General features: G+C 41.7%; 44 protein-coding genes and 1 pseudogene. 28 read left to right on the plus strand and 17 right to left on the minus strand.

Annotated features, from left to right (window positions below; translation table 11 throughout):
• The first annotated feature begins 122 nt into the window (after positions 1-122).
• Positions 123-503, plus strand: a complete 381-nt coding sequence (locus PUQ00_RS17055; RefSeq protein WP_300418813.1) for a hypothetical protein — start codon at positions 123-125, stop codon at positions 501-503.
• 19 nt (positions 504-522) lie between these two features.
• On the plus strand, positions 523-4371 hold the full coding sequence (locus PUQ00_RS17060) for a WD40 repeat domain-containing protein (protein ID WP_300418815.1): 3849 nt from the start codon (positions 523-525) through the stop codon (positions 4369-4371).
• Between the two features lie 243 nt (positions 4372-4614).
• Here PUQ00_RS17060 and PUQ00_RS17065 read toward each other — a convergent pair whose 3' ends face one another.
• Positions 4615-4770 (minus strand): hypothetical protein, encoded by a 156-nt coding sequence (locus PUQ00_RS17065; RefSeq protein WP_300418817.1) that lies wholly within the window; start codon positions 4768-4770, stop codon positions 4615-4617.
• A gap of 55 nt (positions 4771-4825) precedes the next feature.
• Here PUQ00_RS17065 and PUQ00_RS17070 point away from each other — a divergent pair, with 55 nt between their 5' ends.
• From PUQ00_RS17070 to PUQ00_RS17080, 3 genes are all read left to right on the plus strand, one after another.
• Complete coding sequence (locus PUQ00_RS17070; protein WP_300418819.1) at positions 4826-5068, plus strand: hypothetical protein; 243 nt, start codon at positions 4826-4828, stop codon at positions 5066-5068.
• Positions 5065-5280: a hypothetical protein gene (locus PUQ00_RS32840; protein ID WP_335029968.1), complete on the plus strand. Its 216-nt coding sequence runs from the start codon at positions 5065-5067 to the stop codon at positions 5278-5280. The genes PUQ00_RS17070 and PUQ00_RS32840 overlap by 4 nt, the downstream gene beginning before the upstream one ends.
• A 330-nt stretch (positions 5281-5610) precedes the next feature.
• A complete protein-coding gene (locus PUQ00_RS17080) occupies positions 5611-5760 on the plus strand; it encodes a hypothetical protein (protein ID WP_300418820.1) in 150 nt (49 codons plus the stop codon).
• Between the two features lie 24 nt (positions 5761-5784).
• On the opposite strand, the gene PUQ00_RS17085 is transcribed toward PUQ00_RS17080, so the two are convergent.
• On the minus strand, positions 5785-6144 hold the full coding sequence (locus tag PUQ00_RS17085; protein WP_300418821.1) for a hypothetical protein: 360 nt from the start codon (positions 6142-6144) through the stop codon (positions 5785-5787).
• 425 nt (positions 6145-6569) lie between these two features.
• Here PUQ00_RS17085 and PUQ00_RS17090 point away from each other — a divergent pair, with 425 nt between their 5' ends.
• Complete coding sequence (locus tag PUQ00_RS17090) at positions 6570-7133, plus strand: pentapeptide repeat-containing protein (RefSeq protein WP_300418823.1); 564 nt, start codon at positions 6570-6572, stop codon at positions 7131-7133.
• On the opposite strand, the gene PUQ00_RS17095 is transcribed toward PUQ00_RS17090, so the two are convergent.
• A complete protein-coding gene (locus tag PUQ00_RS17095) occupies positions 7125-7280 on the minus strand; it encodes a hypothetical protein (RefSeq protein WP_300418825.1) in 156 nt (51 codons plus the stop codon). The genes PUQ00_RS17090 and PUQ00_RS17095 overlap by 9 nt on opposite strands.
• A gap of 41 nt (positions 7281-7321) precedes the next feature.
• Between PUQ00_RS17095 and PUQ00_RS17100 the strand changes: the two genes are divergently transcribed.
• Entirely contained in the window at positions 7322-8506 is a 1185-nt protein-coding gene (locus PUQ00_RS17100; protein WP_300418827.1) for a M20 family metallopeptidase, read from the plus strand.
• Between the two features lie 81 nt (positions 8507-8587).
• On the opposite strand, the gene PUQ00_RS17105 is transcribed toward PUQ00_RS17100, so the two are convergent.
• Positions 8588-9640 carry a hemerythrin domain-containing protein gene (locus PUQ00_RS17105; protein WP_300418829.1) on the minus strand — a complete coding sequence of 351 codons (1053 nt, stop codon included), beginning with the start codon at positions 9638-9640 and terminating at the stop codon, positions 8588-8590.
• A gap of 213 nt (positions 9641-9853) precedes the next feature.
• Positions 9854-10234 (minus strand): hypothetical protein, encoded by a 381-nt coding sequence (locus tag PUQ00_RS17110; RefSeq protein WP_300418830.1) that lies wholly within the window; start codon positions 10232-10234, stop codon positions 9854-9856.
• 676 nt (positions 10235-10910) lie between these two features.
• Between PUQ00_RS17110 and typA the strand changes: the two genes are divergently transcribed.
• The 5 genes from typA to PUQ00_RS17135 all read left to right on the plus strand — a co-directional run bounded on the left by typA (position 10911) and on the right by PUQ00_RS17135 (position 15174).
• Positions 10911-12701, plus strand: a complete 1791-nt coding sequence (gene typA / locus PUQ00_RS17115) for a translational GTPase TypA (RefSeq protein WP_300418832.1) — start codon at positions 10911-10913, stop codon at positions 12699-12701.
• Positions 12702-12893: 192 nt separating this feature from the next.
• Positions 12894-13289 (plus strand): hypothetical protein, encoded by a 396-nt coding sequence (locus PUQ00_RS17120; RefSeq protein WP_300418834.1) that lies wholly within the window; start codon positions 12894-12896, stop codon positions 13287-13289.
• A 47-nt stretch (positions 13290-13336) separates the two neighbouring features.
• Positions 13337-14503 carry a GUN4 domain-containing protein gene (locus tag PUQ00_RS17125; RefSeq protein ID WP_300418836.1) on the plus strand — a complete coding sequence of 389 codons (1167 nt, stop codon included), beginning with the start codon at positions 13337-13339 and terminating at the stop codon, positions 14501-14503.
• 25 nt (positions 14504-14528) lie between these two features.
• Positions 14529-14759 (plus strand): hypothetical protein, encoded by a 231-nt coding sequence (locus PUQ00_RS17130; RefSeq protein ID WP_300418838.1) that lies wholly within the window; start codon positions 14529-14531, stop codon positions 14757-14759.
• 172 nt (positions 14760-14931) lie between these two features.
• Complete coding sequence (locus PUQ00_RS17135) at positions 14932-15174, plus strand: YgiT-type zinc finger protein (RefSeq protein WP_300418840.1); 243 nt, start codon at positions 14932-14934, stop codon at positions 15172-15174.
• Here PUQ00_RS17135 and PUQ00_RS17140 read toward each other — a convergent pair.
• Complete coding sequence (locus tag PUQ00_RS17140; protein ID WP_300418842.1) at positions 15156-15347, minus strand: hypothetical protein; 192 nt, start codon at positions 15345-15347, stop codon at positions 15156-15158. The genes PUQ00_RS17135 and PUQ00_RS17140 overlap by 19 nt on opposite strands.
• Before the next feature lie 335 nt (positions 15348-15682).
• On the opposite strand from PUQ00_RS17140, the gene PUQ00_RS17145 reads away from it, so the two are divergent.
• The 7 genes from PUQ00_RS17145 to PUQ00_RS17175 all read left to right on the plus strand — a co-directional run bounded on the left by PUQ00_RS17145 (position 15683) and on the right by PUQ00_RS17175 (position 21882).
• Positions 15683-16270 (plus strand): Uma2 family endonuclease, encoded by a 588-nt coding sequence (locus tag PUQ00_RS17145; protein WP_300418843.1) that lies wholly within the window; start codon positions 15683-15685, stop codon positions 16268-16270.
• A 145-nt stretch (positions 16271-16415) separates the two neighbouring features.
• Positions 16416-17579 carry a DUF58 domain-containing protein gene (locus PUQ00_RS17150; RefSeq protein ID WP_300418845.1) on the plus strand — a complete coding sequence of 388 codons (1164 nt, stop codon included), beginning with the start codon at positions 16416-16418 and terminating at the stop codon, positions 17577-17579.
• 736 nt (positions 17580-18315) lie between these two features.
• The gene (locus tag PUQ00_RS17155) at positions 18316-18690 is read left to right on the plus strand and encodes a ferredoxin thioredoxin reductase catalytic beta subunit (RefSeq protein ID WP_300418847.1); all 375 of its coding nucleotides are present in this window, start codon (positions 18316-18318) and stop codon (positions 18688-18690) included.
• Positions 18687-19079 carry a DUF309 domain-containing protein gene (locus PUQ00_RS17160; RefSeq protein ID WP_300418849.1) on the plus strand — a complete coding sequence of 131 codons (393 nt, stop codon included), beginning with the start codon at positions 18687-18689 and terminating at the stop codon, positions 19077-19079. The genes PUQ00_RS17155 and PUQ00_RS17160 overlap by 4 nt, the downstream gene beginning before the upstream one ends.
• A gap of 234 nt (positions 19080-19313) precedes the next feature.
• Positions 19314-19811, plus strand: coding sequence for an LptA/OstA family protein (locus tag PUQ00_RS17165; protein WP_300418850.1), 498 nt, complete (start codon positions 19314-19316; stop codon positions 19809-19811).
• 28 nt (positions 19812-19839) lie between these two features.
• Positions 19840-20568, plus strand: a complete 729-nt coding sequence (lptB, locus tag PUQ00_RS17170; RefSeq protein WP_300418852.1) for an LPS export ABC transporter ATP-binding protein — start codon at positions 19840-19842, stop codon at positions 20566-20568.
• A 138-nt stretch (positions 20569-20706) separates the two neighbouring features.
• Positions 20707-21882 carry an LptF/LptG family permease gene (locus PUQ00_RS17175; RefSeq protein ID WP_300418853.1) on the plus strand — a complete coding sequence of 392 codons (1176 nt, stop codon included), beginning with the start codon at positions 20707-20709 and terminating at the stop codon, positions 21880-21882.
• Between the two features lie 238 nt (positions 21883-22120).
• On the opposite strand, the gene PUQ00_RS17180 is transcribed toward PUQ00_RS17175, so the two are convergent.
• Entirely contained in the window at positions 22121-22741 is a 621-nt protein-coding gene (locus PUQ00_RS17180) for a CP12 domain-containing protein (RefSeq protein ID WP_300418884.1), read from the minus strand.
• A gap of 426 nt (positions 22742-23167) precedes the next feature.
• Here PUQ00_RS17180 and PUQ00_RS17185 point away from each other — a divergent pair, with 426 nt between their 5' ends.
• Positions 23168-24439 (plus strand): hypothetical protein, encoded by a 1272-nt coding sequence (locus tag PUQ00_RS17185; RefSeq protein WP_300418854.1) that lies wholly within the window; start codon positions 23168-23170, stop codon positions 24437-24439.
• A 144-nt stretch (positions 24440-24583) separates the two neighbouring features.
• Positions 24584-24859, plus strand: a complete 276-nt coding sequence (locus PUQ00_RS17190) for a helix-turn-helix domain-containing protein (RefSeq protein ID WP_300418855.1) — start codon at positions 24584-24586, stop codon at positions 24857-24859.
• 89 nt (positions 24860-24948) lie between these two features.
• Here the strand turns inward: PUQ00_RS17190 and PUQ00_RS17195 are convergent, their stop codons facing one another.
• The 4 genes from PUQ00_RS17195 to PUQ00_RS17210 form a co-directional block, all read right to left on the minus strand.
• Positions 24949-25590, minus strand: coding sequence for a GNAT family N-acetyltransferase (locus tag PUQ00_RS17195; protein ID WP_300418857.1), 642 nt, complete (start codon positions 25588-25590; stop codon positions 24949-24951).
• Between the two features lie 53 nt (positions 25591-25643).
• Positions 25644-26474 carry a PD-(D/E)XK nuclease family protein gene (locus PUQ00_RS17200; protein WP_300418858.1) on the minus strand — a complete coding sequence of 277 codons (831 nt, stop codon included), beginning with the start codon at positions 26472-26474 and terminating at the stop codon, positions 25644-25646.
• Positions 26475-26577: 103 nt separating this feature from the next.
• Positions 26578-26802 (minus strand): hypothetical protein, encoded by a 225-nt coding sequence (locus PUQ00_RS17205; protein WP_300418859.1) that lies wholly within the window; start codon positions 26800-26802, stop codon positions 26578-26580.
• A 115-nt stretch (positions 26803-26917) separates the two neighbouring features.
• Complete coding sequence (locus PUQ00_RS17210) at positions 26918-27157, minus strand: hypothetical protein (protein ID WP_300418860.1); 240 nt, start codon at positions 27155-27157, stop codon at positions 26918-26920.
• Between the two features lie 413 nt (positions 27158-27570).
• On the opposite strand from PUQ00_RS17210, the gene PUQ00_RS17215 reads away from it, so the two are divergent.
• Positions 27571-30981 (plus strand): NB-ARC domain-containing protein, encoded by a 3411-nt coding sequence (locus PUQ00_RS17215; protein WP_300418862.1) that lies wholly within the window; start codon positions 27571-27573, stop codon positions 30979-30981.
• Between the two features lie 63 nt (positions 30982-31044).
• On the opposite strand, the gene PUQ00_RS17220 is transcribed toward PUQ00_RS17215, so the two are convergent.
• Both PUQ00_RS17220 and def read right to left on the minus strand, forming a co-directional pair.
• A complete protein-coding gene (locus PUQ00_RS17220; protein WP_300418863.1) occupies positions 31045-31248 on the minus strand; it encodes a hypothetical protein in 204 nt (67 codons plus the stop codon).
• 10 nt (positions 31249-31258) lie between these two features.
• Positions 31259-31822, minus strand: coding sequence for a peptide deformylase (def, locus tag PUQ00_RS17225; protein ID WP_300418864.1), 564 nt, complete (start codon positions 31820-31822; stop codon positions 31259-31261).
• A 347-nt stretch (positions 31823-32169) separates the two neighbouring features.
• On the opposite strand from def, the gene PUQ00_RS17230 reads away from it, so the two are divergent.
• On the plus strand, positions 32170-33072 hold the full coding sequence (locus PUQ00_RS17230; RefSeq protein WP_300418865.1) for an ABC transporter permease: 903 nt from the start codon (positions 32170-32172) through the stop codon (positions 33070-33072).
• Here PUQ00_RS17230 and PUQ00_RS17235 read toward each other — a convergent pair.
• Entirely contained in the window at positions 33069-33197 is a 129-nt protein-coding gene (locus PUQ00_RS17235; RefSeq protein ID WP_300418867.1) for a hypothetical protein, read from the minus strand. The two genes, PUQ00_RS17230 and PUQ00_RS17235, sit on opposite strands and share 4 nt — an antisense overlap.
• Before the next feature lie 14 nt (positions 33198-33211).
• Here PUQ00_RS17235 and PUQ00_RS17240 point away from each other — a divergent pair, with 14 nt between their 5' ends.
• From PUQ00_RS17240 to PUQ00_RS17255, 4 genes are all read left to right on the plus strand, one after another.
• Entirely contained in the window at positions 33212-34018 is an 807-nt protein-coding gene (locus PUQ00_RS17240) for a DUF3598 family protein (protein WP_300418869.1), read from the plus strand.
• An 11-nt stretch (positions 34019-34029) separates the two neighbouring features.
• A complete protein-coding gene (locus PUQ00_RS17245; protein ID WP_300418871.1) occupies positions 34030-34593 on the plus strand; it encodes a Uma2 family endonuclease in 564 nt (187 codons plus the stop codon).
• Between the two features lie 321 nt (positions 34594-34914).
• The gene (aroC, locus tag PUQ00_RS17250; protein WP_300418872.1) at positions 34915-36003 is read left to right on the plus strand and encodes a chorismate synthase; all 1089 of its coding nucleotides are present in this window, start codon (positions 34915-34917) and stop codon (positions 36001-36003) included.
• Between the two features lie 763 nt (positions 36004-36766).
• Complete coding sequence (locus PUQ00_RS17255; protein WP_300418874.1) at positions 36767-37546, plus strand: DUF928 domain-containing protein; 780 nt, start codon at positions 36767-36769, stop codon at positions 37544-37546.
• A gap of 642 nt (positions 37547-38188) precedes the next feature.
• Here PUQ00_RS17255 and PUQ00_RS17260 read toward each other — a convergent pair.
• Together PUQ00_RS17260 and PUQ00_RS17265 are read right to left on the minus strand one after the other, a co-directional pair.
• Complete coding sequence (locus PUQ00_RS17260) at positions 38189-39946, minus strand: CHAT domain-containing protein (protein WP_300418876.1); 1758 nt, start codon at positions 39944-39946, stop codon at positions 38189-38191.
• A gap of 192 nt (positions 39947-40138) precedes the next feature.
• Entirely contained in the window at positions 40139-40858 is a 720-nt protein-coding gene (locus PUQ00_RS17265; RefSeq protein WP_300418878.1) for a tetratricopeptide repeat protein, read from the minus strand.
• A 254-nt stretch (positions 40859-41112) separates the two neighbouring features.
• On the opposite strand from PUQ00_RS17265, the gene PUQ00_RS17270 reads away from it, so the two are divergent.
• Entirely contained in the window at positions 41113-41853 is a 741-nt protein-coding gene (locus PUQ00_RS17270; protein ID WP_300418879.1) for a chromophore lyase CpcT/CpeT, read from the plus strand.
• Positions 41854-42123: 270 nt separating this feature from the next.
• Here the strand turns inward: PUQ00_RS17270 and PUQ00_RS32845 are convergent.
• Positions 42124-43875 (minus strand): annotated as a pseudogene (locus PUQ00_RS32845) (CHASE2 domain-containing protein).
• Positions 43876-43907: the final 32 nt, after the last annotated feature.

The raw sequence follows: 43907 nt of genomic DNA on the forward strand, positions 1-43907 counted from the left end.
TTTGACTTTGCCACTCTTCAGATGTACGGAGCTTGTTCAAAACTCAAATAGGATTCCTATATATGCCAGTTGCGTAAGTCCTACCATTTTAGCTGTTAGATACAAATAATTGGGGATTAACTATGGAACCTATTTCTATGATTATTGCTGCTTTAGGTGCTGGTGCGATCGCAGCTACTAAGGATACCGCAGGAACAGCAGTTAAAGATGCCTATCAGGGGTTGAAAACCTTGATTAAGAAGAGGTTTGAAAGTGAACCAAAAGCACAAATGGTTCTGGAAGAACACGAAACAGACCCTGAAACCTATGAAGCACCACTTAAAAAGAAATTAGCTGAAGCTGGTGTTGAGAAAGATGAGGAAATTATTAAGTTAGCGCAGGAGTTGCTGAAACAGGTAAAACCTGAAGAATCGGCAGGGGGTAAGTATAATACAGTTTTTCAAGGAGAAGTGAAGGGCGCTCAGGTGGGCGATCGCAACACACAAGAAAATAAATTTGGCTGACAGCCACTGGAGTATCTAGATGGCTGAAGAGAGTTCCAATTACAATTCAAAGTTTGAAAATGAAGTAAAGAGTGCTGTAGTTGGTGAAAAAAACATTATCTACAACTACTTTTACTATAGGGAAGAAGCAAGAGTAGAACCTATTGATTCGGCGATCACTACTGATGAATATCTCCCCTGTCCTTATCGGGGGTTGTTTCATTTTGGGCCCAATGATGCTGAGTTTTTCTTTGGGCGGGAAATATTTATTGAAGAACTTTATAGTGCAACTAAAACCAAGAATTTTATTCCAGTGCTAGGTGCATCAGGAAGCGGTAAATCTTCGGTGGTATTAGCGGGATTAGTCCCTAAGTTACAAAAAACAGGTCATTGGCAGTTTACTCATTTTCGTCCTGGTTCTGATCAAGACCCGTTTTATAGTTTGGCTGAGGCACTTGTTCCCCTTTACAGGGAAGACACAGACTCTACTGATAAAATGGCTCAAGCTAGTAAGCTGGCTAGAGATTTAAAAGACGGTACAACCCCACTTTTGCGCGTATTTAGTTCTATTCAACGTAAGCACCCTAATCATCGGCTGTTACTGATTGCTGACCAATTTGAAGAAATTTACACACTCTGTAACAATCAACAAATTCGCCGTCAGTTTCTTGATTGTTTATTAGCCAGTTTAGAAACTCCTGCTTCTGTGTCTTCATCGGCTACGGTGTTGGTGACAACGATGCGGGCAGATTTTTTGGGAAATGCTCTCTCCTATCGTCCCTTTGCTGATATCTTGCAAAATGCTGATGTGAAACTGGGGCCGATGAATCGGGAGGAACTAACACAAGTCATTGAAAAACCTGCCCAAAAATTAGGGGTGACATTTGCAGACGGACTGGTAAAACGCATTTTGAATGATGTGGAAAACCAACCGGGAAATTTACCTTTGCTAGAGTTTGCTTTGACAGAGTTGTGGAACAAGCGATCGGGTAAACAATTAACTCACAAAATCTATGAAGAAATTGGTCAAGTAGAAGGTGCGTTAGCTCGCCATGCTGATGAGAAATATGGCAACTTGACAGATGAAGAGAAAGAAAAAGTCCGGCGGATTTTTATTCAATTGGTGCGTCCGGGTGAGGGAGCAGAGGATACCAGACGCATAGCGATGAAAGCGGAATTGGGGGAGCAAAGCTGGTCTTTGGTAAAAAAATTAGCTGATGCTCGGTTGGTGGTGACAAGTCGTAATCTTAGCAGTCAAGAAACAGTAGAAGTAGTCCATGAAGCTCTGATTCGCAATTGGGGAGAACTTCGAGAATGGATGAATACAAACCGTGTTTTCAGAGCTTGGCAAGAGCGACTGCGTTCAGCAAAGGGAGAATGGGAAGCAACAAATAAAGATTCGGGGTCATTGTTGCGGGGTGCAGTATTAGCAGTAGCAGAAGAACAACTCAAGAAACGCCCAGAAGACTTAATTGATGAAAAAGAATTTATTGAGCAGAGTATTAAAGAAGGAAATCGCCTTAAACAAGTCGAAGCAGCCCGCAGGAAGCGCGAAATCAGAACCGCCTGGGGGATTGCGGCGGGTTCAGTGGTGGCGGTGGTAATTAGCAGTGGATTGGGTTTGACGGCATGGAATCAGAAGAAACAGAAGAAACAATCGGAACTCAATCTAGCTAAATCTCTTGGTACATCTTCCTTGTCTCAATTTAATGGACATCAAGAATTGGAGGCTTTTGTAACAGCAATCAAGGGGGGAAAAATCTTCCAACAACAAAATACAAGCAATCCAGAGGTGATGACAGTGTTACAGGAAAGCCTCTATGGCTTGGGTGAGCGCAATCGCTTGATCAATGAAGGTGACGTGAAAAGCGTAGCCTTCAGCCTTGACGGTGAGATACTTGCCTCGGTAAGTGCAGGTCAGGGCGGAACTGTCAAACTCTGGAATCTTGAAGGAAAGGAACTGCAAACTCTCCTTGCTCATCAGTCTAAGGTTCGTACAGTTGCTTTTAGCCCTAACCGTGACAATCAGATACTCGCCTCTGCTGGTGATGACGGAACTGTCAAACTTTGGAAGCGAAACAGCACGGGTCAATTTGAAACTCAACCTAACCAAACTCTAAATGGACATAAAGCTGGGGTGAACAGCGTAGTCTTCAGTCGTGACAATCAGATACTCGCCTCTGCTGGTGATGACGGAACTGTCAAACTTTGGAAGCGAAACAGCACGGGTCAATTTGAAACTCAACCTAACCAAACTCTAAATGGACATAAAGCTGGGGTGAACAGCGTAGTCTTCAGTCGTGACAATCAGATACTCGCCTCTGCTGGTGATGACGGAACTGTCAAACTTTGGAAGCGAAACAGCACGGGTCAATTTGAAACTCAACCTAACCAAACCCTAATAAGTAAGGATAATGTAAATTTTACGAGTATCGCATTCAGCCTTGACGGTAAGATGCTCGCCTCTGCTGGTAATGACAATAATTATAGCAGCGGCTTTGTCTACCTCTGGAAGCGGAACAGCATAGGTCAATTTGAAACTCAAGGTGCTCTTCAAGGGGATACAGGTGAAATTTTGAGCGTCGCTTTCAGCCCCGATGGTAAAACCATTGCCACTGGTAATGAATCACAAACCGTCACCCTCTGGAAGCGGGACAGCACAGGTCAATTTGAAACTCAACCCTATCAAACTCTTAGCGGGCATGCAGGTTGGGTTTGGAGCGTTGCCTTTAGCCCTGACAATCAGATACTCGCCTCTGCTGGGGACAGAAGCATCAAACTCTGGAATCTTAAAGGAAAGGAACAACTGTCAACCTTCAATGGGCATAGAAATTGGGTCTGGAGCGTTGCCTTTAGCCCTGACAATCAGATACTCGCCTTTGCTGGTGATGACACAACCATCAAACTCTGGAATCTTGAAGGAAAGGAACTGCAAACTCTCCCTGGTCATCAGTCTACGGTTCGTACAGTTGCTTTTAGCCCTAACCGTGACAATCAGATACTCGCCTCTGCTGGTGATGACGGAACCATCAAACTCTGGAAGCGAAACAGCATGGGTCAATTTGGAACTGAACCCGATCAAACCCTAGATGGAGATCAAGCTGGGGTCTGGAGCGTAGTCTTTAGTCCTGACCGTGACAATCAGATACTCGCCTCTATTGGTCATTACGGAACCATCAAACTTTGGAAGCGAAACAGCACGGGTCAATTTGGAACTCAACCCGATCAAATCCTAAGACATCAAGCTACGGAGGGCATCGTCGCCTTCAGCAGTGACAATCAGATACTCGCTTCTACTGGTGATCACGGAACCATCAAACTCTGGAAGCGAAACAGCACGGGTCAATTTGAAACTCAACCTGATCAAATCCTAATATCTCAAGCTGGAGGGGGCAGCGTAGCCTTCAGCCCCGACAGTAAAACTATTGCCACTGCTAATGCGGATACAAGCATCACACTCTGGAAGCGGAACAATACGGGTCAATTTAACACTCAACCTGACCAAACTCTTAGAGGACATACAAAATGGGTGACCAGCCTAGCCTTCAGCCCTGACGGTGAGATGCTCGCCTCGGCAAGTCAGGACAGAACTGTCAAACTTTGGAACCTAAAAGGAGAGGAACTGCTAACCCTTTATAACCCCTTTTATGGGGACGTTCAGGATTGGCTCAGGAGCGTTGCTTTCAGTCCTGACGGCAAGAAAATTGCTGCTGGTGGCAGTAGCAGTCAAAATATGAATGTGATTATGTGGAGAAATTTAGATGATCTACAGCTAAATAAGCTAATAGTGAGTGCTTGTAATGGAGTGCGGGATTATCTCCGGTACAGTAAAGATATAAAAGAAGAGAACGATAGGCATCTGTGCGACGGTCTTGGTAGTGACAAATAAGTGGGTATGCAAAATTATTTATGTCATTGCGAGCGAAATGAAATGTAGCGAAGCAATCGCCAAGTCCTTGTGATTGCGTCCGCTTCATTTACTCTGTATTTAACTTCTCAGGCGTTAGCGTAGCTTACCGTAGCTATCGCACTTTGAGAAGCTTCAGGAGCGATCGCACTTTCGGGAAAGTTCACAGGCGATTGGTATACTGAGAACAACTTTTAGAAAGGGCGATCGCATTTTGGCGACACTTCACAGGCGATCGCATTTTGGAGAAACTTCGAGAGCGCTCGTACTTTGAGGAAACTTCACGGGCGATAGCGTTGATCGAGGAAAAGTGCGATTGGTATACTGAGAACAACTTCTAGAAAAGGCGATCGCCATCATGATGTTGTGGCTATTATTCATATCCGCCACGGAATAAGTATTGACTTTACTAAATTATTAGATGTAGGTAGTCAAAATGAGTGCAGAACAAGAGTTATTAACTAAATGGCGTTCTCTTCCACAAGACAAACAGGAAGAAGTTTTAGATTTTGTCGAATTTATTCGCTTGAAAACCTCTGCAAACAAAACTCCTTTGGGAGAACGTTTACGCCAAATTCGCTCTAGGATAGTTGCTTCTGGTGAACCTTTATTAAGTCGAGATGAAATAGAAAAAGAAATTGCTAGTCGTCGCGGGGGATTACAAGAAACTGACGCATGAAAATCACTTTTATTGATTCTGGAGTACTGGTAACTGCGGCGCGTGGTGTGGAAGAAGATTCAGAGAAAGCTTTGAAAATTTTAGCAGATTCAAACCGTGAATTTGCTTCGAGCAAATTTATCAAAATGGAGGTAATACCTAAAGCAATTTACAATCGAAAAACAGCAGAAGCGGAATTTTACGAATCATTCTTTAGTGCGGTCACTTACTAGAATAACGATATAGAAAAAGTAATACAAGATGCTTATCACATTGCTTGTCAGTATGGTTTAGCAGCTATGGACGCGCTTCATGTAGCTGCGGCGTTGTCAGTTGGTGCAGAGGAATTTATGACAACTGAGAAAAAAACAAAGCCTATGTTTAGAGTATCTAGTATTAATGTGGTGTCTATTTTTGATTAATTTTTTATTGTCGATATTCTAGAGTGATGTCTAAAGGATAAACCGGAATGTAGAATATTAAATTAACAAAGCCTGTAGGCAAAAATAAAGTAGTGGCGGGGAAAAGGGGCAGGGAGACAAAAGATTTTAGCCTTCGTACTTTTGGGAAACGTTAAAGGCGCTCGCGTTTTGGGGAAACTTTACAGGCGATCGCGTTTTGTTGGACTACTTGATTTCGATGGGATAGCTCGTATCTTTTTGCTACATCTGTCATACTTGCATGAACGTGACCAAAGAGCGATCGCCGTTTGACTCGTTATATAACTATATTTATAGCTATTCTAAAAACAGATGACCCGATATCGTGATCTGGGTTGCGAATGCTAAACATTTCTCTGCCAGACTAGGTTCAATCGTTTGTCGAGGAGCAAGCAAAAGCAGAAGGCGTTGACTCGCCGCATGAGTATATCTATCAATTGATTTTGCGGGAACAGGCGCGGGTTGCCCAGCAATAACGGGTTGAGGCGCTGCTACTAGAGGGGTTAGACAGCAAAGAAGCAATTGTTGCAACGGATGATTGGTGGGAACAGAAGCATACTCAGCTAGTTGAACAATTTTGGCAGCCAACAAAAGTGGGCCGTGAAGCACTACCGGAAGTACCTGATTTTTTACATTGTACGGGAGGATGCCATTCAAGTTGTGCGAATCCTATACGCAACACAAGATATCAGCAGCATTTTGGATAGTGAGGGATAAGGGGCGATCGCACTTTGGGGAAGTTTTCCTAAATTGAGAATTGCTGATATTGGGATAAATCCATCCTGTCCTCTGCCTTTGTTGTTAATCAAGTGCCCAAAAACAAGATCCCCCTAGTCGTCTTTATTAATCGAGCTAGGGGGATCACATATGTAGTAGTCTATAATTGATTCGGTATAGTTGCTCACGACTCGATTCTATAGCCTAGATTTCAGTTTGAGTAGTCTTACCATTAGAATTTATAGTATTTTTACACCTTCTTAATCAATGCTTCATCCCTGTTCTTCCTTAGAGAAGCGGTATATGTAAGTATGGCAGTACGCAATCTGCGGAAACTGTCATTTTTGTGGATCTCTGTAAAAAATATGAAACTTAAGATTGTTGCTACCGTCGCCCTGTTAGCTTGTTTCGGGTTTGCAGAGCAGGCTTTTGCTTTAAATCAGCTAGATTTGGATCAGTTGAAGTCCACAAGTACCTGTCCCCGGTGTAATTTGAGTGGTGCTGACCTAACTCAACTGAACTTAACTGGAGCAAATTTGCGAGGGGCTGACTTAAGTAGCGCCACATTATCTCAAACTAATCTCACGAATGCCGATCTCACCGGTGCAAATTTAGAAGGTGCGATTCTGAATTCGGCGAATCTCAGTGGTGCTTCCTTAACAGGAGCAAATTTGAAATCAGCATCCCTCGAAAATGCCGATCTATCTTATGCCGGTTTCATCAGTGCCAATTTAGAAGCAGCAAACTTAAAAGATGCTAAATTGCAGTTTACCAATTTTCGGGGGGCAAACTTCCGACTAACAACTCTGGCTAATGGTGTAGTAACCTCCAACAAAGCTTATGACTGGTCGTTAGAGCGTCAAAATCTGAGAGAATGTAACGAGTTTAAACCCGAAAATACCCGAGGCACAACCTGCTATTCAAAATAAATGGGGCATTGGGCATTGGGCATTGGGCATTGGGCATGGGGCATGGGGCATGGGGCATGGGGCATTGGTTATTAATTCATCTCCCTCATCCTTTCCTACCCTCTGCACGTCTGGTTGTATGGCAAAGAGCATTTTGTTTGTTAACATTTCTTTATCATGGGAAAAAAGCCTATAGATTAATTAAATCGATGCTTACCCGTATTAAAGACTTAGCCGTAAAACTAGCGCCTCGCTTAATTGAAATTCGCCGCCACATCCACTCTCACCCAGAACTCAGCGGTCAGGAGTACCAAACAGCAGCCTTTGTAGCTGGTGTTTTGTCTTCCAGCGGTCTGCACGTACAAGAGGGAGTTGGGAAAACGGGCGTCATTGGAGAATTGCAAGGCACTAGCCAAAATGACCGTTTATTGGCAATTCGCACAGATATGGATGCTTTGCCAATTCAAGAGGGCACTAATTTGGAATATGCCTCTCGCGCAGACGGTGTTATGCACGCTTGCGGTCACGATGTCCATACCACAGTCGGGTTAGGAACAGCGATGGTGCTGTCCCAAGTGGCAGGGGAGTTGGGTGGGAAAGTGCGGTTTTTATTTCAGCCAGCTGAGGAAATTGCCCAAGGGGCAAGCTGGATGGTGAAAGATGGAGCGATGGAAAATGTCTCGGCTATATTAGGGGTTCATGTTTTCCCTTCTATACCGGCAGGATCTATTGGTGTACGTTACGGGGCATTGACGGCCGCCGCTGATGATTTAGAGATTCTAATTATGGGAGAATCTGGGCACGGGGCGCGTCCCCATGAGGCGATTGATGCAATTTGGATTGCTTGCCAAATTATTACTGCACTGCAACAAGCCATCAGCCGGACACAAAATGCCTTGCGTCCTGTAGTATTGAGCATAGGGAAAATTAACGGTGGCAGAGCGCCGAATATAATTGCTGATAAAGTGCAGTTATTGGGAACCGTGCGATCGCTCCACCCCGAAACCCGTGCCCATCTCCCGAACTGGATTGAAAACATTGTATCTAATGTTTGCCATACCTACGGAGCAAAGTATCAAGTCAATTATCGCCAGGGGGTACCCAGTGTCCAAAATGATTATGTCTTGACGCAATTATTGCAATCAGCCGCCGAAGAAGCTTGGAGTAGCGATCGCGTTCAAGTCTTACCCGAATCTTCCCTTGGATCTGAAGACTTTTCTATTTATTTGGAACACGTCCCCGGTTCTATGTTTCGCTTGGGTGTAGGCTACAAAGAAAGAATTATTAACCACCCATTACACCATCCCCAATTTGAAGTCGATGAATCTGCTATTGTCACTGGGGTTGTAACTATGGCTTATGCGGCTTATAAATACTGTCAGCAAAATTTTTAAACAAAAACTCCCAGTACATCAGCGCTGGGAGTTTTTGTTTAACTAACCTTTTTTAGCGGATATAGAAAGCCCGAAAGCATCCTACACGTTAGATTCGTTAACTACGCCCAATTTCTCTTGAATTCGGGTCTTAGCAGCTTTAAATTCAGTAGCAAGTTGCTCACTTTGCTCAGTACTCAAGTTGTTGCGAATGGCTGCAAACAGTGTGCTTTCTTCTTGACGAATATGATCGCCAAGTTCAGCCAATAGCTGTTTGACTTTATCTTTGAATTGGGGTGAAGATGGGCTGAGAGCCTTAATTTCCTCTAACGCCAGCTTCGCATGAGCTTGTTCATCAAACAGTTCTTGGGTGTTATCTTGACCGTAGAAAGGACGTACTCTTGGATAGACTACTTCCTCTTCAGCTTCAGCGTGAGCGGTTAAATCCTTGTAAATCTGACCAAAGTATTCTTGGATCTTCTGTGGATTGTCGCTTTGCAGCAGTTCGGTGAACAGCGTATTTACATTGTTGTGATCGAGGCGGATCACATCTTGGATATTTAGATCCTTTTTGTCGCTGGTTTGGGTAACAGCACTACCTACCACACCACTGACTGCGGCTAAAGCGTCTTGAACCCGTGCCCAAATTCCTTGATCTGCATCTTGTCCAGTGAGTTCACGGACACCCAGAATCTCCAGAATGCCTTTGAGTTGCTCTTGGTGAGCACGGTTCTCAAAGTTAATCGTATTCAAAGGTGCGATCGCTAGCAATATGTCAGCACCAACTTTTTGAGCAGCCTTGTGAACTATCAAGCCACTCATTACTAGTTGATGTTTCAGCAATTCATGCTGAGATACTTTTTCATACAGGCTCAACTCTGAACCTTTGAACAATTCGCTAGCTTTTTCAATGAATTCTGTAACAGTTTTTTTTGGTTCAGCCTGAATGCCATACTGACCAATTACAGTTTCTAAAATACCAAGATTTTTTTCATCATCATTAATGAAATTCCGAATGCGATCAGCAATTTCGGCATCAAGTCCTTCTCTCAAAAGTAATTTCTCATTTTCAATTACTAACTTTTGAAGTGCTTTGATACTTGCCAATTTTATAGCAATAGCATTGCGTTTCGTATCATCTAAAGTAGTTACCATCCGTGTTCTCCTCGGCAAAGTGTTCATAATTCTTAACTAATATCACCTTGACATAGAGGTTAGGGATGTTGCCTCTTTCTTTTGAGCGATCGCACTCACAACTCTGGGTAGATAAACAAAGCTTTTAGTTACAAATTATGTGATTATACTTTTAGATAGATAATATTTAAATCTGTATTCTATCCCCAGGCGGATAACATTTTAATGCTAGTTTTACAGAACTATATATCTTAAGTAGGTAGGTATAATTAAGCATAAAATAAAATCATAGTTCGTACTGAGTGATTCATCGCTCAAAACAACAATTATTAAGACTAAAGTCCTTACTACAAACTTGAATTTATTTACACAATGTATTTGTTCATAAATTAATTTAGGATTATCTTTAAAATATCTAGCTTTTTCTATATCTAATATATCTAAATACTCAAGTGTTTCATAATTTTTAAATTTCCAAAAATCATCGGAGATACGAACATCGACAGAAGAAGGTCTGATTTGCTCATTAGTATTGAACTCAAGTTCACTTCTACCAACTATTTTAAGGCTTCCTTCTTCTAAAAATCTTCTGATGTCTGTGCTAGATAAGCGCATAACTTAACCTAAATTACAAACATTTCATAAAATTTCTGCTGAGGTTATATAGTTATAGCAATATGTAGGCAAAACCGCTTAGTATAAGTAGCCGTTGAAAAGAAGTGATCCCAGCTTGTAGATACTGCTTTCTCATTGTTCGCTGTTAGACAGATATATCCCCCGTATTATCTCGTAGCCTTTTTCAGAAATCAAATATGATTCCTATATTTTAGTTTAAATATATTCAAATAGTATACTAGTACTATTAAAAATCAATCCGCTAGTCCACTACGTCAACCTTTAGGGTTAACTCTCCCTATTTACCCTACTTGTCTTCACCCTTTATTTATAGTTTGGTCGAGACAGCACAAAAAGGGTATGAAATTTAATCATTCTGAGGTTGGGTAGAACGTAGACAGTCAAAGGGTAGCTTCCCGTTCGCGTAGCGTCTCCGACAGGAGAAGGGTAGTGAAACCCAACATCAAGTTTCAATATTTCCAAACCGCTTTTACGGTGATATGTACTCAGACGATCGCAACGCAGCCTTGACAAACCTCACCGCAATTGTGACGATTAGGCTATAATTGTTAAAGGTTCTTCACAGAGTTTTGCTAATCATACCTAATTCTGTTAAAAAATCCTAGCATTCAAATGTAAATCTCAAAACCCCCTCTAGAGTTCACCAAAAGTTTCTATGACGCTCCCAATTCGCAACGTCGCCATTATCGCCCACGTTGACCACGGCAAAACCACTCTGGTTGACGCACTCCTCAAACAATCCGGCATTTTCCGCGAAGGCGAAGACGTTCCGGATTGCGTTATGGACTCCAACGCCCTAGAACGGGAACGGGGTATTACTATCCTGTCCAAAAATACAGCAGTTCGCTACAAAGAAACACTAATCAATATTGTTGATACTCCTGGACACGCTGACTTTGGCGGTGAAGTTGAACGGGTACTCGGCATGGTTGACGGATGTCTTCTGATTGTCGATGCCAACGAAGGTCCCATGCCCCAAACACGCTTTGTACTCAAAAAAGCTTTAGAAAAAGGGCTGCGCCCCATCGTTGTAATCAACAAAATCGACCGTGGTCAAGTTGACCCCCACATTGCTGTCGATAAAGTATTGGATCTGTTCTTGGAATTAGGGGCAGATGAAGACCAGTGTGATTTTACCTATCTGTTTGCTTCCGGTATGGCAGGTTTCGCCAAGGAAAGCTTGGAAGCAGAATCGGTAGATATGCAACCCCTGTTTAACGCGATTCTGCAACACGTTCCATCACCAGTGGGCGACAGCAATAAGCCTCTGCAATTGCAAGTCACAACCCTAGATTATTCAGAATATCTGGGACGGATTGTCATTGGCAGAATTCACAACGGTACTATCCGCTCAGGACAACAAGCAGCTTTAGTTACAGAAGATGGCACTATTGTCAAAGGTAAAATTACCAAGTTGATGGGCTTTGAAGGACTGAAGCGCGTAGACATGGAAGAAGCAACCGCAGGTTATATTGTTGCGGTGGCTGGTTTCGCTGATGCTTATATTGGGGAAACGATTACTGACCCCAATGAACCGCAAGCTTTACCACTAATTAAAGTAGATGAACCAACCTTGCAAATGACCTTCTGGGTGAATGATTCGCCCTTTGCAGGTCAAGAGGGTAAGTTGGTGACATCAAGACAAGTGCGCGATCGCCTATTCCGCGAACTCGAAACCAACGTTGCTTTACGTGTCGAGGAAACCGATTCTCCCGATAAATTCCTTGTTTCCGGTCGTGGCGAACTCCACTTAGGTATCTTAATTGAAACCATGCGCCGGGAAGGCTTCGAGTTTCAGGTATCTCAGCCACAGGTAATTTACCGCGAAGTCAACGGACATCCTTGCGAACCTTACGAACTCTTGGTATTAGACATTCCTGTTGATGGTGTGGGTAGCTGTATTGAACGCCTGGGACAACGCAAAGGCGAAATGCAAGATATGCAACCAGGTAGTGGCGATCGCACCCAGTTAGAGTTTGTCATACCCGCCCGTGGTTTGATTGGTTTCCGGGGTGAATTCATGCGGATGACTCGTGGTGAAGGCATCATGAACCACAGCTTCTTGGACTACCGTCAACTCAGTGGCGACATTGAAGCCCGTAACAAAGGTGTTTTAATTGCTTTTGAAGAAGGCGTTTCTACCTTCTATGCCATGAGGAATGCCGAAGATAGAGGAGCATTCTTTATTGTTCCCGGTACAAAGGTTTACAGAGGCATGATTGTGGGAGAACACAATCGTCCGCAAGACTTGGAACTAAATATCTGTAAGACTAAGCAGTTAACCAACCACCGGGCTGCTGGTAGTGATGAATTAGTGCAACTGCAAGCACCGATAGACATGAGTTTAGAGCGTGCTTTGGAATACATTGGCCCCGATGAATTGGTGGAAGTTACACCCCAATCGATTCGTCTGCGGAAGATGTCGAAAAAGTTGGCGAAACGGTAATTCATAGCGGTGGCTTTTCTTGCTCACCCATTTATTTAATAACATCATAAAAAAAGCCTGCTGACGCAGGCTTTTTTCGTTTAGTAATCTTGTAGTAGTTAAATGTAGTACTATAAGCTACTATAAATTAATCAATTCATTTAGGGCAAGTCAGTACATTCGATTCGCAAATATACTAGCTAGGAGTTTTTTATGAGCGATGGAAATCACAATAATACTTACAACATATATTTAGGGGCTGGTGGTAACTTTAACAAATCTATTGAAGGTAATTATTTGCAAGTACACGGTAATTACATAAATAATGATAATTATATAAATATTAGTGAGGATTTATCTGAAGCTGCTACACAAATAGAAGAGTTCTTAGAGCAGCTAGAAAATCAGGGCTATAATCACCAAGCTGCTCAACAGAAGGTAGCTAAAGATTGGGCAAATGAAGTTCAAAATAATCCTAGAGTTAAAGGTAAACTTGTTAAATTAGGGCAATCTATACGTGATGCTGCTGCAAGTGCTGTCATCGGAGAAGCTACACTCAATGTTATTAAATTAGTTTTTGCTTCATTAGGCATTCCTCTGTCATTTTAAATTGTCAATTCTTTTTACGTCATAAAGCACTGATCATAAGTTTAAATATGAAAATTCCAATAAAGCAAATATTCAGAGAGTTCTATCTTCTGAACAATCGGCTTTCGTTGGTAGAGAAGGTAATATACGGTTTGGTTAGCATAGCTTTAGTTAGGGCTGTATACCTTACTATTATTAATTTATCAAACAAAGTCATCATTTATGTCTTAGCAAACTATCAGATAATTTTTGCTATTTTTTTCGGTACATTAGCTATACTAATATTTGGATTAGGTTTCTATCTATATATTTCAAGAGCTAAACATAAGGCAAACAGTTTAGATGAAAGCTCAATAGATGATGATATAAATGAAACTCGCAATATTTATACAAAAGGAGGTAATTACACCGAAAATCTTAATGGCGATCAAATTGAGATATATGGAGATGTTATTAACATAAATCAGGATTTTTCAGAAATTGCTCAAGAAATTCGTGAGTTAATAACTGAACTAAAAAATGATGGTTATAGTGAAGAAGACGCTAAAACAAAAATTACAACTGAATTAGCAGAAGAAGCCCGGAAAAAGCCCAAGGTTAGAAAAAAGCTTTTTATGTGGAAAAAATCTTTTAGTACTAAAACTACGAAAACTAATGATGAAACTGAAGTAGCAAGAGAAGTTGTTAATAGTGCTACAGCTTATAGTCACACTTCTTCTAAAGATTTCACTGAAATAGTATCGGGGCATTATCAGAAACTAGACGAATTACTTCAAGCTAGGAAGTGGAAGGAGGCTGATTTAGAAACGGCTAAAATAATCTATGTGATATCTCATAAAGAGTTACCGGAAACTTCACCATACAGAACTTATTTGATAAATTATTTTTGCTCAGAACATATAAAAGTTCTTCCCAGAAAAGACTTAAATAATATAAATAAACTCTGGTTAAAGTATAGCAATGGACGATTTGGGTTTAGCATTCAAAAACGCATTTGGAAACGTCTTGGAGGCGGTTCTGATACCACTTATAATAGTGAGGAAATACAAGAAAAATTTGGTGATGAAGTTGGCTGGCGGAAAGAAGAAGATTGGGTATACTACTCTGATATTCACTACTCACGGACAGCACCATCTGGGCATCTTCCAATACTTTTAATGCTAAACTCAGATAAATCAGAGCGATGTGATATTGATTTTGAAATATTAGAAGTTATTGTTGGGCGTATATCATGACTATTCGTAAACTGCGATCGCAAAATTGCAGCAACTTTCCAAACCACCCCTGCAAGAAGTGACCGATTTCATTGATTTTGTTATCCACAAACATCAAGTTAAAATTGCTAAGAGTCAGCCTAATGAAAGGCTTGTGGAAAAATGGTCACAATGGTTTGAGGCTGTGGATTCCTTAGACGTATATCCACCTGAACCAGTCAATAACTATCAGCAACTCCTACTCAACAAGTATCGGCAACAAGGGCTAGAGCTATGATCCTGTGTGATGCAGGAGTCTTATTGTGTTTAGTTGATACAACTCAGCCTCAGCACAATGCTTATAAAATTGCAGTGATGCGTTTAGCAAAGCCTCTCCTCACAACCTGGTCATGCTTGACATTATTTGATTCTCACTGTTTATGAAGTTACTGAAGCCCAAGGCTAGCCTTATGTATGGATATAGATGCGAGTATTGCCAAGGAACTGTTCAACCTCTAATTGTCAAGCGCGAGGCATTTAAACATAGAGATGGATTTGTCATCCTCGAAGATGTGACGATTGGTGTTTGTGATACCTGTGGCAATCGGTACTATTCTGCCGATATTCTTCATGCGGTTCATGCTGTTGCAACTGGAGCGAAACCCACTGAAAAAATCGAACAAATTCCGGTCACTCATCTAGAATCAGCATAATCAATGCCGCGTAACGTTAGTTTTTCAAGTTGTTGGTAAAGACAGATCGCTAGCCAGCAGAGATTCTCATAGAAAGCGATCGCCAAACCATAACATATATTTACAGTGCCGCAGCTACGCCCGTCGTAGACATCGCCCATTAGTTCCATCACGACACAAGCCAAGCGCGTCACCGAACAGCCCGCACTTCTCTACGAGAGGCTGCGCCAACGACTGCGCTCAGTACAAGAAGCTCAGTGACCATCGTAGACATCGTTAGCCAGCAGGGATTCTTAAAGAAAGCGATACTTACGGTAAGTTACGCGATCGCATTCTATCCTTATTGCCCACATGAAAAGATCCTTGAGTCAATAACTGACGAAAAAGTTATATTCAAAACATCGGGTTTTGGTAAAGACTATCAATATAGTAGTTAATGCTTCAACCTATACTAAAAAGGCAAGACTAGAACAATTTTGATTTCAAAATAGCCACTGGTTCCAACAGATAAACAGCTTCTAACCGAATTATGAAAAATATTGGGTTGACGCAAGGAAAAATTACAGTTCCAGAAAGCATGACTCTAGAGGAGTTCTTAAAACTTCCATACATTGATGAGTCACCAGCTTGGGAATATATTAACGGAGGGGTAATTCAAAAACCAATGGGAGGAGGTAAACACAGCTTATTACAAAAACGTTTAGTTGCAATGATTGATGGCTTGGGAACTAACTACGAAGCCTTTCCTGAATTGCGCTGTACCTGCGGTAATCGTTCAGTAGTTCCTGATGTGGTTGTTATCTCCACTAATCAACTACCACTGGATGAAAGTGGTGAGATTATTAGTAGTGGTATTAATTTTGCACCCGCTTGGGTAATAGAAATTCTTTCTCCGGCTCAAAGTCAAACTAAAGTAACTGGCAATATTTTACACTGTTTGAGAAATGGGAGTCAGCTCGGATGGTTGATTGACCCAAGTGAACGCTCTATTTTAGTTTATCAGCCTAATTCTTTACCAGATTTGTTAGCAGGAAAAGATATATTGCCAGTGTTAGAAGATTTAAATTTGACACTCTCTGTCGAGGAAATTTTTGCTTGGTTACAGCGGAAAAATTGACATTATTTCTTATTAAGTAAGTAAAACATAAAGAAGACGAATATATACTTAGATAAGTCGTGTACAAAGCGATTACCACAGTACGACAAAGCCTGTGAAAAGATAACACTGTGATTTTTGGGTGGTATTGGGTTAAAAAAGAAACATGAAAATCCTCAAACCCATCACCAATTGGTTAGAAACGCGTGCTTGTGCCCCTGCATACGGCGGTTGGATACTAGGAGCAACTGCTATTTGTTTTTTTGCAGCAGGTATCAATACGATGGCTGGCTGGCTGTACGCCATTAGCGGCATCAGTTTTGCCCTTTTGGGTGTAGCAGCCATCTTACCGCCGCGATCGCTCACAAATCTATCCATCACCCGCCGCCCCATACAGCCAGTATCAGCTGGCGATGATCTGAAGGTAGAATTAGAAATCTGCAATCACACACAGCAGGCTGTAAGCTTATTACAAGTTGAAGATATGCTGCCCTTCGTCTTAGGGAAGCCAGTACAAAAGGCAATCGAAACAATTCCTAGCCAAGGTAATTACCGTTGGCTATATTACCACCCGACTCAGCGTCGGGGTATCTATCGCTGGCACACAGTCGAACTGGGTTCTGGTGCGCCTTTGGGATTATTCTGGTGTCGCCGTCAGCGTGATTGTGCTGCAATGGCGATCGTCTATCCGACAGTGTTACCTTTGGCTACTTGCCCCTTAGTAGATGAAATGGGGCAAGAAGAGAGCAAAAGGGGCGATCTTCGTGGTAGACCGTTGCAGACAGCGACAACGGGGCTGGTGCGATCACTACGTCCCTACCGCATCGGAGATCCTACTCGTCTGATTCACTGGCGAACTAGCGCCCGCTATGGGGAATTAAGGGTGCGGGAGTTAGAAATGGTTACAGGTGGAGAAGAAATAGTTATTGCCCTTGACAGTGCTAGCAATTGGGAAGAAGAAAACTTTGAACAAGCAGTAATTGCCGCAGTATCCCTATATTTTTATGCACAGCAACAGCAATTACAAGTGCAACTATGGACAGCATCAACAGATTTTATTAAAGGCGATGCCTATGTTTTAGAAGCCTTAGCAGCAACCACAGCCCTAGAAGATGCCAGTTCAGTAGTTCCTAAAAGCTACCCTTTGATTTGGCTGACTCAAAACTCCCTGAGCCTTGCTACTCTTCCTCAAGGCAGTCGCTGGGTTTTGTGGCCAAATATTTCCTCACCAGCAGAACAAGAGGTAATCAATAGGGAACACCCTGGTATAGTTTTGCAAAGTGCGATCGCTTTGCAACCCCAACTGCAAAAAACATTAAATTGGTATTAACTTTGCTTTAGCTTTGTATTCTGTTGCTGTTTACGTCTTAATACTGAACCAGCACTTAAAGTAGCTTGCTTGTGCTACTACTCCTATTCCCAAAACAATGACTGTTGCTGCGATCGCAGCAGTCAATAACTTTTTCCCAATAGTTTAAATACTCACAATAGTGGAAGTTGTATAGCCGTGGACAGATAGCTTAGGACATTCGCAAATCCTAAGAGAGCGGCTGTCACAGCTATCTATAGCAGACTTGTCCTAACCATTATGGCAGCCGCTATAACTCTTGATCAATGTGTACTTTTTTTATGAAATACTTCAGAGTTTACATTAGGTAGCAAAATAGACAAGTTTCCTTACTTAATTTTTTTGATAAAATATTATAAAGTTATGATAAAAAACTCAGTACAATGTATAAATAAAGTAAATAATACAAAAACTTGCGGAAGGGCCGCGCTCCGTGTCTGCCTTTAGAGGAGTCCCAGCATCATTTTTTGATGAGAATAAATCAACCTCTTGACTTTTAAATTCTGCCTCAAGATGCAAATTGAATTCTCATTAGCTTATAAATTAAGCTTTTGTGATTTCCTAGATTTTGTCCGATCCCAGCACACCCGACATATCAGCCTTTGAGCCACGGTAAAACAATTTGAGCAGGTAAGGTTGGGGAAATACACCCAGTAATCCTCTAGTGAGGCTGAGGTACAATGCAAAGAAATATTTAAATTATGAGCGACCGATCCACATGATCACATCAGAACATAAAGAACATAACACAAAATCCAGCGATAGAAGCCTAGAGGCAATGCGGCATTTTTCCGAACAATACGCCAAGCGTACTGGAACATATTTCTGTTCTGAACCTTCTGTCACCGCAGTTGTGATTGAAGGACTAGCCAAACATAAAGACGAACTAGGTGCGCCTTTATGTCCCTGTCGCCACTACGAAGATAAAGAAGCTGAAGTTCATGCCACATATTGGAACTGTCCCTGTGTGCCAATGAGAGAACGCAAAGAGTGCCATTGCATGTTGTTCCTCACCCCTGACAACGAGTTTGCTGGAGAAAAACAAGAAATCTCTCTCCAAGCAATTAAAGAAGTACGAGAGAGCATGGGATGAGCGAAACCATGCCCCAAGAGTTTTGGCAAGGCATAGAACAGTTCAATTCTGGTCAGTTCTATGCCTGTCATGACACTTTAGAGGCTTTGTGGATTGAAGCTAGTGAACCAGAAAAAACCTTTTATCAAGGCATTCTCCAGATTGCTGTAGCACTGTATCATTTGGAGAATCTTAACTGGCGAGGTGCAGTAATTCTACTGGGAGAGGGCAGCAATCGCTTGCAACGTTATCCATCTAGTTACGGCGGGATTGATGTCGATGAGCTATTGAGTCAGAGTGCAGTGTTGTTGAAGACATTACAAAAAATTGGGCCAGACAAGATTACATCTGGTGATTTGGGTGAACATCAAGTCTTATCTTTGCCTAGAATTGTGCTAACTACTGATTAGACATCTGGTGAAATTAATTATGCGTTGCCCGAAATCTTTGCTAGGCACAATTGATGAATTGTGCCTACGTCATTTTTACTTCTATGGCAATTACCTGAAACCTTGAGGTTAAGGGTAGCGTCACTATTTCAGCCAGTAGTTATCGGAAATCACTCCAGATTATATATTTTATAGTCTGGATAAAGTACTTGAGATAATTAGAATGCAAGCTGAAATCCTGAATCCCAAACTGCTATGATGCCCCGCTATCAATTACCCAGATCACAAATGCGTCGCTTTGGATTAGCTTTAATGCTGCCAGTTACACTCTTGGGCGCTTTTGTCTTCCCTACCCAACTGCAAACCGCTACTGCACAAACATCTGGAGCAAATCGCCCCCTGACTATCCGCGCTGATGTGCAAGAATATGACGCGAAAAATCAAGTAGTCACCGCTCGCGGTAATGTGCAAATGTTGTATCCTGCTCGCCAGATTCAGGCAACATCTGCCCAAGCGCAGTACTTTAGTAAAGAACGCCGAATTGATTTCAGTGGCAACGTCTATATTTTGCAACAGGGTGGTAATAGTATTCGGGCGGAGAAAGTAACCTATTTAATTGATGAAGGGCGATTTGTTGCCTTACCCCAATCCAACAGTCAGGTAGAGTCCATCTACATGGTGCAGGAATCAAATAATAATGGACAAACTGCGACACCTGCCCCAAAGACACCACCATTCAAGCGTTCTAATTAGCATTTACCACCAAGAAAGGGCGCGAACAATGAAAATTATTTTAGAGAATATTCACAAATCTTACGGCAAGCGAGTAATTGTCAATCGTGTCAATCTTTCTGTTGCTCAAGGCGAAATCGTTGGTTTACTAGGCCCCAATGGGGCTGGTAAAACGACGACCTTTTACATTGCCACAGGTTTAGAAAAACCCAATCAAGGAAAAGTCTGGCTAGGTAATCTCGACGTTACGGGAATGCCAATGCACAAAAGGGCGCGATTGGGTATTGGCTATCTAGCACAAGAAGCAAGTATTTTTCGCCAACTCTCAGTAGAGGATAATATTCTGTTGGTGCTAGAGCAAACTAATGTGCCACGATGGGAGTGGGCAAGACGACTCAAAACTTTACTGCGGGAGTTTCGCTTGGAAAAATTAGCCAATAGCAAAGGAATTCAACTTTCTGGTGGTGAGCGACGGCGGACGGAATTAGCCAGGTCTTTAGCTGCTGGACAAGAAGGGCCAAAATTTTTACTTTTGGATGAACCATTTGCGGGAGTTGATCCGATCGCAGTCTCAGAAATTCAGAAAATTGTAGCACAACTGCGCGATCGCGGCATGGGAATCTTAATTACAGATCATAATGTCCGTGAAACCCTCGCCATCACCGACCGCGCCTACATCATGCGCGAGGGACAAATTCTCGCTTTTGGCGCTGCTGACGAACTCTACAGCAATCCCCTGGTGCGGCAATATTATTTAGGGGATAACTTTCAAGTCTAAATTAACAATTATTTAGTTAATAATTTCAAAGGATATTCTTTATTATTAAGCATAAATTTCTTAATTAATTTCATTTTGACATTAAACATATACTTTGCTTTACTAGGGTTTGCCAATTTTTAACTTTTCAAGTTGCTTATGATATCAAAGAAGCTCACGTCCTTTTACAGCCTCCATTCGCTGCTGCCTTTTACGATCATGGATCGCTACCTTGCCAGCGAATTGTTAGCGCCGTTTTTCTTTGGTGTCGGAGCTTTTTCATCACTTGGTGTCACCATTGATGCTGTATTTGATCTCGTCAGAAAAATCGTAGAATCTGGGCTAGCTATAGACATTGCTATTCAAGTTTTTTTGTTAAAATTTCCCAATTTTATCGTTTTAGCTTTCCCCATGTCTACGCTGCTGGCTACTTTGATGACCTACAGTCGTCTTTCTAGCGACAGCGAACTAATTGCCCTGCGTGGTTGTGGGGTCAGCGTCTATCGCATAATTCTAACTGCTGTGATGTTAAGTCTTGTGGTTACAGGAATGACATTTGTGTTTAACGAACAAATTGCACCAGCAGCAAATTATCAAGCGGCGATGACTCTGGATAAAGCGCTTAAATCAAACAAGCCAACTTTTAAACAGCAAAATATTTTTTATCCTGAATACCAGGATGTTAAGGAGCCGGATGGCTCTAAGAATAGAATATTGACACGCTTGTTTTACGCCGATCAGTTTGATGGTAAGCGAATGAAAGGTTTGACAATTATAGACCGCTCAACAAAAGGTCTAAATCAAATTGTGATATCAGAATCTGCCCAGTGGAATCCTTCTCAAAATATCTGGGATTTTTACAACGGCACGATCTATTTTGTCGCTGCCGATCGCTCTTATCGCAACATTGTCAGATTTGAACATCAACAACTGCAACTACCGCGCACGCCATTAAGTCTGGCAGAAAAAAGCCGGGACTATGGTGAGATGAATATTTCTGAAGCACTACAGCAACTAGAAGTGGAAAATCTCGGTGGCGATCGCCAAAAAATTCGTAAACTCGAAGTGCGGATTCAACAAAAAATCTCCTTACCTTTTGTATGTGTAGTTTTTGGCTTAGTAGGTGCAGCGATGGGAAGCATACCCCAGCGAACTGGAAGAGGTACCAGCTTTGGGATTAGTGTCATAGTTATATTTTCCTACTACTTAATTTTCTTTATTAGTGGTGCGACCGCGCAAGCAGGTGTCCTCTCTCCCTTTATAGGGGCTTGGTTGCCCAACTTTCTTTTTTTGGGAATAGGTCTATTCTTATTGATCCGAGTTGCCAAACGCTAAATTGAGGAAGTGCTACTGTGTACACACAAGTCATGCAATTACCCAAAACAAAAACCTCAAAGAGTCCTGACGGACATCCCTCTCCTTACCAAGGAGAGGGACAGGTGAGAGCGTAGCAGAACCTTTCTTGAGGTTTTGTTAAGCTATTCGATAAACCGTAAATTGCTTCCAGAAAGACTTGTGTATACACCGTAGCTTAGAAGAGAGGTCAAATTCCAGCCATCGAACTCACGTTCGATTACGGATGATAATTTCGACATTCCGGTGCATTTGGGTTTTCTTTACAGTATTTTTCAAAAGAAACTTTGGCTGATACCATACCCTCAGCTTTCTGATGAGCTGCTTCTGCCTGGAGTTCTTCTACTTCATCCCAGGCAGCTGCACAGGATTTAGAATAAGCACCTTGTTCAGTGCAAATAGCACGAGCTTGCTCAATTGCTTTTTGAATTCTCTCCTCCAGCAGTACCGCTTTTGGCGCTTCCACAAAGTCGCTTTTGGTCAAAATGTCGGTAATTGAGATGATGCCCAACAGCTTGCCTTGAATCACAGGTGCTCTATGAATACCAGTGTTAGCAAATAACCGCGCTACATATTCCACACCCAAATCAGGATTGACCACAATGCAAGGCTTGCTCATAATTTCGTAAACCCGCACTTGCTTTGGGTCTTGACCATAGGCTATTACCTTATAGACAATATCCGTTTCTGTGACAATACCATAAGCATCATTGTCATAGCGACGATCCACAACCAGCGATCGCAATCTTTTTTCCTTCATCACCGCTACTGCTTCAGCAACAGTCGCCGAACCGCGAATGGTAACTACATCTTTGGTCATAATATCTTCAGCTTTCATCATTGCTGTAGTCTCCTGGTTAATAGTCCGGTGCAACCCAGCGCCCTCATAGACGTATCGAAGCATTGCAGCGCACAGTTTGCTAACTAGAAAGTAAAAAAGTTGGACTTTTGTCCAGCCACAACAATAAATTAGACCAGTTGTTAACTCCTGATGTTATCCAGTGTTACCGATACCCAAAAACTAACCATAAATTGCCATAACTTTCTAGAAAATCTTGCCCAAGGACTCCAGCCGCTAAAAAGTAAATTTTTGACTAGTACATGTCTATTGATAATGACTAATAACTAATGGAGAAGTTAGGATGAAATCACCATTCAAACTTAAATTGAGACATTTCCTATTGAGGAAAGCAAAAGCATTAAACAGCAACGTCTTCAGCTTCCGTCAAGTTTTCCCGATTTCGAGTAAATTTCAATTATCAATCCCATGCCACATCGACATTATCCTCCCGCCTACTTACGCTATCTCAGAGCCAGATTATTATGGAATCTAAAGCGACCTGGTTTTTGGGCAGCTGGAATTTTTTTATCTGTAGTAGGGCTAGTAACCTGGCAATACTGGTCAAATCCAGATATTTTCGTTTATAAACAAAAAAACCAAGTCGCTTCACAAAAACCTGCTGATTCCGACCTGTCGGCAGAAAACAGAGCTATTGCAGCGGATATTGATAACTTGCCAGTTTTATTTAATGACTTTGAGCAAGCAACTCTCTCAGCAACAGCAAATACCCCGAAGGAAAACACTCAGGGAAAAAAGAGCAACGACTTATTAGACGATATAATTAACAAACAAAAGTCTGGTACTGATACCAAATTAAATCCTGGTTTAGGCATAGTTAATGGCGACACCTCGCCAGCCGTGGAAAATCCCTTTGTTGTAAAAACAGAAAATTTATTGCGTACTGGGACGGTTGATAGTAATAACCAGTTTCTCGGTCTTAAGACATTAAATGCGGCATCTCAACCTACAGGGGGGGAACAAACATCCTCTAGCCTGGGTATTGGATTAACTAATCAAACCAATAATAATCAAAATTCCCTCTCTATCAGCCCTCAGCAAGCGGCGCTCAACCAATCGATAAACCAGAAATTGTCTAACTTCAATGGTACTGCAACTCAGACAAATGCATCGGGACGAGGCTCTGACTCAGGAGTAACGCTAATGCCACCCATCAACAGCTTACCCAGTCAAAATTCTCTACCAAGTACTGGGTTAACTGCTGGGACTGGCTACACCTCAACGGGTACAAACTTACCACAAAATCCCTACAGTAATTTAAATAACGGTCAGCTATTGCCTAGTAATGGGTTAACTACTGGTACAGGTTATACTTCAACGGGTACAAACTTACCGCAAAATCCTTACAATAATTTAAATAGTGGTCAGGTAGTGCCTAATTTAGCACCAGTGACGCCCCCAGTCACCTCTGTCGCACCAACGAATATTCCACCTTACTCTAGCCAGAGTCAAAGTCAAGGCGTTGTCACCCCCACAAACCCTGTGGGATATGGTAATTATGGCTTGCAGCAGCCGACGCAACTACCACAGTCATATGGGAATTATGGTATGCAGCAGCCAACGCAACTACCACAGTCATATGGGAATTATGGTATGCAGCAGCCGACACAACTACCACAGTCTAATTACCAATATCTTCGCCAGCTTCAACAGAAGTATACAGGCAGTGGGCAAAGGTGATTTTATTTATTTGCAGTGAACATAGTAGACATCTCCGAAAAAGAATGTAGAGACGCGAAATTTCGCGTCTCTACAAGGGTTCTAGATAACGCATATTTAATTTCACCAGATGTCTAGTGATTCACAGTTGGAAATATTTTGCGAGTGTGTGTAGGTTTTGTAAACAAATGGAAATACATATTTTTAGAACAGGGTGTCGTCGGACTGAAGCTGAGATACAAAGGCTCAAAAAGTTATCTTGAGCCTGCACAAAAACAAATTGTATTAACCTGGCTTCAACAGAAGAATTATTGGCATTTATCAGAATTGCAAGAGTATCTAGAAGATAATTTTGATGTAGTTTTTGAGTCGAATCAAAGCTACTACGACTTGTTTAAGCAAGCTAACATTCCGTTACCTGTGCGTAAGTTATGGCTATAAATGACTTCTAAAAGTTTTAACTCCAAACTCCAAACTCCTAACTCCTAACTCCTAAATCCTAACTCCTAACTCCTAACTCATAGCTTTTCTTAGATTGGAGATTGATCCTCGGTCGTTTGAGATTCATTTACTAGAGGATTGAGAACTACTTCATTAGCAACGCTATCAGGTTTACGGGCACGAATTGCTGGACGAGATCGCTTGTAACCTGCTCTTTCAGCTTTTTGGTGTTCGTAATCAATTAATCTGCCATAATATTCGTGCTTGCTTAAATTCATCGACAAGAAAATATGCTGGCGGATATTACCAAAACCTTTGCGGTTAAAAAACTTTAATGCTGAAGTATTGGTGGGATCAGTGTCTACCAGCATAAACCGTGCCCCATCTTCAATCATCCGGGCGACGACTTTATCAACCAACTTGTCTGCTACTCCCCGACGCTGATACTTCGGATTAACTCCCAGCCATAAAATGTATCCGTAAGTCCAGGATGCTTTGGTGATGATGGTTCCCAAAATAAATCCTGCTAATTCTCCCTCTGTTTCAGCCACAAGGCAATATTCGGGATCGGTGTTGTAAAGTCCAATCACTTCCCATTCGTCCCAGGTGCGGTATAAATAAGGATATAAATCGCTGGTAAATAACCCTTCTCCCAAGTGGTAAATGGGAGCAATGTCATCAATTCCTAATTCGCGAACATAAATTGCTTCAGTTTCATCAAAACTTGACATAAATTTAGAAGTTGTGATTTATTAATACTCCTATTAGATTTTACAAACATCCCCTAATGTATAGGGTTGAGTGAGACTTCTTGAATGCTGTCAAAATTTGGCAATGAGTCTTTCACTGCTTCTTCAGTAGCTTGTGTGCGTAGTTTACCGTCGTAGGCATCGCACCGTTTGGCAAACTGACAATGATCACAGGTTTTGCTACCCTCCACCACTTGCGGAAACTGCTGGTTATTTTGGTAATTTTCCAGCCAATTAGTTAACTGACTTAATAGTTGATTAAGTTTTTTTGCTGTTAGTGTGTGTTGAGCAGTATTGTAATTAAATTTAATATTTTGCGGTTTGCCCTCAGATTGGACAAACCAGTAAGTCATGGAAATCTTTTCTGGCAAATAGTCGCTAGTTTCTGCCAATACATACAGATAAAGGCGTGTTTGCCAGTTGGATTCTAACTTGCGTTGATTGGGTGGTTTAGGATAAGTTTTCCAGTCGAGAATTTGCGCTTGTTGGTTATCTGCAATCAATAAATCATAGACAACCGTCAGCAAATAATCCTGAACTTGCAGAGTCCGGTAGTGTTCACTTTCACGGAAAGTTTGATTATCAGATGCAGCCGTTAAAATTTCTGGGGCTGCATCGGCAAAACCTAGCATCCAACTTTGCAGTTGAGCATCTGCTTGCAGGAAACTATCAATTGGCAAACCCATTTCTCGCTGCTGCATTAGCAAGTGAAAACGACTACCCAAAGTTTGCCGTTCTTCTTGTTCTGGATTTGAAGGCGAATTGAGTTTTTCTAGATAGGTATGTTGAAATTTACGCGGACAAGTTTCTAGTAAGTTCAGTTGTCCTTGAGAGAGTCGCAGGAGTTGAGTGAGAGTTGACAGCATTCTTCTATTTTAGAAGCAAATTCTAATCTGCAACTCACCTTTAGCAGACTATCTGTGAAAAACAGGTATTTTTCACTGCCTTCACAGATAGTTTTCATGTCCACTACTTCAACTTATCATCATCTGTCTTATCTTGCTTATTGGGATCTCTAGTTTTTTCTTGGGACTTAATTGAGCCAAAGCTGTAGGCCATAACCATTTTAACTATGTCAAAATATGCTGGTTGATTATCTTTGTTAACGATTGCCAAAGAGATTGACCCTGCCACTAAGATGACTAAAAGTGGCGAAAGTGTTTCTCCCCCAAAGCCGTTGCTATTGTTTGACATGATATAATTTCCTAGTGGGAAGCGTTGGGCTAACTTGCACTTAACCCAAGAAAGTTGATTAAACTTGACTACAAACCTAAAATTGCAATCTTGTTGCTGATAATTGAGTGAGGAATCAACTCCAAGACTCAATTATCATGGCGATCGCAAATAGACAAAACAGAGATACTGCTATCTTCACAAACCATATCCATAGACTTGTGGATAACAGCATCCCAACTATTGAGATAGCGCCAAAAACCTGAGATAAAACAAGAGCGATTGCTAAACCAAGCAGAGTCAGCAGAAAATACTTGAGTCCCTGACAAAACCACTTGAATAGTACATTTTCATCATCTTTGAGATTGATTTTCATAGTTTTTGTCCTGTTTTGAGAGTTAAATCTAAGCAGCAGTTAGGGCTACCTCGACTGTCCTAAAAAAAGAGCCAATACTTGAAAGCACGCAGCAGTCCTACCAAACCTGAATCAAGTTTGAATACCAACAACAGTGGTTTGGGTATTTACAAATGGGAAAAGTAAACTTTTAAATGTTGGATAATTGAACCTTAAGCTCACTAAGTTACACAATTAGCCTGGCTAAACTCACTTTTAAACCATTTTAAAGTAACTTAGTGAGCTAGTCAAGTAGAACTGAGAAAATTATTTAAAGATACTGACTCAACAACGCATTTTCATACCAGATAATAGTTCAAGTGTCAATCTGAGCAGATGATTTTCTCACCTAGTAAGCTAATATTGGAATGTAGGTAGTTTGTCATAATGTGTGTATGAGTGAGATTCCCGAAGGTTTTCTTTCGACTTTAGCCCAAAAACGGAGTGTGTCTAGCAGTGAGCTAGAGGTGTTATCACATGCTGTTGAAAACAAATCGCCAAATGCGATCGCTCAAGAATTGCATATCAGCGCTGAGGCAGTACGCAAAAGATTGAGCGAGGTTTATAAAAAATTCCAAGTTAGTGGCAGTGGGCCTGGGAAACTCACCAAGTTACAGCAAATTATTGAAAGTGAGTATCGCGCATCTTTAGTTACTGTGGAACCTATTGCCAACAATCACCACGATTGGGGCGAAGCACCTAGTATTCGTGGTGTCTTCTATGGAAGGAAAGCAGAACTGTCCACGCTTAAGAAGTGGATTGTTGATAATAAGTGCCGATTAGTAGCACTATTAGGCATGGGAGGAATTGGCAAAACTGCTTTGTCTGTGAAGTTAGCAGACGAGGTTCACAATAATTTTGAGTACCTGATTTGGCGAACTCTCCGTAATGCTCCACCTATCCAAGAAATATTGGCGAACCTGATCCGATTTTTATCTGATCAGAAAGAAACTGATTTGCCAAAAACAATAGATGAGCGAATAACGCTGCTAATTGAATATTTCCGAAAGCGCCGTTGTCTTGTAGTGTTGGATAATGCAGAGACGATTTTGCAAGAAGGCGATCGCGCCGGAGATTATAGAGAAGGATATGAAGGTTATGGTCAGCTACTCAAACGGGTAGGAGAAGAACCTCATAAAAGCTGCTTAGTGCTAACTTCTCGCGAAAAACCCAAAGAATTTGCACCTTTAGAGGGAGAAGAATCACCAGTCAGAACATTCTCACTAGCCGGATTGGGAGAAATAGAAGGGCAAAAAATTCTTATAGACAAAGGTTTGTCTGATTTACCTACCAACGGGGCAAAACTGGTTAAGAATTATTCGGGTAATCCCTTGGCATTAAAGCTAGTCTCTGAGACAATCCGGGAATTATTTGGTGGTGATATCGCTGCTTTTTTAGATAAAGGAGAGATAATTTTTGGCGACACCCGTGATTTATTAGATCAGCAGTTTGAGCGTACATCCAATCTAGAAAAAGAAATCATCTACTGGTTGGCAATTAAGCGTGAAGCAGTTTCACTAGAAGATTTGCTAGATGATATTGTGCGTCTAGTGGCAAAAAGGGAATTACTGGAGGCATTAGAATCACTACGCAGGCGATCGCTAATTGAGAAAAGTGCTGCACTGTTCACGCTCCAACCTGTGGTGATGGAATACATCACTGACAAACTGGTTGAACAAGTCTGGCAAGAAATTACCAGTAGTGAAATTGCACTTTTTAATAGTCATGCTTTGATAGGAGCTACTGCTAAAAATTATGTCAGAGATATCCAAATTCGCCTCATTCTTAAGCCAGTTGCCGAAAGGTTACTCAATATTTTTATAACTCCAAAATATGTTGGAGACAAACTAACCCAAATTCTGGATAAACTGCGAGACAAATCTGGTGTCAAACGAGGATATGCAGGGGGTAATACTCTTAATTTGCTGTGTCAATTACAGGCCGATTTAAGTGGCTATGACTTTTCTTATCTAGCAGTTTCGCAAGCCTACTTGCAAGGTAAAAATTTGCACGATCTCAATTTCGCTTACTCAGACTTATCTAAATCAATTTTTACAGAAACCTTCGGGAGTATCTTATCGGTGACATTTAGCCCCGATGGTAAATTTTTGGCTACAGGTGATGCTAATGGTAAAGTTCGTTTGTGGAACTTTGATGGCAAACAAATTTTCACTTGTAAAGGGCATACTAGGCGGGTATGGTCAGTTGTGTTCAGTCCCGATAGTAAGACCTTAGCGAGTGGCAGTGACGATAAAACAGTAAGATTATGGGACGTTTGCACTGGTAAATGCCTTAAAACCTTGCAAGGACACACTAATTGGATCTGGTCAGTGTCTTTCAGCCCAGATGGTAAAATCTTAGCGAGTGGTAGTAATGACCAAACAATAAAACTGTGGAATATCAACTCTGGTGAATGCCTGAAAACCTTTCAGGAACATACTAGTCGGGTAAATTCTGTAGTTTTCAGCCCAGATGGCAAGCTAGTGGCAAGTGGCAGTGAAGACGAAACAGTGAAACTGTGGGATGTCAACTCTGGTAAATGCCTGAAAACCTTGCAAGAACACACCAATTGGGTTTGGTCAGTGGCTTTCAGTCCAGATGGCAAGCTACTTGCAAGTGGTAGTGAAGACAAAACAGTGAAACTGTGGGATGTCAACTCTGGTAAATGCCTGAAAACCTTGCAAGAACACACCAATTGGGTTTGGTCAGTGGCTTTCAGTCCAGATGGCAAGCTACTTGCAAGTAGTAGTGATGACCAAACAGTAAGATTATGGGATATCAACTCTGGTAAATGTCTGAAAGCTTTGCAAGGCTATACCAATTGGGTCAGGTCAGTGGCTTTCAGTCCAGATGGCAAGCTACTGGCAAGTGGCAGTGAAGACCAGACAGTGAAACTGTGGGATGTCAACTCTGGTGAATGCCTAAAAACTCTGCACGAGCATATTAGTAGAGTTAGCTCAATTGTTTTTAGTCCCGATAGCAAAACCTTAGCCAGCGCTAGCGAAGACCAAACAGTAAGACTGTGGGATGTCCAATCTGGCAACTGCTTGAAAGTTTTGTGGGGTCATACTAATTGGATTTGGTCAGTAGCTTTCAGTCCAGATGGCAATATTCTCGCTAGTAGCTGCGAAGACAAAACAGTGAAACTGTGGGATGTCCAATCTGGTGAATGCCTAAAAACTTTGCATGGGAAAACCTTTTGGATTTGGTCAATAGCTTTCAGTCCAGATGGCAAGCTACTGGCAAGTGGCGGTGACGAGAAAAGAGTGAGACTGTGGGATGTCAACTCTGGTAAACCCCTAAAAGCTTTAGATGAAGAACATACCAATTGGGTTAGGTCAGTAGCTTTCAGTCCGAATGGTCAAATATTGGCTACTGGCAGTGAAGACCAAACAGTGAGACTGTGGAATGTCGAATCTGGTAAATGCTTAGAAGTTTTGCAAGGGCATACTAACTGGGTCAGGTCAGTTATTTTCAGTCCAGATGGCAAGTTACTGGCAAGTGGTAGTGACGATAAAACAGCCAAACTGTGGAATCTCAGTGAAGGAAAATCGCTGAAAACTTTACAGGGACACTCTCTGGAAGTATTGTCAGTGGTCTTTAGTCCAGATGGTCAAACCCTAGCCAGTGGTAGCCAAGATGAGACAATTAAGCTTTGGGATGTATTGACGGGTGAGTGCCTAAAAACACTGCGATCGCCACGACCCTACGAAGGCATGAATATCACCGGGGTTACAGGCTTAACCGCAGCGCAGTTAGTGACGCTGAAAGCTTTAGGGGCAGTGGAAGATGGAGAGCAAAAATAAAAGGTAAAAGAATGAATTTTGCCGAGTTCCTTCATCCTTTTACCTTTTTTATGTACCTGATGCTTATTTCATGTTAGCCCTTGCGTCCTTAACTGCGGCAAAGAAAAATAATCCGGTGAGTGGAATGCTCAATGCCAGGATAATTGCCGTGGCTTGGACGCCCAAATCTGGTTGTCCGTAACTGAGTTCAAAAATCGAACCGACAGCTGCGATCGCACTTACACACGAACCACCCAGAAATAAACCGCTTTTTGGAGTTAAATACACTACTAGCCCCCTATGCTATTGGTTTCACCGCTTGATACGAGAAGCCATTCTTAGATAGCTCCTGGACTAAAGTCAAGGAGTTTTCTACACGGTCTACAAATACCACGCCGTTCAGGTGATCCATCTCGTGCTGAATGCAGCGTCCTAAGAGGTCATTAGCTTTTAATGTCCGGGGACGACCGTACTCGTCTTTATAGGCAATTTCCACGACTTCGGGGCGCTTCACGTTTTGGAATACATTGGGAATGCTCAAGCATCCTTCTTCGGCAACAGAGATGTCGCGGCTGACTTGTTTAATGGTGGGGTTAATCAACACCAACGGCTGATTAGCTGCGTTCTCTGGTTCCAGGTCGATGACAATTAGTTGTTTATGAATTCCCACTTGGGGTGCAGCCAAACCAATGCCATCTTTACTGTACATAGTTTGCAGCATTTCGCGCACCAGTTGACGGAGTTCGTCATCTACTTTAGAAATCCGCTTTGCAGCTTGACGCAGCACGCGATCGCCTAAATAATGAAGCTCCAAAGGTGGATTTTTTAACTTTTTTTTCTCTACGGCAATTTCAGAGGGCATGAGTCTCAATGGCTAGATGGTGAAAATTCCTACTACTTCAATTCTATCAATCTTAGTGGTGGTCAGTTGTAATGGAGTGCTGAGTGCTGAGTTATGAGTTATGAGTTATGAGTTATGAGTTATGAATTATAAGTTATCAAACAGAATTCAGGAGTCAGTCGCCAGAATTCACTTGGGTATTTTGTGCGACTGGTGGATGAATAAACGGCGTTTTTGCACCCCCACCAAATTTTCTTGTTTTGTGGTCAACAAGAAAGTGGCGGGTCTGAATCCCCCACTGATTGCATTCTGACTCCTGAATTCTGACGAATGTATTCTTCTTCAAAAATTTTTGACTGGGGTGATGTGTGTTTAAATCTCTAACGAAACTTGACTATCTGCTCAAAGAAACTTTCCTCGGTTTATTGCGGGGAGGTTGGATGAATTGGGCAGCTATAAGTACTGTGACGGTGTTACTGTTTTTATTTGGCTTGAGTTTGCAAACCTCTTGGCAAGTCGAAAAACTCCTCTACCAGTTCGGTAGCCAGCTAGAAGTATCAGTTTTTCTCGAACCGGATACGCAAGTTGAAAGCATTCAGCCACTGATCGCAAAAATGTCAGAGGTGACGGCGATACAAACGATTACCAAAGAGGAAGCTTGGACTAAGTTAGTTAAGGAAATGAGAATTTCTGATATTCAGGGGGCTACCCAGGAGCTAGGTGAGAATCCTCTGGTTGATGAGATGAAGGTGAAAGCGCGTAATTCTCAAGTTGTACCAACCTTAGCAACGCAGTTGGCTAAGTTACCAGGAGTTGAGACGGTGCAGTATGTCGATGAAGCAGTCAAACGTATTGCCCAGTTGCACCAAGGTCTGAACTGGATTACTTTAACAATTACGATTATTCTAACTTTAAGTGCGATCGCAGTGACTACTACCACAATTCGGCTGATTGTCATGGCGCGAAGCCAGGAAATTGAAATTATGCAACTAGTGGGAGCAACTTCTGCATGGATTTACCTCCCGTTTATTTTACAAGGAACTACCTTTGGCTTAGTTGGTGGTGCGATCGCTTGGAGTTTCATTTCTGTGATTCAACAGTTTCTCGGTAAGTTGCTAGTCAATCAACCGGAATTTATCCAAGTCATCACTAACAAAGTGCAACTCACTCCAGCAGAAATTTTATTATTGCCCCTGATTCTCTTGAGCTTCGGTGCAGCAGTAGGATTAATGGGGAGCTTATTTGCTGTCCGACGTTTTGCTAAAGGTTAGGCATTGGGCATTGGGCATTGGGCATTGGGCATTGGGCATTGGGCATTGGGCATTGGGAATTGGGCATTGGGAATTGGGCATTGGGCATTGGGCATTGGGCATTGGGCATGGGTGGGTAAAGACAAAGGAAGAAATGGCTATGAAATCGCAATGGGAATGTTTTTTGCAGAATCTCGGTGTTTGGGAAGGTTCATTTACCAATTTTTCTCCTCAAGGGACACTTCTGAAGGATACTCCTAGCCGTCTTTCCCTAGAAGATTTGAACAATAAGCAGACAGTGCGCCTAACTCTGAGCCGTTCGGGACAAGATGTAATCAGAGAATTTAATTCTGTGGGAGGGGGTCTGTTGTTTTTTGAAAATGGTTCATTTTCTGAAGGTTTAATTCAGCTAGGGCCATTTTCCGAATTTGGGGCAGAACTTGCTTTGGTTCATGAAAATCGGCGCTTGCGTCTGGTACAACTGTTTGATCAGACCGGTCAGCTAAAGGAACTAGTTCTAATTCGAGAACATCTAGCTGGAACCCCAGTAACAGAACGTCCACCCTTGCAGATAGATGACTTGTTGGGAGAATGGCTTGGGCAAGCAGTGACAATATATCGAGATTTGCGATCGCCTGATACTTACTCTACAACCTTAAAACTACAACTTGATGATGCTAGGCGATTAATTCAAAGTACTTCTTTTGCAGAACGTACAATTACCTCAACTGCTACCATCAAAGACCCGATTATTCTCTTTGATCAAGATCCCCAAAAGCTGGTGCAAGTATTACTTTTACCAGATGGCGCTTCTGCAACTTCTCCTCTCAAGGTGCAGTTACGTCAACCCTTATTTCTGGAAGTGGGTTGGTTAATTCAGCCAAATCTGCGCCAACGGATGATTCGCAGCTACAACGAGAAAGGCGAATGGGTTAGTCTGACATTAGTTAGTGAAAAAAGAGTGTAAGGAAACCTTAAATGGTACAGACCCCTTCTAAACCCTTGACTCTAAGTGAATTTCTGGATCTGCCAGAGACAGAACCTGCCAGTGAATACATTGATGGACGTATCATCCAAAAACCGATGCCGCAAGGAGAACACAGCGCAATTCAAACCGAGTTAGCACCTGCAATTAACTTGGTCGTTAAACCCAAACAAATTGCGCGGGCTTTTTGTGAGCTTCGTTGTACATTTGGTAATCGCTCAATTGTGCCTGACATTTCCGTGTTTATGTGGGACAGAATTCCCCGCAAAGAAAATGGTGGGGTTGCTAACGTTTTCTCGATCGCCCCAGATTGGACAATTGAAATTCTATCTCCTGATCAAAGTCAAACTAAAGTTACGAAGAATATTCTGCATTGCCTGAAGCATGAAACTCAGATGGGATGGCTGATTGATCCTAAAGAACAATCTGTGTTTGTCTACTTGCCAGATCAACCAACCACTTTTTACGAAGAACTAGGAACACAATTACCAGTGCCAGAATTTGCTAAAGATTTCAGCCTAACAGTAGAAGGTTTATTTAGCTGGTTGCTGGGGTAACTGTAGTTCTACCATCTTCTCAGCAATAATCTCAAGCTAACCGATCGCATTATATCGTGAGACATTACACCCAACTTTCCTTGGAGATCAGACTTGATCGTTCCAATAAAAACCCCTGGTTAACTACCAGGGGTAATGCAAGTCAGTACTTTTTTCGCATGGAATGTACGTTACTCGAATACCATAGCAAGCGTCTAATTTACAGATATGCCATTTTGCCAAACAAAAAAAGCCCTACAGTATTTGTTAGATCAGAGCAAAAATAAACTTTTGCAAGAACTCTAGGTAAAATACATAAGCTTTACCTTCTTCTTCAACATCATGGGCAACACTTTTGGACATCTATTTCGTATAACTACTTTTGGGGAGTCTCACGGCGGCGGTGTGGGGGTTGTAATTGATGGTTGTCCTCCACAACTAGAAATTTCGGCAGAAGAAATTCAAGCAGAACTAGATAGAAGGCGTCCCGGACAAAGTAAAATTACCACCCCTCGCAAAGAAGCGGATACCTGCGAGATTTTATCAGGAGTATTTGAAGGCAAAACATTAGGAACGCCGATAGCAATTTTGGTACGTAATCAAGACACTCGTCCCCAAGATTACGACGAGATGGCACAGAAGTATCGGCCTTCTCACGCCGATGCAACTTATGATGCAAAATATGGCATTCGCAATTGGCAAGGTGGGGGTAGGTCGTCAGCGCGTGAGACAATTGGAAGAGTAGCAGCTGGTGCGATCGCTAAAAAAATTCTCCGTCAAGTCGCCAATGTCGAAATTATCGCTTACGTCAAGCGCATCAAAGACTTGGAAGGTGTCGTTGATCCAAATACTGTCACCTTAGAACAAGTGGAAAGCAATATCGTCCGTTGTCCAGATGCTGAATGCTGCGATCGCATGATTGAATTAATTGAGCAAACAGGTAGACAAGGTGATTCTATCGGCGGTGTCGTAGAATGTGTAGCGAGAAATGTGCCCAAAGGTTTGGGCGAACCAGTATTTGATAAATTGGAAGCTGATATCGCTAAGGCTGTGATGTCTCTACCTGCTAGCAAAGGCTTTGAAATTGGTTCCGGTTTTGCGGGAACGCTGCTAACGGGAATTGAACATAACGACGAATTTTATATTGAGCAAAATGGTGAAATCCGCACACTTACAAACCGTTCTGGTGGGATTCAAGGAGGAATTTCCAACGGAGAAAATATCATTTTGCGAGTTGCATTTAAGCCGACAGCAACAATTAGAAAAGAGCAGAAAACTGTAACTCGCGAGGGCGAAGAAACGCTATTAGCAGCAAAAGGACGCCATGATCCTTGTGTGTTACCGCGTGCAGTTCCAATGGTTGAAGCAATGGTGGCCTTGGTGCTCTGTGACCATTTGTTACGGGATCATGGGCAGTGTAAGGTCTTATAGGTACTATTCCCTTCGGGGTTTGGCAGTCGTTTATGGGGAGCCACTGCGTTGGGTGGGTTCCCCGACTTGTACCCCTGCGGGGAAGCAAGCTACGGGTAGCGTCTTTGACAGGAGAAGCAAGTGGCGTGATATATTTAAATCCTCAATCCCAATCAGAGCGTGGTTTTACTCAGATAAATTGTGATTTTCTATAATGTATCTTTACGGATGTTACTTATTTTCTGGTATAGTCTCGCTATTTTGATAGTCGCTTTTTTATAATTAACTTAAGTCTTTTATAGAGCTACTGCTATGGTGATAAACTCATGGTGTTTATACATAAAAGACTTGTTAATATTTGTCTGCAAGTGTATAATTTTGTCTATTTAATTCTCAACTAGACCGTGTTCTCTGAACTATCCACACTGACTTAGAGCTTGCCTTGTATAGTGTCCGCTTCTGAACTTATAAGCGAGTGCAAAAGCTTAGACAAAAGTCCAAGCTTTTGCTTTTCTTCAAGGTTTCGATACGACAGCGAACATCGCATATACCAGCGTATAGACAGTAGAATAATCTTGCATTGGAAATATCGCCATAAGAAAATAGTTACTTGCGGTTCATTAGCGGAGTATCTTTGGCTGCTAAATTATCTGCCTTCTGCACTTTTAGCAGACCAGCACTGGTTTTTGTAACACAGCCGTATTTTCAAGCGCATCTGCAAAATATAGGTTGTTTAACCAGATGTGTTCTTAAGACTTGTCCTAGCAACTTATCGAGGTAGAACATGGCTCAGATATTAAGTCCTTCCCAGAAATATTTGAAAAAAAGCCTTTTTACATCCATTGATATTGCCTTGAGTTTATTATTATTGATGCCTACAACAGCCTTAGCTGATAAGAACAATAATTCTAATGATCCCCCACCTCAGACTACGGGAACTTCAGGTGGCTCTAGAGGGTGCGAAACTGAGTCCGAGACATCTTCAAGTAGCATTCCAACCCTGATTTTACTTGCACCATCCCAAATTTATGGGCAAACTTTGGCAACCCGTCCTACATTCGCTTGGTTTATCAGCAATTCTACCTCGTGGCAAATGGAGTTTCGGCTTTATAAGTATGACCAAGCTAGCAAACAATCTAAGTTGGTAAAGGAGATTAAAGACGAAAACTTTAAAAGTTCACCAGGAATTATGATGCTATCTCTGTCTAGTCCAGAATTGTTAGTTGGTGGAAAATATCTTTGGCAAGTCGAATTAGTCTGCGACGCTAATCGCCCATCAGGCAATCCATTTGCTACAGCTGCGATGAAAGTAGTTTCAGTTCAACCAGATTTGGAAAAGCAGCTTTCTCAAAGTAATGATGTTTTAACTAAGGCAAATCTCTATAACCAAGCTGATTTGTGGTACAACACTTTAGAAATTGCTTTAATCTCAAAGGATGAGCCGAAGCTGAGAGAATTAAATATGTCTCTTTTAGAACAGGTAGCAAATGGCTCTGAAATAGAACTTAAAAAACAAATTCAAGTAGAACTTACAAAAAGCGCAATTCATCAATTGCAGCGCTAGTACCGCAAGGCGGAATTCGTAATTCCTAATAACGCTCTCTACCAGACGCGCAGGGACGCGGACTCGCTCTCCGTGGCGAAGACAGTAATTCGTAATTCGTAATTACCTGTTATCAAAGGTTTCAGACATTTCAAATAGGTAGCTTATTTACGCCGTGCTGTGCTAGTATAAACGTTTTAATTTTCAACTAAAAAATACTAAAAAATTTCGGTTCTATCGCTCCTGTTATACTGTGGGATTAAAATTCCGGTTTGATCGCGAAGCTTGAAAACCTGAAAACCCAGTCATTCTAAAGAACAAAGTCTATAAGACCAGTTTATTTATTATTAGAGTCCACAAAAAGAGCGATAGAGCCAAAATTTCAACTTGAAGACAGTGATTAACTAATAATTACGAATTATTTTAAAGCCAGTTACCAATGAGAATGAATGGTGCCCAGTATCCAGGGTGACTTTCGAGTTGCTGCTGATGTGCTTGTAGCCAAGCTATTTGAGTAGGGTGCGTTAGTCTTTGGCTAACGCACCACCTCTGATTCCAGGTGCGTTACGCTACGCGATAACACACCCTACATATACTTAGATTTTTTCACAAATCAAATCGGATTGCTATAGTATTACCAATTTCACCGCAATGTTGACTGATTTAAAGCCAGTTACCAATGAGAATGAATGGTGCCCAGTATCCAGGGTGACTTTGGAGTTGCTGCTGATGCGCTTGTAGCCAAGCTATTTGAGTCATCTGTAAAGCTTTGGCCTTACTTAGTCCACTGTGCCAGCTTTGATAAAATTTGGCTATCAGTTGCGCGGTTGCGGCATCATCAATTTTCCATAGAGAGGCCATAGCACTTTGAGATCCGGCTTGGATGGCGATACCAGCTAGACCGAGAGCTTCACGATCGCTACCTACTGCTGTTTCACAAGCTGTCAAGGTCAGTAACTCTATCGGATAACTGCGATCGCGACTATTACTAATTAATTGAAAAAGCTCGGTTATTGTCAATTTTTCATTATAAGTCTCAGTTGCGCGAGATTTTTGATGATTTACTTTAACTTTTTTACCAGTTACCAAGAACGTTTCTTTATCATCAATACCAAACTTGCCGTGTGTTGCTAGATGAATCACTGGGTAAGTATTTTTTTCTAACTCTTGTTGCAAGCGCTCAGGTGTAAAGTCTTGATCCAGTAAGCCCTTGCTTTTAGGTAAACTCGTTGTAATAGTTTTGAGCTCTAATTTCACTTGACTAAGTGGCTGAAAAGATTTTGCACCCGCATCTGTTTCAACGATAGCTGCCTGTGTCAAGCCGAAAGCCAATATTCGTAATTCTTGAGGATTATAGCGGATTGGATTGGTCAAAGTCAGTGCTGGGGCAGTGGCGATCGCATACTTTTCAACCAAGAATTGCTTACCGTCAAACAGCGCTGCCATTGGGATACTCCGAATAATTCCATCTTGGATAAAAATTAAAGTTTCGACTTTCTCTGTTTCTAAATCTTTGATAAAAGGACTAATGAACCAGTCATAAACTTCTTTAGCTTTGGCTTTATAACTATTTTCCAAATCGGAGCGTTTTTCTAGCTTAACTCGTAGGTCATTGATTGCATCTTTGACCTCCTGACTCTTAGCAGGTATCCAAAAAAATCGTGATTTAAATTTTTTCTGAGCGTCAGCCAAGGTAAGAATGATCGCCAGGCGCTCTTTCAAGATAATCGAACTCAAGACAGCAGTGTTTTTCCCGATTAATGGCACCGGTTGCTCAATCTGTGCTAAAGCACAATCATTACCTAAATAATTTTGTAGTTCTGCAAGCCTTAATTGATCTATTCCTAAAAGGACAAATTCCAAATTCTGTTGAATATCAGATTCTTGAACAAGATCCTCAGTTTGCTCTAGGCGTAACTCCACTAACTCGCGGTAAACTGGTTCAACATTGTCTCGAAAGTCAAATTGAAAATCTCGCTGTTCTAAGGTAAGGTCGGTGCGGATAATTTTGAGGCTGTCAATAGATTGTTCATAAAAATTAATTGCTTCTTTTACCCGACCTGTGGCTTTAGATAGGCGTGCCGCCTGCCAAGCCCACAAGTAAAGGCTCTTGTTTGCGATCGTGCCAATCAGCGCTTGTTGAGTTAAATTTATAGCTTGTTGATAATCTTGAAGACATTCGTAAATATGTCCTAATCGACCTTTGGCAAAGGATTCTCCTTCTTGATCGTGTATTTTTTGAGTGATTTTTATAGCTTTGTTGAGTAGTTCGACAGACTTAGGTAAGGATTCTGACTTCAAGCATTGAGTTACTGGGTCATTAGTGACCGACGCGCTCTTTTGGTCAACGAGTTCTAAAATATTAGCGAGTTGAATCGCCGCATAGGCTTGCTCACGGGAGTCCGGTAATTGTCCCAACACGACGATCGCTTGCTGTAATGTATTATTAACTATGGCTTTATCTTGAGGATGTTGGCGGTAATAAAGCCTAACTAGACCTAGTAGCGATCGCAGTTCGTTTACTCTGTCGTTTTGGCTACGAGCTAGATTCAGACTTTGTTCAAAATATTGTGCAGCTTGGTTATCATCACTAACCGTGTATTGCTGGAATTTTTACGCTGATTTATGATCGCTTACCTCGCTAGCGAATTCAGCACGACGCTCATTGCTCTTAGCCAGACTAGCGTAGGTATTAGCTAAACCATTTAAGCTAGACCCTATATAAGTTTGATGATTGATGCGCTGGGCGATTTCATAACTGCCTTCAAAATCTTGAATAGCTTGCTCGTACTCGCCTTGGAGACGATGAGCATTTCCTAAACTCCCCCAAGCGGCGACTTCGCCAAGAGAATCTGAGTGGTGGCGGGCAATTTCTAGGGCACTATCCTGAGTACATGGCAGATTGATTTGATTTTGACCGCACAAAATGGCAACTGCCCGTCGGTGCTGTCCCAAGCTACTGTAGAGTTGAGCTTGTTCTGTTATCATCCGTCCTACTTTTATCGGCTCGTTTGTTTGACGATAGTAAGCAATAACTTGCTTTAATTGCGCGATCGCTTCAGGTATTTTACCTACTTGTTGGTATGCTCTACTAAGGTATACAAGGACATTTATCCTCTCGGCAGAATTACTGTCGCCCTCTTGATCAGAAGAGAGAGCTTTTTGCCAACACTTGATTGCTCCTTGAATATCGCTAGCTTGATATAGCTTAAGCCCTTCCTGCACTAGCTGTGTTAAAGCCGACGATTTAGCTGTGGCGATCTCTGCGATTCCCTGATGCCCAATTGTTAGAGAAGGATGTGCTAACCACAAACATAAGGTTAGCGTTGTCAAAAAGATTACTGCCCAAACGCGACGAATACGGTATGGCAAGCGTTACATGATGGCACAAAATAATATTTTGATTAATCAGCGATCGCTTTAGACAATGCCCAGTCTTGGCGTTGCGATCGCATAACTAAGTACAGTATTTCACAAATTCGTTAGAAATTACGCCAGAAATAAATTTCTTGGCGGCAAATAGGGCTTAATAGTGTAAATTATTTGTCATCTGTCTGTAATCTGCTCTTGTTCAAGTCAAAACCTATATGCATTTACTCAAAGTATCAATTTTGACAGTATTAGTCACAACATTTTCATTTGTTCAACAAAGCCGTGCTGACACTATTGCCCCACCAATTAAGACACAGGTGAAGGAAGTAGCACAGTGGTTCACTGGCTTTTTTGATAATGCCCAACAGATTGCTAATAGCCCTTCTGTGCCATTAATTACGATCTCAAATTGTAGTGTGCAACTGGATGATAGTAATCCTCTGGCTGACACACAGAATGTTTATCTGGAACAAGAAAGCCCAGGTTTTGAACGCCTACGCCTTTATTCTTTTAGTGAAGAGAATTCGGTTGTGAATCTCAGTATTAACAGTTTTTTGAATGAAAATACTGTACGCGGGTTATGCAATCATTCTCAGTCTACGCGAACTATTAGTATTAACAATGTTGAGCACAACACCTGTAATCTGCAATTATTTTGGGAGCAGAATAGCTACATTGGAAATAACGCTCCCAATGGCTGTATAACAAGTGATGGCTTCAAAGTGGTTTCCGACGTAACTATTGAGCAGAGTAGCATCGACTCCCTAGACAAGATTTTTGATGCTAAAGGTAATTTGCTTGTTGCCACACCCATCGAATTCCGTCGAGTTGAGCCTGTTCCAGAACCCTCTGTCATATTCGGGTTGCTGGCTTTAGGAATTTGGAGTACAAAAAACGCAATTTCAGATAACCTAAAAGATAAATTCCAAAAGAATAAAACCTCTGTTTCAAGTTAGCGATTTAGGCGACACAAGAGTTAACTTCATCCTTCCACTTTTACTAAAATTTCAGCATAATTCCTAATTGAGAAAAGTAATGTTATCTTAATCTCTCACGGATAGTGCAATTTTTAAATTAGGGACTTCCAGAAAATAAATTATCCAATTCACTCAGATAATATTTTTCTTTCTCCCCCTGCGCCATGCTCCTTGTCCCCCTGCCTACACAGCGATGGGATATTTTTTTAGTTGGAAGTCCCTTAGCTCAGTGCGGCTAGAGAAAAATTTTCAATTGCCTGGATACAAAAATCGTTGCCACCAATTATTTTCTACAGCCCAAGTCAACTCGCAGACAATGCCTTGGGGAGAGTGAGGAAATCGTCGAAACTTACCTCTCAATTTTCGGGCTAAATCTTGAGCTTGATCTGTTCCTCGCCCGTAACTTTGATAGTTAGATTTAGATATAATTCCAGATCCATTATCAATTATTTGCAGACAATACTCGTTCGCCGATCGCGTACAAATAACATCAAGACGGGTAGCTCCTTGCGAATGTTTGCCGACATTACATAAAGCTTCTTGCAAAAATAAGTACAAGCCTCGCTTTTGTTCTGCATTTAGGTAGCAATCTGCTAGTGGCTCAAAATTGGGAGGAATAAAACTTTGGATTGTTTCAAATCCTTGAAAGTTTCTTCTTAAGGTACTGTCGTAAATATGATAAAGTAACTCAGCAATTGGAGTTTGGAGATCGAGAACCTCATTTCCCTCCAAATACAGCCTGTCATCACGACTAAGCATTTCTTGACTGAGATAATCAGGAATACTTCGTAACTCCCGATTTAGTTGTTCAAGTTGCGATCGCAATTTTCGTGTTTCTATGTCTTCTTCGCCAAGACTCCTTAAAATTACAGCCAGAGTTTGCAGAGGGCCATTATGGATTGTGTCAAAACAGCGTTTGAGAGTTAGACTACGTTGTTCAAGTAATGTTCTTAAATCTCGGTCGAAAAAAGATGTTGTCAGTCCTGCACTTGCTAGAGATAACAAAGTTGGTACTAAAGGAATCCACCAACCCACAACGAGGAGAATATAACAAATTCCCACAAGTCCGACGCTAGCTAACCCCAAGCTCAACAGTGTTTTTACAGGAGATTGCAGGATTAAACCCAGAATTATACCAAGTAAACCCCAACCTAAAATCCATAAATATTCCCAAAATTTTGACCAGACTTTTAACAATGGTCGTCCGTCTAAAACATTACTAATAATTTGGCTCGTGACATGGGCATGAATCTATACACCATAAATCCATTGATACTGATTAGCAGAATTTTCAAATCCTAAATCTTTAGTATAAAATGTACGTTTGACTGCTGAAGTGATAAATCTATCTTTAATACTGGAGGCAGTCATGCCGATAATTACGACGCGATCGCTAATCCAATTGGGATTAAATTTTTTAGTGAGAACATCTTTCAAAGATAAGATGCGAAAAGGTTCAGGATCAGAGCGAAAATTTAATAGGATCTGAAAGCCATTAGCATCAGTTGCCACATATCCGCCAGAATTGGGCAGAAAGCGGACTAGCTGGCTCGAACCAAACCCAATAGGATCGTAAGAACGACTGCCATGATGAAATACAATTCCTTGTTCGCGCAAATAGAATTGTGCTAAACGCAGAGGTAAGGAGTATTTAAGTTTTCCCGTGTAAGTCTTGCTTGCCATCAAGCTACGGCGTAATTTGCCATCAGGGTCAACTATTACATCTGCAAAGCCGACTCGTTCGGGCGGTAACTCCGGCGGTGGCTTAACATTAAAAGTTCGTTTCTGATTTAATGCAACTTCAACTCCAATGATATTTGGATTTTCTCTCAAGGCGAGTGCAAAGTCTGCACGATTGGAATTACTATCTTTGTCCTTAAAAAGATCCAGACCGATGACTCTAGGTTTGTAAGTATGTAGAATGCTCAACATTTTAGCAATGTCTTTATCCGGTATAGGATAGTTTCCTACATATAGGAATCCTATTTGAGTTTTGAACAAGCTCCGTACATCTGAAGAGTGGCAAAGTCAAA

Source organism: Nostoc sp. S13 (assembly GCF_029379315.1).
Taxonomy (GTDB): domain Bacteria; phylum Cyanobacteriota; class Cyanobacteriia; order Cyanobacteriales; family Nostocaceae; genus Nostoc.

What these genes read in the sequence shown, in the direction of transcription:
- PUQ00_RS17055 (WP_300418813.1), top strand. Translation starts at nt 123, where the DNA reads ATGGAACCTATTTCTATGATTATTGCTGCTTTAGGTGCTGGTGCGATC.
- PUQ00_RS17060 (WP_300418815.1), top strand. Translation starts at nt 523, where the DNA reads ATGGCTGAAGAGAGTTCCAATTACAATTCAAAGTTTGAAAATGAAGTA.
- PUQ00_RS17065 (WP_300418817.1), bottom strand. Translation starts at nt 4,770, where the DNA reads ATGAATAATAGCCACAACATCATGATGGCGATCGCCTTTTCTAGAAGT.
- PUQ00_RS17070 (WP_300418819.1), top strand. Translation starts at nt 4,826, where the DNA reads ATGAGTGCAGAACAAGAGTTATTAACTAAATGGCGTTCTCTTCCACAA.
- PUQ00_RS32840 (WP_335029968.1), top strand. Translation starts at nt 5,065, where the DNA reads ATGAAAATCACTTTTATTGATTCTGGAGTACTGGTAACTGCGGCGCGT.
- PUQ00_RS17090 (WP_300418823.1), top strand. Translation starts at nt 6,570, where the DNA reads ATGAAACTTAAGATTGTTGCTACCGTCGCCCTGTTAGCTTGTTTCGGG.
- PUQ00_RS17095 (WP_300418825.1), bottom strand. Translation starts at nt 7,280, where the DNA reads ATGTTAACAAACAAAATGCTCTTTGCCATACAACCAGACGTGCAGAGG.
- PUQ00_RS17100 (WP_300418827.1), top strand. Translation starts at nt 7,322, where the DNA reads ATGCTTACCCGTATTAAAGACTTAGCCGTAAAACTAGCGCCTCGCTTA.
- PUQ00_RS17105 (WP_300418829.1), bottom strand. Translation starts at nt 9,640, where the DNA reads ATGGTAACTACTTTAGATGATACGAAACGCAATGCTATTGCTATAAAA.
- PUQ00_RS17110 (WP_300418830.1), bottom strand. Translation starts at nt 10,234, where the DNA reads ATGCGCTTATCTAGCACAGACATCAGAAGATTTTTAGAAGAAGGAAGC.
- typA (WP_300418832.1), top strand. Translation starts at nt 10,911, where the DNA reads ATGACGCTCCCAATTCGCAACGTCGCCATTATCGCCCACGTTGACCAC.
- PUQ00_RS17120 (WP_300418834.1), top strand. Translation starts at nt 12,894, where the DNA reads ATGAGCGATGGAAATCACAATAATACTTACAACATATATTTAGGGGCT.
- PUQ00_RS17125 (WP_300418836.1), top strand. Translation starts at nt 13,337, where the DNA reads ATGAAAATTCCAATAAAGCAAATATTCAGAGAGTTCTATCTTCTGAAC.
- PUQ00_RS17135 (WP_300418840.1), top strand. Translation starts at nt 14,932, where the DNA reads ATGTATGGATATAGATGCGAGTATTGCCAAGGAACTGTTCAACCTCTA.
- PUQ00_RS17145 (WP_300418843.1), top strand. Translation starts at nt 15,683, where the DNA reads ATGAAAAATATTGGGTTGACGCAAGGAAAAATTACAGTTCCAGAAAGC.
- PUQ00_RS17150 (WP_300418845.1), top strand. Translation starts at nt 16,416, where the DNA reads ATGAAAATCCTCAAACCCATCACCAATTGGTTAGAAACGCGTGCTTGT.
- PUQ00_RS17155 (WP_300418847.1), top strand. Translation starts at nt 18,316, where the DNA reads ATGATCACATCAGAACATAAAGAACATAACACAAAATCCAGCGATAGA.
- PUQ00_RS17160 (WP_300418849.1), top strand. Translation starts at nt 18,687, where the DNA reads ATGAGCGAAACCATGCCCCAAGAGTTTTGGCAAGGCATAGAACAGTTC.
- PUQ00_RS17165 (WP_300418850.1), top strand. Translation starts at nt 19,314, where the DNA reads ATGATGCCCCGCTATCAATTACCCAGATCACAAATGCGTCGCTTTGGA.
- lptB (WP_300418852.1), top strand. Translation starts at nt 19,840, where the DNA reads ATGAAAATTATTTTAGAGAATATTCACAAATCTTACGGCAAGCGAGTA.
- PUQ00_RS17175 (WP_300418853.1), top strand. Translation starts at nt 20,707, where the DNA reads ATGATATCAAAGAAGCTCACGTCCTTTTACAGCCTCCATTCGCTGCTG.
- PUQ00_RS17180 (WP_300418884.1), bottom strand. Translation starts at nt 22,741, where the DNA reads ATGATGAAAGCTGAAGATATTATGACCAAAGATGTAGTTACCATTCGC.
- PUQ00_RS17185 (WP_300418854.1), top strand. Translation starts at nt 23,168, where the DNA reads ATGCCACATCGACATTATCCTCCCGCCTACTTACGCTATCTCAGAGCC.
- PUQ00_RS17195 (WP_300418857.1), bottom strand. Translation starts at nt 25,590, where the DNA reads ATGTCAAGTTTTGATGAAACTGAAGCAATTTATGTTCGCGAATTAGGA.
- PUQ00_RS17200 (WP_300418858.1), bottom strand. Translation starts at nt 26,474, where the DNA reads ATGCTGTCAACTCTCACTCAACTCCTGCGACTCTCTCAAGGACAACTG.
- PUQ00_RS17205 (WP_300418859.1), bottom strand. Translation starts at nt 26,802, where the DNA reads ATGTCAAACAATAGCAACGGCTTTGGGGGAGAAACACTTTCGCCACTT.
- PUQ00_RS17210 (WP_300418860.1), bottom strand. Translation starts at nt 27,157, where the DNA reads ATGAAAATCAATCTCAAAGATGATGAAAATGTACTATTCAAGTGGTTT.
- PUQ00_RS17215 (WP_300418862.1), top strand. Translation starts at nt 27,571, where the DNA reads ATGAGTGAGATTCCCGAAGGTTTTCTTTCGACTTTAGCCCAAAAACGG.
- def (WP_300418864.1), bottom strand. Translation starts at nt 31,822, where the DNA reads ATGCCCTCTGAAATTGCCGTAGAGAAAAAAAAGTTAAAAAATCCACCT.
- PUQ00_RS17240 (WP_300418869.1), top strand. Translation starts at nt 33,212, where the DNA reads ATGAAATCGCAATGGGAATGTTTTTTGCAGAATCTCGGTGTTTGGGAA.
- PUQ00_RS17245 (WP_300418871.1), top strand. Translation starts at nt 34,030, where the DNA reads ATGGTACAGACCCCTTCTAAACCCTTGACTCTAAGTGAATTTCTGGAT.
- aroC (WP_300418872.1), top strand. Translation starts at nt 34,915, where the DNA reads ATGGGCAACACTTTTGGACATCTATTTCGTATAACTACTTTTGGGGAG.
- PUQ00_RS17255 (WP_300418874.1), top strand. Translation starts at nt 36,767, where the DNA reads ATGGCTCAGATATTAAGTCCTTCCCAGAAATATTTGAAAAAAAGCCTT.
- PUQ00_RS17270 (WP_300418879.1), top strand. Translation starts at nt 41,113, where the DNA reads ATGCATTTACTCAAAGTATCAATTTTGACAGTATTAGTCACAACATTT.